At 74.7% G+C, this 57319-nt stretch carries 52 protein-coding genes, 1 rRNA gene and 1 pseudogene (1 of these 54 cut by a window edge); 20 read left to right on the forward strand and 34 right to left on the reverse strand.

The window, feature by feature from the left end; all coding sequences use genetic code 11:
• Positions 1 to 180: 180 nt before the first annotated feature.
• Both rrf and G339_RS0100010 read left to right on the forward strand, forming a co-directional pair.
• Positions 181 to 297, forward strand: a 5S ribosomal RNA gene (rrf, locus tag G339_RS0100005).
• A 268-nt stretch (positions 298 to 565) separates the two neighbouring features.
• Complete coding sequence (locus tag G339_RS0100010; protein WP_240489715.1) at positions 566 to 799, forward strand: hypothetical protein; 234 nt, start codon at positions 566 to 568, stop codon at positions 797 to 799.
• A 197-nt stretch (positions 800 to 996) separates the two neighbouring features.
• On the opposite strand, the gene G339_RS0100015 is transcribed toward G339_RS0100010, so the two are convergent.
• Positions 997 to 1767 carry a putative protein N(5)-glutamine methyltransferase gene (locus G339_RS0100015; RefSeq protein WP_019629022.1) on the reverse strand — a complete coding sequence of 257 codons (771 nt, stop codon included), beginning with the start codon at positions 1765 to 1767 and terminating at the stop codon, positions 997 to 999.
• 277 nt (positions 1768 to 2044) lie between these two features.
• Between G339_RS0100015 and G339_RS37300 the strand changes: the two genes are divergently transcribed.
• Positions 2045 to 2895 (forward strand): IS5 family transposase gene (locus tag G339_RS37300; RefSeq protein WP_420804482.1). Its coding sequence is split into 2 segments (ribosomal slippage): positions 2045 to 2384 and positions 2384 to 2895, totalling 852 coding nucleotides; the frame shifts between segments, so codons are not numbered across the junction.
• Positions 2896 to 3371: 476 nt separating this feature from the next.
• Here the strand turns inward: G339_RS37300 and G339_RS0100025 are convergent.
• The 6 genes from G339_RS0100025 to G339_RS36255 are packed head-to-tail and all read right to left on the reverse strand — an operon-like array spanning position 3372 to position 9213.
• On the reverse strand, positions 3372 to 4622 hold the full coding sequence (locus tag G339_RS0100025; protein WP_026340989.1) for a cytochrome P450 family protein: 1251 nt from the start codon (positions 4620 to 4622) through the stop codon (positions 3372 to 3374).
• A 46-nt stretch (positions 4623 to 4668) separates the two neighbouring features.
• Entirely contained in the window at positions 4669 to 5898 is a 1230-nt protein-coding gene (locus G339_RS0100030) for a cytochrome P450 family protein (protein ID WP_019629025.1), read from the reverse strand.
• Entirely contained in the window at positions 5895 to 6515 is a 621-nt protein-coding gene (locus G339_RS0100035) for a GTP-binding protein (RefSeq protein ID WP_026340991.1), read from the reverse strand. The genes G339_RS0100030 and G339_RS0100035 overlap by 4 nt, the downstream gene beginning before the upstream one ends.
• Complete coding sequence (locus tag G339_RS0100040) at positions 6496 to 6873, reverse strand: DUF742 domain-containing protein (RefSeq protein WP_051107746.1); 378 nt, start codon at positions 6871 to 6873, stop codon at positions 6496 to 6498. The genes G339_RS0100035 and G339_RS0100040 overlap by 20 nt, the downstream gene beginning before the upstream one ends.
• Positions 6874 to 6875: 2 nt before the next feature.
• Positions 6876 to 7265 (reverse strand): roadblock/LC7 domain-containing protein, encoded by a 390-nt coding sequence (locus G339_RS0100045; protein ID WP_205625459.1) that lies wholly within the window; start codon positions 7263 to 7265, stop codon positions 6876 to 6878.
• The gene (locus G339_RS36255; RefSeq protein WP_019629029.1) at positions 7258 to 9213 is read right to left on the reverse strand and encodes an ATP-binding protein; all 1956 of its coding nucleotides are present in this window, start codon (positions 9211 to 9213) and stop codon (positions 7258 to 7260) included. Before G339_RS36255 ends, G339_RS0100045 begins: the two co-directional genes overlap by 8 nt.
• Before the next feature lie 591 nt (positions 9214 to 9804).
• Here G339_RS36255 and deoC point away from each other — a divergent pair.
• From deoC to G339_RS0100065, 3 genes are read left to right on the forward strand one after another with little or no spacing between them, the layout of a single operon-like run.
• On the forward strand, positions 9805 to 10731 hold the full coding sequence (gene deoC / locus G339_RS0100055) for a deoxyribose-phosphate aldolase (RefSeq protein WP_026340994.1): 927 nt from the start codon (positions 9805 to 9807) through the stop codon (positions 10729 to 10731).
• Positions 10732 to 10745: 14 nt separating this feature from the next.
• Complete coding sequence (locus G339_RS0100060; RefSeq protein WP_019629031.1) at positions 10746 to 12179, forward strand: aldehyde dehydrogenase family protein; 1434 nt, start codon at positions 10746 to 10748, stop codon at positions 12177 to 12179.
• A gap of 11 nt (positions 12180 to 12190) precedes the next feature.
• Entirely contained in the window at positions 12191 to 13057 is an 867-nt protein-coding gene (locus tag G339_RS0100065) for an aldehyde dehydrogenase family protein (RefSeq protein ID WP_019629032.1), read from the forward strand.
• Here G339_RS0100065 and G339_RS0100070 read toward each other — a convergent pair.
• On the reverse strand, positions 13026 to 13940 hold the full coding sequence (locus G339_RS0100070) for a hypothetical protein (RefSeq protein ID WP_157407214.1): 915 nt from the start codon (positions 13938 to 13940) through the stop codon (positions 13026 to 13028). The two genes, G339_RS0100065 and G339_RS0100070, sit on opposite strands and share 32 nt — an antisense overlap.
• Before the next feature lie 137 nt (positions 13941 to 14077).
• On the opposite strand from G339_RS0100070, the gene G339_RS0100075 reads away from it, so the two are divergent.
• Entirely contained in the window at positions 14078 to 14323 is a 246-nt protein-coding gene (locus tag G339_RS0100075) for a DUF2630 family protein (protein WP_019629034.1), read from the forward strand.
• Between the two features lie 52 nt (positions 14324 to 14375).
• On the opposite strand, the gene argS is transcribed toward G339_RS0100075, so the two are convergent.
• The 7 genes and pseudogenes from argS to G339_RS0100110 all read right to left on the reverse strand — a co-directional run bounded on the left by argS (position 14376) and on the right by G339_RS0100110 (position 22364).
• On the reverse strand, positions 14376 to 16139 hold the full coding sequence (gene argS / locus G339_RS0100080; protein ID WP_019629035.1) for an arginine--tRNA ligase: 1764 nt from the start codon (positions 16137 to 16139) through the stop codon (positions 14376 to 14378).
• Positions 16140 to 16148: 9 nt separating this feature from the next.
• On the reverse strand, positions 16149 to 18521 hold the full coding sequence (locus G339_RS0100085; RefSeq protein WP_019629036.1) for an HAD-IC family P-type ATPase: 2373 nt from the start codon (positions 18519 to 18521) through the stop codon (positions 16149 to 16151).
• Positions 18522 to 18832: 311 nt separating this feature from the next.
• Positions 18833 to 19873 (reverse strand): annotated as a pseudogene (plsX, locus tag G339_RS32020) (phosphate acyltransferase PlsX); the annotation flags it as partial.
• A 94-nt stretch (positions 19874 to 19967) separates the two neighbouring features.
• On the reverse strand, positions 19968 to 20363 hold the full coding sequence (locus G339_RS0100095; RefSeq protein WP_026340996.1) for a hypothetical protein: 396 nt from the start codon (positions 20361 to 20363) through the stop codon (positions 19968 to 19970).
• Between the two features lie 71 nt (positions 20364 to 20434).
• Positions 20435 to 20806: a hypothetical protein gene (locus G339_RS0100100; RefSeq protein ID WP_019629039.1), complete on the reverse strand. Its 372-nt coding sequence runs from the start codon at positions 20804 to 20806 to the stop codon at positions 20435 to 20437.
• Entirely contained in the window at positions 20803 to 21654 is an 852-nt protein-coding gene (locus G339_RS0100105) for an alpha/beta fold hydrolase (protein WP_019629040.1), read from the reverse strand. The genes G339_RS0100100 and G339_RS0100105 overlap by 4 nt, the downstream gene beginning before the upstream one ends.
• Complete coding sequence (locus G339_RS0100110) at positions 21651 to 22364, reverse strand: DUF998 domain-containing protein (protein ID WP_157407215.1); 714 nt, start codon at positions 22362 to 22364, stop codon at positions 21651 to 21653. The genes G339_RS0100105 and G339_RS0100110 overlap by 4 nt, the downstream gene beginning before the upstream one ends.
• A 304-nt stretch (positions 22365 to 22668) precedes the next feature.
• Here G339_RS0100110 and G339_RS0100115 point away from each other — a divergent pair, with 304 nt between their 5' ends.
• Positions 22669 to 23985: a KamA family radical SAM protein gene (locus G339_RS0100115; RefSeq protein WP_019629042.1), complete on the forward strand. Its 1317-nt coding sequence runs from the start codon at positions 22669 to 22671 to the stop codon at positions 23983 to 23985.
• Between the two features lie 486 nt (positions 23986 to 24471).
• Here G339_RS0100115 and G339_RS0100125 read toward each other — a convergent pair whose 3' ends face one another.
• From G339_RS0100125 to G339_RS0100135, 3 genes are all read right to left on the reverse strand, one after another.
• Complete coding sequence (locus G339_RS0100125) at positions 24472 to 24993, reverse strand: YbhB/YbcL family Raf kinase inhibitor-like protein (protein WP_019629043.1); 522 nt, start codon at positions 24991 to 24993, stop codon at positions 24472 to 24474.
• Positions 24994 to 25061: 68 nt separating this feature from the next.
• Entirely contained in the window at positions 25062 to 25850 is a 789-nt protein-coding gene (locus tag G339_RS0100130) for an ABC transporter ATP-binding protein (RefSeq protein WP_019629044.1), read from the reverse strand.
• 22 nt (positions 25851 to 25872) lie between these two features.
• Entirely contained in the window at positions 25873 to 26847 is a 975-nt protein-coding gene (locus G339_RS0100135) for an ABC transporter permease (protein ID WP_019629045.1), read from the reverse strand.
• A 121-nt stretch (positions 26848 to 26968) separates the two neighbouring features.
• Between G339_RS0100135 and G339_RS0100140 the strand changes: the two genes are divergently transcribed.
• Genes G339_RS0100140 through G339_RS0100150 form a run of 3 tightly spaced genes read left to right on the forward strand, consistent with a single transcriptional unit; the run spans position 26969 to position 29804 of the window.
• A complete protein-coding gene (locus G339_RS0100140) occupies positions 26969 to 28522 on the forward strand; it encodes a bifunctional phosphatase PAP2/diacylglycerol kinase family protein (RefSeq protein WP_033322094.1) in 1554 nt (517 codons plus the stop codon).
• A gap of 48 nt (positions 28523 to 28570) precedes the next feature.
• Positions 28571 to 28792: a DUF6158 family protein gene (locus tag G339_RS0100145; RefSeq protein ID WP_019629047.1), complete on the forward strand. Its 222-nt coding sequence runs from the start codon at positions 28571 to 28573 to the stop codon at positions 28790 to 28792.
• 55 nt (positions 28793 to 28847) lie between these two features.
• The gene (locus G339_RS0100150; protein ID WP_019629048.1) at positions 28848 to 29804 is read left to right on the forward strand and encodes a TIGR03557 family F420-dependent LLM class oxidoreductase; all 957 of its coding nucleotides are present in this window, start codon (positions 28848 to 28850) and stop codon (positions 29802 to 29804) included.
• Here G339_RS0100150 and G339_RS0100155 read toward each other — a convergent pair.
• The 7 genes from G339_RS0100155 to G339_RS0100185 form a co-directional block, all read right to left on the reverse strand.
• Positions 29768 to 30571, reverse strand: a complete 804-nt coding sequence (locus tag G339_RS0100155; RefSeq protein WP_019629049.1) for a hypothetical protein — start codon at positions 30569 to 30571, stop codon at positions 29768 to 29770. The genes G339_RS0100150 and G339_RS0100155 overlap by 37 nt on opposite strands.
• Positions 30568 to 31674 carry a glycosyltransferase family 4 protein gene (locus G339_RS0100160; RefSeq protein ID WP_019629050.1) on the reverse strand — a complete coding sequence of 369 codons (1107 nt, stop codon included), beginning with the start codon at positions 31672 to 31674 and terminating at the stop codon, positions 30568 to 30570. Before G339_RS0100160 ends, G339_RS0100155 begins: the two co-directional genes overlap by 4 nt.
• Positions 31671 to 32018, reverse strand: a complete 348-nt coding sequence (locus tag G339_RS0100165; RefSeq protein ID WP_157407216.1) for a hypothetical protein — start codon at positions 32016 to 32018, stop codon at positions 31671 to 31673. Before G339_RS0100165 ends, G339_RS0100160 begins: the two co-directional genes overlap by 4 nt.
• Positions 32015 to 32749 carry a hypothetical protein gene (locus G339_RS0100170; protein WP_240489716.1) on the reverse strand — a complete coding sequence of 245 codons (735 nt, stop codon included), beginning with the start codon at positions 32747 to 32749 and terminating at the stop codon, positions 32015 to 32017. Before G339_RS0100170 ends, G339_RS0100165 begins: the two co-directional genes overlap by 4 nt.
• Complete coding sequence (locus G339_RS0100175; RefSeq protein ID WP_019629053.1) at positions 32746 to 33849, reverse strand: glycosyltransferase; 1104 nt, start codon at positions 33847 to 33849, stop codon at positions 32746 to 32748. The genes G339_RS0100170 and G339_RS0100175 overlap by 4 nt, the downstream gene beginning before the upstream one ends.
• A 656-nt stretch (positions 33850 to 34505) precedes the next feature.
• Positions 34506 to 35438: an NAD-dependent epimerase/dehydratase family protein gene (locus tag G339_RS0100180; protein WP_026340998.1), complete on the reverse strand. Its 933-nt coding sequence runs from the start codon at positions 35436 to 35438 to the stop codon at positions 34506 to 34508.
• 442 nt (positions 35439 to 35880) lie between these two features.
• Complete coding sequence (locus G339_RS0100185) at positions 35881 to 36519, reverse strand: NAD(P)-dependent oxidoreductase (RefSeq protein ID WP_019629055.1); 639 nt, start codon at positions 36517 to 36519, stop codon at positions 35881 to 35883.
• 104 nt (positions 36520 to 36623) lie between these two features.
• Here G339_RS0100185 and G339_RS0100190 point away from each other — a divergent pair, with 104 nt between their 5' ends.
• Together G339_RS0100190 and G339_RS0100195 are read left to right on the forward strand one after the other, a co-directional pair.
• The gene (locus tag G339_RS0100190) at positions 36624 to 37058 is read left to right on the forward strand and encodes a winged helix-turn-helix transcriptional regulator (RefSeq protein ID WP_026340999.1); all 435 of its coding nucleotides are present in this window, start codon (positions 36624 to 36626) and stop codon (positions 37056 to 37058) included.
• 3 nt (positions 37059 to 37061) lie between these two features.
• On the forward strand, positions 37062 to 37799 hold the full coding sequence (locus tag G339_RS0100195; RefSeq protein ID WP_026341000.1) for a Clp protease N-terminal domain-containing protein: 738 nt from the start codon (positions 37062 to 37064) through the stop codon (positions 37797 to 37799).
• 169 nt (positions 37800 to 37968) lie between these two features.
• Here G339_RS0100195 and G339_RS0100200 read toward each other — a convergent pair whose 3' ends face one another.
• The 5 genes from G339_RS0100200 to G339_RS0100220 form a co-directional block, all read right to left on the reverse strand.
• Positions 37969 to 38571: a YceI family protein gene (locus G339_RS0100200; RefSeq protein WP_205625460.1), complete on the reverse strand. Its 603-nt coding sequence runs from the start codon at positions 38569 to 38571 to the stop codon at positions 37969 to 37971.
• Positions 38568 to 39320, reverse strand: coding sequence for a 23S ribosomal RNA methyltransferase Erm (gene erm, locus G339_RS0100205; RefSeq protein ID WP_019629059.1), 753 nt, complete (start codon positions 39318 to 39320; stop codon positions 38568 to 38570). The genes G339_RS0100200 and erm overlap by 4 nt, the downstream gene beginning before the upstream one ends.
• A gap of 163 nt (positions 39321 to 39483) precedes the next feature.
• Positions 39484 to 41139, reverse strand: coding sequence for a DNA repair helicase XPB (locus tag G339_RS0100210; protein ID WP_019629060.1), 1656 nt, complete (start codon positions 41137 to 41139; stop codon positions 39484 to 39486).
• 108 nt (positions 41140 to 41247) lie between these two features.
• Positions 41248 to 43578, reverse strand: coding sequence for a helicase-associated domain-containing protein (locus G339_RS0100215; protein WP_019629061.1), 2331 nt, complete (start codon positions 43576 to 43578; stop codon positions 41248 to 41250).
• Between the two features lie 71 nt (positions 43579 to 43649).
• On the reverse strand, positions 43650 to 44267 hold the full coding sequence (locus tag G339_RS0100220; protein WP_033321998.1) for a TetR/AcrR family transcriptional regulator: 618 nt from the start codon (positions 44265 to 44267) through the stop codon (positions 43650 to 43652).
• A 462-nt stretch (positions 44268 to 44729) separates the two neighbouring features.
• Here G339_RS0100220 and G339_RS0100225 point away from each other — a divergent pair, with 462 nt between their 5' ends.
• From G339_RS0100225 to G339_RS0100240, 4 genes are all read left to right on the forward strand, one after another.
• The gene (locus G339_RS0100225; RefSeq protein WP_019629063.1) at positions 44730 to 45371 is read left to right on the forward strand and encodes an HAD family hydrolase; all 642 of its coding nucleotides are present in this window, start codon (positions 44730 to 44732) and stop codon (positions 45369 to 45371) included.
• A 146-nt stretch (positions 45372 to 45517) separates the two neighbouring features.
• Positions 45518 to 45913, forward strand: a complete 396-nt coding sequence (locus tag G339_RS0100230; protein ID WP_026341002.1) for a cold-shock protein — start codon at positions 45518 to 45520, stop codon at positions 45911 to 45913.
• 59 nt (positions 45914 to 45972) lie between these two features.
• Positions 45973 to 46761 carry a DUF3027 domain-containing protein gene (locus G339_RS0100235; protein WP_026341003.1) on the forward strand — a complete coding sequence of 263 codons (789 nt, stop codon included), beginning with the start codon at positions 45973 to 45975 and terminating at the stop codon, positions 46759 to 46761.
• 8 nt (positions 46762 to 46769) lie between these two features.
• Entirely contained in the window at positions 46770 to 49682 is a 2913-nt protein-coding gene (locus G339_RS0100240) for a sacsin N-terminal ATP-binding-like domain-containing protein (protein WP_019629066.1), read from the forward strand.
• 5 nt (positions 49683 to 49687) lie between these two features.
• Here the strand turns inward: G339_RS0100240 and G339_RS0100245 are convergent, their stop codons facing one another.
• Complete coding sequence (locus tag G339_RS0100245; protein WP_019629067.1) at positions 49688 to 49951, reverse strand: DUF2530 domain-containing protein; 264 nt, start codon at positions 49949 to 49951, stop codon at positions 49688 to 49690.
• Between the two features lie 256 nt (positions 49952 to 50207).
• On the opposite strand from G339_RS0100245, the gene G339_RS0100250 reads away from it, so the two are divergent.
• The 3 genes from G339_RS0100250 to thpR all read left to right on the forward strand — a co-directional run bounded on the left by G339_RS0100250 (position 50208) and on the right by thpR (position 52677).
• Positions 50208 to 50669 (forward strand): MarR family winged helix-turn-helix transcriptional regulator, encoded by a 462-nt coding sequence (locus G339_RS0100250; protein WP_019629068.1) that lies wholly within the window; start codon positions 50208 to 50210, stop codon positions 50667 to 50669.
• Positions 50670 to 50779: 110 nt separating this feature from the next.
• Positions 50780 to 52024, forward strand: coding sequence for an MFS transporter (locus G339_RS32025; protein ID WP_019629070.1), 1245 nt, complete (start codon positions 50780 to 50782; stop codon positions 52022 to 52024).
• 77 nt (positions 52025 to 52101) lie between these two features.
• The gene (thpR, locus tag G339_RS0100265) at positions 52102 to 52677 is read left to right on the forward strand and encodes an RNA 2',3'-cyclic phosphodiesterase (protein ID WP_019629071.1); all 576 of its coding nucleotides are present in this window, start codon (positions 52102 to 52104) and stop codon (positions 52675 to 52677) included.
• A gap of 191 nt (positions 52678 to 52868) precedes the next feature.
• Here thpR and G339_RS0100270 read toward each other — a convergent pair whose 3' ends face one another.
• From G339_RS0100270 to serC, 3 genes are all read right to left on the reverse strand, one after another.
• A complete protein-coding gene (locus tag G339_RS0100270; RefSeq protein WP_019629072.1) occupies positions 52869 to 54956 on the reverse strand; it encodes a hypothetical protein in 2088 nt (695 codons plus the stop codon).
• A gap of 32 nt (positions 54957 to 54988) precedes the next feature.
• Positions 54989 to 56029 (reverse strand): hypothetical protein, encoded by a 1041-nt coding sequence (locus G339_RS0100275; RefSeq protein WP_019629073.1) that lies wholly within the window; start codon positions 56027 to 56029, stop codon positions 54989 to 54991.
• Positions 56030 to 56218: 189 nt separating this feature from the next.
• Positions 56219 to 57319, reverse strand: the 3' portion of a protein-coding gene (serC, locus tag G339_RS0100285) for a phosphoserine transaminase (RefSeq protein WP_019629074.1). 36 nt of this gene lie beyond the right edge of the window; only the last 1101 of its 1137 coding nucleotides appear in the window; its start codon lies beyond the right edge, outside the window; its stop codon occupies positions 56219 to 56221.

Genomic DNA, 57319 nt, shown 5'->3' on the forward strand with positions numbered 1-57319 from the left:
TCAAACCCATCGCCACAGAAACACCCCTGCTGGTGTGAGAGTAGTGTTCGCGTCCCTGTGCGGTTCCCAGACAACAACTGGGTTCCGCGAGTTTCAAGTGAATAATGTTCGCTTAAACGACATGAGTTTCCCGCCCGTCCGTGGAGCGCTTCGGTGCTTCGGAGGGGTTGGGGTTGGTCGTTCGGTGGTTTTGGCGAGAGGGAAACACCCGGTCCCATTCCGAACCCGGAAGTTAAGCCTTTCAGCGCCGATGGTACTGCATGGGGGACTGTGTGGGAGAGTAGGACACCGCCGGACTCATATTACGAACAGGCCCCGCCATTCATGGCGGGGCCTGTCCTGCTTTCCGGGCCTCTTTCTGTGGGGGCTGTTCGTGTTTTGCGGGCCTCGCCTTCGGCGGGGCCTTTTTGTGTTGTGGGGGCGACCGAGTGTGAGGCGGTGGGGCGTCGCCGTCGAGCGGGTCCGCGGTTGGGCGGTGGTCGGCTGGGTCGATGCAGGTGGGGTGTTACGGGCGGCGGGTGTCGGGTAGGCGGCCGGGCAGCCCTCGACGACAGGAGAGCCGATCGTGATCACTGTGGAGCATGTCGAACGTCTGCTGCGGGCCGAGGACCCCGAGGCCGCGCTTATCGTCGTGAACGGACGTCCGGAGGTCGTCTCGTCGGCGCACGCGACCGACGGGCTGCTGGTCACGGACCGGCGGGACGTCGTGACGCAGATCGGTGAGGGCGAGACGACGCCCGAGACGCTGGAGCGGCTGGCCGACGCACTCGATACGGCCGTCACCGAGCTGGGCGGCTGACGCGGCGGCGCCCCGAACGCGGGCCGGGCGGGTCAACGCGTGCGAATTGACCTGAACGCGTGCGAATTGACTTGGGCGAACCCGGCCGCGAATGCGGCCGGGCGGATCAAACCGCGTGGATTGGGCCGGGGACGGACCACACAGGTCAGGTCGGGCGGGGCGGGCCGCGCAGGCCGGGCGGGCCGGGCAGTAGCAGGTCAGGTCGGGCGGCTTGCGATGAGGACGGTCGCGGCGAGGTCGTCGCACTCGGCTGTGCGCGCGGTCAGGCCGTGGGCGGTGACGGCCGCGACGGCGGCCTGGGCCTGGCGCTCGCTGGTCTCGAAGAACAGGTGCCCGGCGGGCGCGAGCCAGGCGGCGGCTTCGGCGGCGACGCGGCGGAGGACGGCGAGGCCGTCCGTGCCGCCGTCCAGGGCGACGCGGGCTTCGTGGTCGCGCGCCTCGGCGGGGAGCAGCGCGATGTCGCTGGTCGGGACGTAGGGGACGTTGGAGAGGAGCACGTCCACGTGTCCGCGCAGGGCGGCGGGCAGCGGCGCGAAGAGGTCGCCGGTGTGGACGCGGTCGGGTGGGAGGTTGCGGCGGGCGCACGCGGTGGCGGCCGGGTCGAGGTCGGCCGCGTGGACGTCGGCGTCCGCGCGGGCGGCGGCGAAGGCCGCGCCGAGCGCGCCGGAGCCGCAGCACAGGTCCACGACGACCGGGGCCTCGCCGTCCGTCAGCTCTAGGGCCTGCTCGAGCAGGAACTCGGTGCGGCGGCGGGGCACGAAGACGCCGGGTTCCACGATGACGCGGACGCCGCCGAACTCCGCCCAGCCGAGGACGTGCTCCAGCGGCAGGCCCGCGGCCCGGCGCTCGACCATCGCGGCGCGCTCGTCCGGCCCGGTGGCGGTCTCAACGATCAGCCGCGCCTCGTCCTCGGCGAAGACGCACCCGGCGGCGCGCAGGCGGTCGGTGATTTCGGTGAACTCCGGCATCGGTTCCCTTCGGCGGTGTGCGGGCGGCGCGAGTCTAGACGTGTTTCAAAGTCCCGGCCCACGGCCCTCGCCTGGCGGCTCGGACCCCACCGGCCCTGTGCGAGCGCAACATCGCTTCGCGACCTGGCCGGTAAAGCTCGCCTCCAGCTCGCTCTACCGGCAGGTAACGCACTCGCGCTGTGGCTGAGGCACTTTGAGACAGGCCCTAGGTCGTGTCCGGTGGATCTCGGTGTTTGGTTGAGGTCGATCAGTGGGTTGGGGTGTGATGGCGGGCGTGGTGCGTCGTCATGAGCTCACGGATGCGGCGTGGGTGCGGATCGAGCCGTTTCTGCCCGGTCAGGTGCGCCGGGGCGGCCGGTGGCTGGATCACCGGACCGTTCTGAACGGGATCTTGTGGAAGCTCGCCACCGGTGCTCCATGGCGGGATCTGCCCGAGCGGTATGGCAACTGGAAGACCGTCTACGAGCGTTACCGCAGGTGGGCGGCCGACGGGACGTTCGACCAGGTCCTCACCTGCGTCCAAGTCCATGACGACGCCATCGGCCGCATCGACTGGACCGTCAGCATCGATTCCACGATCGTGCGTGCCCACCAGCACGCGGCCGGCGCCCGCAAAAAAGGGAACCCGCAGGGACAAACCGGCAAGCGCTCGGCCGGTCCCGAGGCGGACTGACCAGCAAACTCCATCTGGCGGTCGACGGCCGCGGCCTGCCTTTGGCGCTGGCCGTCACCGCTGGGAACGTCAACGACTGCACCGTCTTCGATCAGATCATGATCGACATCCGCGTGCCGCGGCCGGGGCGAGGGCGTCCCCGCACCCGCCCCGACCGCGTCATCGCCGACAAGGCCTACAGCTCCCGCGCCGTCCGCGCTCATCTGCGCACGCGCGGCATCGGCTGCACCATCCCAGAAAGAAGCGATCAGCGAGCCGGACGCAGCCGTCGCGCAAGCCGGGGCGGACGGCCACCAGCGTTCGATCCCGCCGCCTACCGGCAGCGCAACGTCGTGGAACGCTGCATCAACCGGCTGAAGCAATGGCGCGGCATCGCCACCCGCTACGACAAACTCGCCCGCCACTACCGGGCAGCAGTCACCCTGGTCAGCGCACTGCTCTGGATCACCACATGATCCACCGGACACGGCCTAGGCGTCCGCACGGCAGCCGGCCAGCCGTTCGCGCCTCGGCCGGGCTGAGGAGGACGTTCGGATGTCGGCTGCTTGCGTTCCGTCCGCGCTGAGCGGGCGCGGAGGCGTTTGAGGACGCCGCGAGGACGTCCGGACGAGCGTACGCGAGAAGGCGCGCTCTGGCTTACGGCGCTGGGGTTGAGGTTCGCCGTGGTTGAGGCGCTGGGGGTTGAGTCTGGGTACTGCCCGCAGGGCCAGACGGCGACCGCAGGGTCGGGCGGTGCCGAAGGGCGGCGCGGAGGCGGTCGGGGCCATCCGGAGAATGCCCGGCCGTGCGTGGGTGGGATGGTCGGGCGGCGGCGCATAAGGCCGGGCGGTCCGCGCGTGGGGACGTTCGCGCCGAGCGAGTGTGGGACAGCGGGGCGGTGCCTGGGGATTCGGCCGCGCCCCGGTGGGGGGTTGGGGCGCGGCCGGGTGGGTCAGAGGTGGATGGGGATTTCCGCGAGGGCGTTGGTGAAAAGGCTCGGGACGGGCTTCGGGCCGTCCGGGCCCAAGGCGAGTTCGGCGTCCGGGTAGTGGGTGAAGAACGCCCGGACCGCGAGGACCGCCTGGCGCTGCGCCAGGTGGGAGCCGGGGCAGACGTGGCGGCCCGCGCCGAACGCCAGGTTCGGGCGCTGGTCGCGCGTCAGGTCGTACTCGTGCGCGGTCGGGCCGTGCTGGGCGGCGTCGCGGCCGACCGCCGTGTACGGGGCCATGATCGCGTCCCCGGCCGGGATCGTGACGCCCGCGATCTCCACGTCCCGGACCGGGTAGCGGGCGAGGAAGTTGCCGATGGACGAGTCCCAGCGCAGCGTCTCGGCGACCGCGTCGGCGTAGCGGTCCTCGGCACGGGCGAGCGCGAGCTGGTCCGCGTGGGCGAGCAGCGCGCGGATCGTGTTGCCGATGAGCCCGATCGTCGTCTCGTGACCCGCGGTGAGCAGGACCCACAGGGTGTCGGCGAGTTCGCGGTCGCTCATGTCGACGGAGCCGTCGCGGCGCGCGGCGATGAGCGCGCTCGTCAGGTCGTCGCCGGGGTCGGCGGCGCGGGTCTCGATGAGCGCGCCGAGGAAGCGGGGGATGTCCGCCATGACCTCGGCGACCTGTTCGGGCGTGGTGTCGGTGCGGAAGATGGAGTCGACGAGGTGCCGCAACCGCGCCCACTCGTCGTCGGGGACGCCGAGCAGGTCGCAGATCACGCGCAGTGGCAGCGGCGCGCAGAGGTGGGCGCGGACGTCCACGACGCCGGACGCGTCGGCGTGCGCGGGGAGTTCCGCGACGAGTTCGTCCACGGTCGCGGCGATGCGGGGCGTCATCTCCTCGACGCGGCGCTGGGTGAACGTCGCGGTGATGGGGCGGCGCAGGCGGCGGTGGTTCTCGCCGTCCGCGGTGACGAGGTTGTCGACGGCGATCATCCCGATGATCGGGTTCTCCGGGGTCAGCTCGCCGGTCCGGTAGGCGGTCCAGGTCTTGTAGTCCTTGCTCATGTCCGGGCTGCGGACGATCTGCTCGACCAGTTCGTGCGTCGTGACGGCCCAGACGACGAGGCCGCCGGGCAGGCCGACGCGGACGAGGCCGCCGGTGGCCTCGCCGGCGGCGCGGAGGCGGGCCGCCTCGCCGTGGTGGTCGGACCCCGCCGGGTCCAACGGGATGACTGGTATATGGGCATATTTCGGACTGGTTGGGGTGCTCATGGGCGACTCCGGTGCGCGGGTGGCGAAGCGGGTGATCGAGCGGGGGTCAGGGGACGGCGATCGGCGCGGGCGTGAACGCGACGGGCAGGCCCCGCGGGATGCGCGTCCACGGGCTCGGCTCGCTGCCGATCGCGTCGGGGTCGACGGTGATGCGGGCGTCGCGCAGCAGGTGCCCGGCGGCGGCGACGGCCGTCCGGGCGATCGTGCGGGCGGGGTCGCGGGCCGGGCAGGCGTGCGGGCCCGCGGACCACGCCATCGACGCGTGGTTGCCGTGCGTCCACCAGCCGGGCGTGTGCGCGCGGGTGTCGCGGGACGCGGCGGCCAGGCCGAGGATCAGCGCGTCCCCGCGCGCGACGCGGCGGCCGCCCAGCTCGACGTCCGCCAGCGCGTACCGGGCCGGCATGTTGATCATCGGGGGCTGGCGGGCCAGGACCTCGTCCAGCGCGTCGTCCACCGACAGCCGCCCGCCGCGCATCCGGCTCGCGAACCGGGGGTCGGTCAGGACGATCCGCAGGGACTGGGAGATCCAACTGATCAGCGTGTGGTTGCCGGCCGAGACCAGGACGACGAGCGTCTGCAGGACCTCGGCGTCGCTGCGCAGGTCCGGGTGCCGCAGCAGGACGCTCGTCATGTCGTCGCCCGGCGCGGCCGTCTTCGCGGCCAGCAGCCCGAACAGCAGCGCCTCGAAGCGGGCGTTGCCCTCCTGCGCGCGCTCCCCGGACGAGAACAGCAGGTGGGTGGCCTCCAGCAGCTCCGCGGACTGCGCCGCGTCCAGGCCGATGAGGTCGCCGATCGTCAGCAGCGGGACGGCCGCCGCGTAGTCGCGGACCAGGTCGGCCTCGCCGCGCGGCGCGATCTCCGCGATCAGGCCGGTGCAGAGCCGCTCGACGGTGCGCCGCAGGCGGCGGTGGTCGATGCCGCCGATCGCGTCCTGCAGCGGGCGGCGCAGTCGGCGGTGCTCCTCGCCGTCGTGGCCGATGACGTTGTCCCGGAAGAACATCATCGGGCCGAGCGGGGAGTCGGGCGGGACCGTTCCGTCCTGGAACGATCGCCACTGCCGGGCGTCGCGGCTGAACAGGTGCTCCTCGCGGGTGATCGTGCGCAGCTCGTCGTAGCCCATGACGAGCCAGGCGTGGACGCCGGGCTGCAGCTCGACCGGCGCGACCGGCCCGTAGCCGCGCCACAGCCGCTCGAACGCGCCGTCGGGGTCGGCGGTGGTGGCGTCCAGCGGCAGGACGCCGGACGCGGCGAGCCGCTCCAGTTCGGTGCCGGTCACGCGGACGGCCCCGCTCCCACGGCGAGCGCGTGCCGCGTCAGGGCGGTCAGCGCGCGGATCGAGGACGCGCGGTCGCGCGCGTCGCAGGTCACCAGCGGCGTCTCGGGCAGCAGGTCCATCGCCCGCCGCAGGTCCGGCACCGGGTGCCGGACGGTGTCGGGGAACTCGTTCACCGCGACGGCGACCGGCCCCAGCCCGTGCTCCTCCAACTCGCCCAGCACCTCGAAACTGCCCTCCAGCCGTCGCGTGTCCACGAGCACCAGCACCCCGACCGCGCCGCGCGCCAGGCCCGCCCACATGTCCCAGTAGCGGCGCTGCCCCGGCGTCCCGAAGACGTACAGGACCAGGTCGCCGCCGAGCGTGAGGCGGCCGAAGTCCAGCGCGACGGTCGTGGTGGTCTTGCGGTCGAGGCCCGCCAGGTCGTCGACGCCGACGCTGGCCTCGGTCATCTGCTCCTCGGTGCGCAGCGGTTCGATCTCGCTGACCGCGCCGACGAACGTGGTCTTGCCGACGCCGAAGTCCCCGACGACGAGGATCTTGGCGGTCTCGGTCACCGTGTCGGCGACGTAGTCGACCCGGTGCCGTCCGGGCGGGCGTTCAGAGGCTGTTGAGTCCATCGAGGACCTTCTGGAGGAGGGCGTGGCCGGGCGTGGGTTCGGGGCGGTCGCCGTGCGGGCGCAGATGGTGCGAGGCGACCAGGTCGGCGGCGAGGACGAGCACGACGCTGACGGGCAGGGCGAGGTGGGCGGCGGCCTCCGCGACCGACAGCGTCCCGCCCCGGCACAGCCGCAGCAGCGCCCGGGACTGCGGCGCGGCGTCCACCGCGAGCGGCGCGCCGGTCGGGTCGGCGCGCAGCAGCGTGTCGAGGGCGAGCGCCGCGTCGCCGGGCGCGACGCGGCCGGACGTCAGGACGAACGGGCGCAGCGCGGCGTCGTCGGCGGCGGCGGGTTCGGCGGCGTCGTCGGGGAGCCGCACGGTCACCCCGTCCCGCCCGCGCCGCGCCGGGGCGTGCTCAGCGCGGCCTCACCGAGCTTGAGGACCATGTGCTGCATCTCCTGCGCGATCAGGCCCGGGTTGATGTCCTCCCCGGTGACGACCGCGAGGGCGGTGCCCGCCGCCGCGCCGCGCACGAACAGGCAGCCGCCGTCGTGCTGGACCATCACCTGCCGGACGACCGGGTCGCCGCCGTGCGCGGCCGCCTGGTCGCGGCCGAGGGACAGCAGCGCGGTGCAGCGCGCGGCGAGGCGCTCGGCGTCGTCGCGGGCGAGGTCGCCGGAGCGGGCCTTCAGCAAACCGTCGGTGGTACAGAGCACGACGTGCCGGACGCCCGGCACGCGCGCCATCTGCTCAACGGTCCAGTCACTCACGGGGGTCTCCAGGGTCGTCGGCGGGGGTGGCGGGCGGCTCGGCGGACGGCGCCGCGGGTGCGTCGTCGGCGTCGGCGGCATCGTCGGGGCGGACGGCGAAGACGCCCGCCATGAACGACGCGGCGTCCTCGGGCGTCTGGTCGGGGGCCGCGACGGCGGGTCCGGCGGCGGGCGGCGGGACGTGGGCGGGGCGACGGCGGTTGCGGCGCTGCGGCAGAACGCTTCCCCCGGACGGCGTCGCGTCGCCGCGCGTCGCGTCGGTGGGCGTCGCGTCGGTGAGCGGCGATTCGGCGCGCGGCGCGCGGGCGGCCAGTAGGTCGGCGCGCGGCGGGCCGGCGTGTGATGGGCCGGCGTGGGACGACGGGCCGGTACGCGGCGTGTCGATGGGTGGCGGGTCGGCCTGCGGCGGGCCGGTGAGCGGCAGTTCGGCGCGCGGCGTTCCGGTGTCCGGTGATTCGGCGCGCGACGGGCCGGCGTGCTGCGGACCGGTGCGCGGCGTTTCGATGGGCGGCAGCTCCGCGTGCGGCAGCTTCGCGTGCGGTAGTCCGGCGTCCGGCTTCCCGGCGTAGGGCGTCCCGGCGGGCGGCGTGCTCGCGGTCGGCAGTCCGGCGGGCGGTGCGGGCGGGGGTTCGGGGGTCGGGTGGGCGAAGGCCGCCGAGCCGCGCGGGGCGACGCGGATCGTCCGGCCCGCCGGGACCAGCACGACCGCCTGGAGGCCGCCGTACGGCGACTCGTCCAGCGTGATCTTCAGCCCGTGCTCGACGGCGTACCGGCCGACGACGGCCAGGCCCGTCCGCGGCACCTCGCCCAGGTCGGCCAGGCTCGGCGTGACGCGGCCCGCCGCGACGTCGCGGGCGTGCGACAGCCGGGGCTCCTCCAGCCCGGTGCCGTGGTCGTCGATCCGGAACACCGCGCCGGACGCCGCCGCCGACACCTTGACGATCACGTCGGTCGCGGTCGGGGACGCCTCGGTCGCGTTGGCGAGCAGTTCCGCGATGACGTGGACGACCGGCTCCAGCGCGACGGGATCGACGCCGACGTCCGGGTCGCCCTCGATCCGGACGCGCCCGAAGTCCTCGATGCGCGCCGACGCGGCCTGCACGATCTCCGCGAGCCGCAGCCCGCGCGTCCACTGCTGCCCCTCCCACGACCCGGCGAGGATCGCGACGCTCTGCGCGACGCGCGCGGCCTGCGACGCGGCGTGGTCCATCGCCTGCCCGGCGCGGTACACCTCGGGCAGCATCCGGTTTTCCTCGGCGATGCGCTCGGCGGCGAGCTGCATGCGGTGGCTCGCGGACTGGACGCGCCGCGCGAGCGCGACCATCACCTGCTGGTAGGAGTCCTCGCGGTCGGCGAGGTCGCGGCGCAGCTCGACGATCGACTCCAGCGCCGCCGTCATCGTCGCGGCGAGTTCGGGGCCGAGCAGTTCGGCGGGTTCGGGGCCGAGCCGGGGCGGCCGGTCGCCCTGGACGGCGGCGGGGAGGTAGGCGAGCAGGAGGCGGCGGGTCAGCTCCTCCAGCGCGTCGGCGCGGCCGCGCAGCGCGGTGGCGTACGCCTCCCACTCGCCGAGCCGGAGCGAGGCGACGCGGGCGCGGTCGGCGGCGTCCGCGAGTTCGGCGGCCCGCCGCGCGGCGAGGGCGCGGTCGGCGGCGCGGTCGAGCCGGTCGCGGTGCTCGCGGAGCGCGAGCGCGGTGAGCAGCAGGGCGGCGACGGCCGCGCCCGCGAGCGGGACGGGCCAGCCGAGCCGCGCGCCCGTCGCCAGCAGGACGACGGCGGCGAGCAGGAACAGCGCGAGCACGGCGGCGGCGGTGAGCGCGACGGCCCCCCAGACGGCGGGGCGGGGGGCGTGCGCCGGGGACGGCGGCGCGCCCCACGGGATGCGGGCCGGCTCGGCGGGCCGCTCCGGCGCGGCGGCGGGCCGGGCCCGCTGGTCCGTCGCGCCGGTCACGGCGCGTTCCCGGGGCCGCGGGGGATGGCTGATGAGGGCATGGGACTCCGTCTGGCGTGCGGGGAGGCGTCGGACGTGTCACGGTGGCGGAGGGGTGTCTCACCGCGGGGCCGTGACGCCGCGGTGATCCTTTTCGGCCGGCGGGAATGGAACGGGCCATTCTCGCGCCGGACGTGTGCAGTTGTCCTCGGAATTGGCGCGACGGCGTCGGGGGTCAGACGCTGCTCACCTTTCCGATAGGGCGCGGAAATCATCGGGTGCTGCGTTTCCCGCGGACCGCCCGGGGTTCCGGGAGGCCCGCCGTGCGGGGGCGGGCGGCGTCCTGGCGGGGCGCGGGGGCGCCCGCGGCGGGTGCCGCTCGATGATCAGCAGTGTAGCCACCGGGGTCGGTTCCTTCCGGGCAACGGCCGATATGACGACGGCGGATCGCGCGGACGTGCATCAAATGACAAAAACGGTGGTTCGGTGCCGGATCGTGGTCGCGGATGCGACGCGGAACCGTTATTCGTCTTTCCGGTGGCGCGCGGCCCGTCCGCCGCCGCGCCCGGGACGGACGTTGTCGCGCCGACGTCGCTGGGCGATGCTGGAACGGTGTCAACGGAGACCCGCGGCCAAGCGGAACTGCGCGCGCTGCTGCGCGGCCTGCCCGGCGTCGACCGCGTCGGCGCGGAAGCGCGGGCCGCGCGGCTCGCCGCCCGCTCGGTGAAGGCGGCCGCCAAGGCGCGCGCCGTCGATCTGGCGATCTCGATGGTCGACCTCACGACGCTGGAGGGCGCGGACACGCCCGGCCGGGTGCGGGCGCTGTGCGCGAAGGCGCTGCGGCCGGACCCGGGCCAGCCGGACGTCCCGAGCGTCGCGGCCGTCTGCGTCTACCCGGACCTGGTGGGCGCCGCGGCGGACGCGCTCGCGGGCGGCGGCGTCGGCGTGGCGAGCGTCGCGACGGCGTTCCCGGCGGGCCGCGCGCCGCTGGCGGCGAAACTGGCGGACGTCGGCGCGGCGCTGGCGGCCGGGGCGACGGAGATCGACATGGTGATCGACCGGGGCGCGTTCCTCGCGGGCGACTACCTGAAGGTCCACGAGGAGATCCGCGCGGTCCGGGCGGCGTGCGGGGCGGCGCACCTGAAGGTGATCCTGGAGACCGGCGAGCTGGGGACCTACGACGACGTCCGGCGCGCGGCGTGGCTGGCGATGGACGCGGGCGCGGACTTCGTCAAGACGTCCACGGGCAAGGTCGCCCCGGCCGCGACGCCGCCGGTGGTGCTGGTGCTGCTGGAGGCCGTCCGCGACTACCGGGCCGCGACGGGCCGCGCGGTGGGCGTGAAGGCGGCGGGCGGCATCCGGACGACGAAGGACGCGCTGCGCTACCTCGTCCTGGCCGCCGAGACGGCCGGGCGCGACTGGCTGACCCCGGACCGGTTCAGGTTCGGCGCGTCCGCACTACTCAACGACCTGCTGATGCAGCGGCGCACGCTGGCGACGGGCGTGTACTCCGGTCCCGACCGCGTCGCGCAGGACTGAGCGGGGGCTCGCGCATGGACGTCTTCGAGTACGCGCCCGCGCCCGAGTCGCGGGACGCCGTGCGGCTCCGCGCGTCGTACGGGCTGTTCGTCGGCGGGGAGTTCACCGGTGGCGGCGGCGCGCCGTTCACCACGGTGGAGCCCGCGACGGGCGAGCCGCTGGCGGAGGTCGCGACCGCCGACGCCGCCGACGTCGACCGCGCCGTCGCGGCCGCGCGCGCCGCGCAGACGGCGGTCTGGGGGCCGATGCCGGGCCGCGAGCGGGCCAAGTACCTGTTCCGGATCGCCCGGATTCTTCAGGAACGCTCCCGCGAGCTGGCGGTGCTGGAGACGATCGACAACGGCAAGCCGATCCGCGAGTCCCGCGACGTGGACGTCCCGCTGGCCGCCGCGCACTTCTTCTACCACGCGGGTTGGGCCGACAAGCTCGGCCACGCGGGGTTCGGGCCGGACCCGCGCCCGCTCGGCGTCGCCGCGCAGGTGATCCCGTGGAACTTCCCGCTGCTGATGCTGGCGTGGAAGGTCGCCCCGGCGCTGGCCTGCGGCAACACGGTCGTGCTGAAGCCCGCCGAGACGACGCCGCTCACCGCGCTGCTCTTCGCGGACGTCTGCCGGCAGGCCGACCTCCCGCCCGGCGTCGTCAACATCGTCACGGGCGGTCCCGGGACGGGCCGGGCGCTGGTCGCCCACGACGGCGTCGACAAGGTGGCGTTCACCGGCTCCACCGAGGTCGGACGCGAGATCGCGCGGACGGTCGCGGGCACCCGCAAACGCCTCACCCTCGAACTCGGCGGCAAGGGCGCGAACCTGGTGTTCGCCGACGCGGCGCTGGACGAGGCCGTCGAGGGCGTCGTGGACGGCGCGTTCTTCAACCAGGGCCACGTGTGCTGCGCCGGGTCGCGGCTGCTCGTGCAGGAGTCGATCGCGGACGAGTTCGTCGAGCGGGTGAAGGCGCGCATGGCGACGCTGCGCGTGGGCGACCCGCTCGACAAGAACACCGACGTCGGCGCGGTCAACTCGGCCGCGCAGCTCGCCCGCGTCACCGATCTCGCCGCCGCGGGCGAGCGCGAGGGCGCGGAGCGCTGGTCGCCGCCGTGCGCGCTCCCCGAGCACGGGTTCTGGTTCGCGCCGACGCTGTTCACCGGCGTCGCGGGCGCGCACCGGATCGCGCGGGAGGAGGTCTTCGGCCCGGTGCTGTCGGTGCTGACGTTCCGCACGCCCGCCGAGGCCGTCGCGAAGGCCAACGACACGTCCTACGGCCTGTCGGCGGGGATCTGGTCGGAGAAGGGGTCGCGGACGCTGTGGGTCGCCGAACGGCTCCGCGCGGGCGTGGTCTGGGCCAACACGTTCAACCGGTTCGACCCGGCTGCGCCGTTCGGCGGCTACAAGGAGTCCGGCCACGGCCGGGAGGGCGGCCGCCACGGCTTGGCGGCCTACCTCGACGTGTGAGCGGAGGCGGCATGGCGGACGAGATGACCGAACGGATTCCGGTGCGCAAGACCTACAAGCTGTTCATCGGGGGCGCGTTCCCCCGGTCGGAGTCCGGCCGGTCCTACCCGGTGGCGGACGCGGACGGCGCGTTCCTCGCGAACGCCGCGCGCGCGTCGCGCAAGGACGTCCGGGACGCGGTCGTCGCCGCGCGGAAGGCGTTCCCCGGCTGGTCGGGCCGCACCGCGTACAACCGGGGCCAGATCCTCTACCGGATCGCGGAGATGCTGGAGGGCCGCCGCGAGCAGTTCGCCGCCGAACTCCGCGCGACGGGCCTGGACGGCGCGGCGGCGCGCGCGGAGGTGGACGCGGCCGTCGACCGCTGGGTCTGGTACGCAGGCTGGGCGGACAAGCTCGCCGCCGTCTTCGGCGACCCGGCCCCGGTCGCCGGACCGTTCCACACCGTCTCGGTGCCGGAGCCGACGGGCGTCGTCGGGATCGTCGCGCCGGACGGGCCGCTGCTCGGCCTGGTGTCGATGCTCGCGCCCGTCGTCGTGTCGGGGAACACGGCCGTCGTGGTCGCGTCCGAGCCCGCGCCGCTGCCCGCCGCCGCGTTCGCCGAGGTGCTGGCGACGTCCGACCTGCCGGGCGGCGTCGTCAACCTGCTGACCGGGTACCGCGCCGAACTCGCGCCCCGGCTCGCGTCGCACGAGGACGTGAACGCGCTGGACCTCACCGGAGTCCCCGACGCGGACGCGAAACCGCTCGCGGAGGCCGCCGCGGGCAACCTCAAACGACTTTTCTCGCGCCCGGCGGACGACTGGTCGCGAGAGCCGGGAACGGCGAGAATCAGGGCGTTTCTGGAGATCAAGACGGTGTGGCATACCGTGGGAGCCTGATCCCGTTCTGGCGAAATCGTGTGTAAATCGGCACGTGGCGTGGAATCAACCCTCCGTAACTGATCAACACGGGGGGTAGATCAGTGGCTACCAGGACCACGCGCGCGACGTCCGGCCGAAGCGCCGGCCGCGCGACCAGCAGCCGGGCCCAGAGCACGGCGAAGCGCAAGCCCGCGACCAAGCGGACGAGCGCGGCGGGAAGCACGTCGCGGTCCACCGTGACGGCCTCGCGCCCGGCGGCGAAGAAGTCCACGACCGCCAAGAAGTCCACCGCCAAGCGCTCGACGTCCGGCAAGTCCGGCAGCGCGGCCGCGACCAAGGTCACCGCCGCCGCGACGCAGGCGAAGGCCGCCGCGACGCAGATGAAGTCGGTCGCGACCAAGACCAACGGCTCGGTCAAGGCGATGACCGCCATGACCAAGGCGATGACCAGCGCCACCAAGGCGATGGCGGACGCCGCCAAGGCGATGAACACCGCCGCCAAGGCCATCTCGACGGGGGCGTCCACGTCCTCGCGGTCGGTCGCCAAGCCGAAGAGCGGCACGGCGAAGAAGACGGCCTCGAAGTCGTCGTCGGCCAAGTCGTCCGGGACGAAGGCGTCCACGGCGAAAACCGCGTCGAAATCGGCGTCGAAGTCGTCCACGGCCAAGTCCGGCTCGTCGAGCGGGACGAAGCGCGGCACGTCGGCGGCGTCCAGCCGCTCGCCGTCCCGGAGCACGACCGCGCGCGCGTCGTCGGGCACCGCGAAGCGCAGCCCGTCCTCGCGCAGCACCACGTCGAGAAGCACGGCGAGCCGCAGCACGGCGTCCCGAAGCACGCCGGCCAAGCCGAAGGCGAGCACCACCCGCCCGCGCGCGGCCCGCACCGCCACCCGCTCGACCACGCCGACGCCGGAGCCGAAGACCGACGTAGGCTCGGCGCAGCGGCCGGGCGTCGGCGGTCTGCTGTCCGGTCTCAGCGGCCGCGGCGGCTGACCCGCCCGACGACGCGCCCGGCGGCGGAACCGACCGTGGAGGGGACATGGACGACAAGGACATCCTCGCCCGCATCGGCGGCTACGTCGCCGAGGAGCGCGAGCTGCGCGCCCGCCACCAGCGGGGCGAGCTGACCGACGCGCAGGAGCAGGCGCGGATGGCGGAGCTGGAGGGCGCGCTCGACCAGGCGTGGGACCTGCTGCGGCAGCGCCGGGCGCGGCTGGACGCCGGGGAGAACCCCGGCGAGGCGCACTCCCGCCCCGTCGGCGAGGTCGAGGGCTACTGGCAGTGACCGCCGCGCCGTCCCGCCCGCCGACCGGCGGACGGGACGGGCGGACGGACCGCTACATCCGCTCCGGAGTCGGCACGCCGAGCAGGTTCAGCCCGGTGACCAGCGTCCGCAGCGTCGCCGCGCACAGTGCGAGCCGCGACCGCCGCGTGGCGTCGTCGGGGGCCTTGAGCACCGGGCAGCTCTCGAAGAACGCCGTGTAGTCCTGCGCGAGGTCGAACACGTAGTTCGCCAGCCGGTGCGGCTCGGCCTTCTCGCCCGCCTGCTCCAGCGCCGCGCCGAAGCCGAGGAGCCGCAGCGCGAGCGCCCGCTCCGCCGGGTGGCCGACGGCGATCGGGCCGGTGGCCGAGTCGGGGTCCACGCCGCCGCGCCGGAAGATCGAGCGGATCCGCACGGCGGCGTACTGCAGGTAGGGGCCGGTGTTCCCCTTGAAGGAGATCATCCGGTCGAAGTCGAAGGTGTACTCGCTGTCGCGGGCCACCGACAGGTCGGCGTACTTCACGGCGCCGATCCCGACCTTCTCCACGATGTCCGCGCGGGTGGCGGCGTCGAACGAGGGGTCGTGCTCGGTCTCGTCGTAGGCGGCCCCGGCCCGCTGGACGGCCTCGTCCAGCAGCTCCGCGAGCTTGACGGTGCCGCCCGCGCGCGTCCGCAGGATCTTGCCGTCCGTGCCGAGGACGTTGCCGATCTGCGCGTGCTCGGCGCGGATGTCGTCGCCCAGCCAGCCCGCCATCCGCGCCACGGCGAACACCATCTGGAAGTGCAGGGCCTGCGCGGAGCCGACCACGTAGACCATCCGGTCGACGCGCTCGGTGTCGACGCGGTACCGGATGGTCGCGAGGTCGGTGGTGGAGTAGTTGTAGCCGCCGTCGCTCTTGCGGATGATCACCGGGAGCGGGTCGCCCTCGCGGCCGGTGAAGCCGGGCGGGAACGCGCACAGCGCGCCGTCGCTGACGACGGCGATGCCCTTGTCCTCCAGCTCGCGGACGGTCGGGGCCAGGGCGTCGTTGTAGAAGCTCTCGCCCTTGATGTCGTCGTCGGTCAGGGTGACGCCGAGCCGCCGGTAGACGGTGTTGAAGTACCGCTTGGACACGTCCACGAGGATCTGCCAGTACCGCAGCGTCTCCGCGTCGCCCGCCTGCAGCGACACCACGCGGGCGCGGGCCCGGTCGGCGAACGCCGGGTCGCCGTCGAACTTGGCGCGGGCGGCCTGGTAGAAGGCGGTCAGGTCGCTGACGGACGAGTCGTCGCGCGCGGCGGCCTCCACACCGACGTCGAGCAGGTGCTCGATGAGCATCCCGAACGGGGTGCCCCAGTCGCCGAGGTGGTTGTCGCGGATCACGTCGTGGCCGAGGAACGCCAGGATGCGCGCGATGGCGTCCCCGACGATCGTGGTCCGCAGGTGGCCGACGTGCATCTCCTTCGCCACGTTCGGCGAGGAGTACTCGACCACGACCCGCTGCGGGTGCTCGGCGGCGGGCACGCCGAGCCGGTCGTCGGCCAGGGCGCGCTGCGCCTCGGCGGCGATCCAGGCGTCGTCGAGCGTCAGGTTGATGAAGCCCGGCCCGCTGATCTCCACGTTCGCGACGAGGTCGGCGACGTCGAGGTGGTCCACGATCTCCTGGGCGACCGCTCGCGGGTTCTGCTTCTCGCCGCGCTCGGCCTGCAGTCGCTTGGCGAGCGGCAGGGCGGCGTTGGACTGCAGGTCGGCGAACTGCGACGGCCGGATGACCGGGTCGGCGCCGGCGTACTCCGGCCCGAAGGCGGCGGCGAGCGCGGCCTGGACGCGGGCGGCGAGGAGAAGTTGCGGATCGGACATGCCCCAAGGTTATCGGCGCGGCGGGTGCTCTCCGCGCATGGTTTTCCCGCGTCGCGGCGGGCGCAGCCACGCGTCCCAGCGCAGCGCGAGCGTCAGCAGCGCCGCCGCGCCGACCGCGATGCCGAGGGACGTCCCGCCGCCCGCGAGGTCGTGCGGCCACAGCGCGAAGAACCGGCGCAGCCACGGAACGGCGAGGACGACCGCGAACGCCGTCCCCATCGCCGCGACGAGGCCGAGCCGCCACCAGTTCCACGGCCGCGCGATCAGCACGAGCACCCACAGCGCCAGGACGAACAGCGCGATCGTCGCGGTCGTGCTGTCGTCGGCGTAGCGGGAGTCGCGGCGCGAGACGTTGATGCAGTAGCCCGCGAACGTCGCCAGGCCGCAGGTGAGCCCGGCGGGGATCGCGAACCGCAGCACGCGCGGGACGAACCCGGCGCGCGCCCGCTCGGTGTTCGGCGCGAGCGCGAGGAAGAACGCCGGGACGCCGATCGTCAGCGCGCTGATCAGCGTGATGTGCCGGGGCAGGAACGGGAACCGGACGTGGACCAGCCCGACGAGCACCGCCAGGATGATCGAGTACACGGTCTTGGTCAGGAACAGGTTCGCGACGCGCTCGATGTTGCCGAGCACCCGGCGGCCCTCGCCGACCACGTGGGGGAGTGTCGCGAAACTGTCGTCCAGCAGCACCACTTGCGCGACGGCCCGCGTCGCGCCGCTGCCCGAGCCCATCGCAACGCCGAGGTCGGCGTCCTTGAGCGCCAGGACGTCGTTGACGCCGTCGCCCGTCATCGCCACGACGTGGCCGCGCGCCCGCAGCGCCCCGACCATCGCGCGCTTGCGCTGCGGCGTGACGCGGCCGAACACCGAGTGCCGCTCCAGCTCCCGGCCCATCTCCACCGGGTCGTCGGGCAGCTCGCGCGCGTCCAGCGGCGCGTCGGCGCCCGGCAGGTCCAGCGAGCGGGCGATGGCGCCGACCGAGCGCGGGTTGTCGCCGGAGATGACCTTGACGGTGACGCCCTGCTCGGCGAAGTACCGCAGCGTCGCCGGGGCCTCCGCGCGGAGCCGCTGCCGCAGGACGACGAGCGCGGCGGGCCGCGCGGACGCGGTGACGTCGAGCGCGTCGGGGTCGGCGAACGCGCCGTCCGGGACGCCCGCGAGCGCGAGGACCCGCAGGCCCTCCGCGCCGAGCCGCTCGGCGCGCTCCCGGGCCGGGTCGCCCGCGGCCAGCAGCACGTCGGCCGCGCCGATCACCCAGCTCCCGCGGCCGTCGAACGCCGCGCCGCTCCACTTGCGAGCGGACGAGAACGGGACGTGGCGGGTCGTCTCCCACTTGGGTGCGGCGGCGTCGAGGCCGTCGCGGATCGCCGCCATCGTCGGGTTCGGGTCGGGGTCGGCCGCGACGAGCGCCGCCAGGACGGGCTCGGGATCGCCGTCGAGCGGGAGCACGCGGTCCAGGTCCATGCCCGGCTCGGTGAGCGTGCCGGTCTTGTCGACGCACAGGACGTCCACCCGCGCCAGGCCCTCGATCGCGGGCAGCTCCTGCACCAGGCAGCGGCGGCGGCCGAGCCGCACGACGCCGACCGCGAACGCGATGCTCGTCATCAGCACCAGGCCCTCGGGGACCATCGTGACGACTCCGGCGACCGCGCCGACCACCGCGTCCGAGGCGTTGCCCGCCGCCGCGAACTGGCTGACGAACAGCAGCACCGCCGTGGGGACGATCAGCCAGGTGACCCACTTCAGGAACCGGTTGATCCCGTTCATCAGCTCCGAGCGGGCCAGCGTGAACTTCGACGCCTCCGCCACCAGCCGCGCCGCGTACGCGTCCCGGCCGACGCGTTCGGCGGTGAACGCCCCGCTCCCGGCGACGACGAAACTGCCCGAGCGGACCGGGTCGCCGGGCCGTTTGAGCACCGGGTCGGCCTCGCCCGTCAGCAGGGACTCGTCGACCTCGAGCCCGGCGGCCTCCGCGACGGACCCGTCCACCGGGACGCGGTCGCCGCTGCCGAGCGCGATGAGGTCCCCGAGGACGACGTCCTGCTGCGGGACCGCGACGACCTCGCCGTCCCGCACCACCCGGACCGGCGTCTCGCCGACGACCGCGAGCCGGTCGAGGGTCCGCTTCGCGCGCAGCTCCTGGACGATGCCGATCGCGGAGTTGGCGAGGATGATCCCGCCGAACAGCGCGTCCTGCCACGCGCCGAAGATCAGGATGAGGATGAACAGCGACCCGATCAGGGCGTTGAACCGGGTGAGAACGTTCGCGCGGACGATCTCGCCCACCGACCGGCTCGACCGGCGCGGCACGTCGTTGGTCCGGCCGGCGGCCCGCAGCTCCGCGACCCGCGCGGCCGTCAGGCCCCGTCCCGCCTCCGGCACCGGCGTCAGCCCGGGTTCTCGCCCCGGCTGAGCGCGGGCTCGTCGGAGTCGGCGGCGGGCTGGGCCGCGTCCGCGCCGGGTCTGTCTTTCGGGCCGGGCTTGTCCTTCGCTCGGCCGCGCTCGCCCGCGTCCGCGCCGGGCTTGTCCTTCGGCGCTCGGCCGCGCTCGGCCGCGTCCGCGCCGTCCTTGGACGACCGTCCGCGCTCGGCGGCGCCGTCCCTGGACGACCGTCCGCGCTCGCCCGCGTCGGCCCTCTCGGGCTCCGCGCCGCCCGGCTCGGCGTCCCGCTCCGGCTCGCGGTCGCGGTCGCCGTGCGTCCAGCGCCCGAACCGCGACGTCCGCGTCGCCGCGACCTGCTCGCGGATCTGCTCCACGATCTGCCCCGCCGCCAGCCCGTGCGCCAGCGAGCACGCCGACGTGATCGCCCGCGCGTGCGCCGCGCCGTGCGCGATCACCACGGTGCCGTTCAGGCCGAGCAGCACCCCGCCGCCGTAGCTGTCGGAGTCGAGCCGGTCGCGCAGCTCGTGCAGCCGCCGCCGCTGCAGCAGCGCGCCCATCCGCGCGGTCCGGGACGCGGTCATGGCCGAGCGCAGCTCCGCGAACGCCATCCGGACCGTGCCCTCCATCGTCTTCAGCGCCACGTTCCCGGTGAACCCGTCGGTGACGATGACGTCGACCGCGCCGGTCAGCAGGTCGTGGCCCTCGACGTTCCCCGCGAACTCCACGTCGTGGTGCCCGGACGCCAGCAGCTCATGCGCCCGCCGCGTCACCTTGTTCCCCTTGCCCGGCTCCGCGCCGATGGTGAGCAGGCCCACGCGCGGCCGCGCCAGGCCGAGCCGGATGCGCGCGTACGCGGTGCCGAGCGCCGCGAACTGCAGCAGCGTCTCGGGCTTGACGTCGGCGGTCGCGCCGGAGTCGAGCAGGACGGTCGGCCGCGGCAGCGTCGGCAGCTCGACGGCGATGGCCGGGCGCAGCACCCCCTGCTGCCCCTTCAACCGCAGCCGCGACGTCGCGACGATCCCCGCCGTGCTGCCCGCCGACACCAGCGCCGACGCCTGCCCCTGTTTGATCAGGTGGCAGGCGATGGCGATCGACGAGCGCGGCTTACGCCAGCTCGCCAGCGCGCCCTCGCCCATGTCCAGCGCCTCGTCGGCGTGGACGATCGGGATCTCGCCCATCACGCCGTGCCGGTCCAGCTCCCGCCGGATGCGCGGCGCCTGCCCCACCAGCACGAGCCGCACGCCGTGCTCGCGGACCGCCGCCACCGCCCCCGCGATGATCTCGCCCGGGGCGTGGTCGCCGCCCATCGTGTCCACCGCGATCGGTGCCGGACGTGCCGCGTCGCGGATCATGGCGGCTCCAGGGTGGGCGGGGCGGGACGGACGCGCCGCGGGTCACCGCAGCTCATCGCATGGTAGGACGTCCGTCCGCGTGCCCCGGCCCCGGTCAGCCGCCCTTCCGGCAGCCCTTCCCGAGGCACGGCGCGTTCTGCACGACCGGCGAGCCCGCCACCAGGATCGTGAAGTAGTGCTTGGCGGACGCCTCGTCGCCGGTGCCGATGACGTCCACGGCCTGCTTGTTCGCCGTCGTGCCGGAGCACGTTGCGCGCAGCCGCTTCTTCGTCCAGCCCGGCAGGTCCGCGCAGCTCAGCGGACCGCCGAGCGCGACGCCGCGGGACTTCAGCTCGGCGGTCGCGGCGGCGGGCAGCGCGGAGCGCAGCTTGGTCTGGGTCGGGTAGCGCAGTTCCTTGGCGGTGGCCAGCAGGACGCCCGTGACGGCGCCGCCGACGACGGCGAGGGACACGACGCCCAGGATCAGGGCCTTCACACGGGTGATCTTCACAGTGGAGTTCGTCACCCCGGGACACGCCGTGCAAGCCTCGCTTTCCGTATCCGGGACGAGCCGTTAGATGATCAGGGATTTCGGTGGACGCAACCCAACCCGAGGCAATCCTGGCGGAGCACGACGCGGTCCCCGACCGTCACGACGTAGTCCTCCAGGGGGTCGGTCTGGCTGACCCGCGCGGCGCGGCCGGTCACGGTGACCGGGTCGCCGCCCGCGGTGCGGCCGGTGCAGCGGATCGTCAGCATGTCGTCGCCCGCCCGCTTGGGGAACTCGCAGGACGGCTTGCCGCGCAGCGCGATGCCGCGCGCGCCGAGGTCGTCGACGGTCCCGTCGCGGACGGCGTTGCGGTACGCGCCCTCGGAGATGTGCTGCATCACCCGGCAGCCGCCCGCCGACAGCGCGAGGACGGCCGAGCACAGCAGCGCGAAGACCCGCGTCACCGCGCGACCTCCCGCACCGCCGCCGCGACGGCCTCGGGCCGGTCGTACATCACCATGTGCCTGCTCCCGGGGAGTTCCCGCCGCGCGCCGCGCGGGCTCATCGCGGCGAGCCGTTCGTGGCGGCGCGCCCACGTCCGCCGCGTCCCGGAGTCCTCGCCGTCCGACGCGGTCAGCACGACCAGCGGGACGGGCGGGAACGGCCGCCGTTCGCGCAGCTCGATCAGGTCGGCGGCCATCGGCGCGTACGCCAGCCACTCGGCGGCGAGCGCGCCGAGCACGGCCGGCCGCGCGTACACCGCCCGGACGAGCGCCGCGCGCACGCGCGGGATCGTCCGCGACACCAGCCGCAGCACCGCGCGCCGGACCGCCGGGCCGACGAGCAGCGGCAGGCCCGTCGCGGCGACCGCGTAGCCGAGCGGGCGCGTCAGCGGGACCGCCCGCGCCGCCAGCCGCCAGAACGGGCCGGGCCGCTCGTCCTCGAAGCTCGGGTCGACCAGCACGACGCCGGACACCAGGTCGGGCCGCAGCCGCGCGGCCGCCTCGGCGGAGAACGCGCCCATCGAGTGCGCGACGAGCGTCACCGGGCGGCCCGCGCGCTCGGCCAGGGCGATGAGGACGTCCGCGTCGCGGCGCAGCGTCGGCGCGGCGCGCGCGGGCCGGCTGAGGCCGAGCGACGGCCGGTCGAGCACGGTCACCCGGAACTCGCCGCCGAGCAGCGCGGTGACGGTGCGCCAGTCGAACCACGCCCCGCCGAGCCCCGACGTGACGAGCACCGGCGGCGCGTCCGGCGCGCCGTGCTCGGCGACGTGGACGCGTTCGCCCGCGGCGGCGACGAGCAGCGTGGTCACCGGGCGGCCTCCGCGCTCTCGGGGACGCGGCGGCGCGCGACCCGCCCGGCCCGCCAGTCCAGGAACAGCGCCCACGCGATCACCAGCAGCATCAGGCACAGGATCACGATCTGCACGCGCTGGATGATGCCCAGCCACCGGCCGAAGATCATCGCGACCAGGGTCGTCGCGCTGGTGACCGCCTCCGCCGCCGCCAGCGGCCACGCCCACCGGGCCAGCACCGGCCACCAGCCGTACCGCCGCGCGGCCAGCCCGAACAGGAACATCGCGATCAGCGCCATCGTGATCACGCCGGTGCTGGTGACCTCGTGGAAGTTGTGCGAGAACGACAGCGTGTCCGCCCGTTCCCGCAGCGCGCACCACGTCTCCAGGCTGGGCGCGCAGTCCAGCGGGAACGACGCGTCGCCGATCGCGGAGATCCCGAACAGGCCGAGGAACGCCCACGCGGCCGTCGCCAGCGGACGCCTGCGCAGCGTGAGCAGCGCCGTCGCGGACGAGACGATCACCATCGCGCCGGTGATCATGTCTCCCGCGTTGTAGAGCACGTGGTACGGCTGGTCGACCGCCGACAGCTCGCTCGCGTAACCGTTGATCGAGTCCAGTTTCGGGCTGAGCCAACTCTCCAGCGCGAAACTCGCGTACGTGAAACAGGACGCGGCCAGCAGCAGGACGGCGAACAACGGCACCCGGCCAGGTCCGTCCTCGCGCACAGTGGCCCCCTCGCCCTGCGGTCGGTCTTCCTGATCAGTATGACCCCCTCGGCGCGGAATGCCGCGAGGGCCCGCCCCTTTCACGGACCGTGACCGGCGCGCGGGCGTCGATTCGGTCGCGCGCCGCCGGGGCGTCCCGTACGTGCGGGGTCGCTGACCTGGGGGCACGTCAATCGGCCGTTCCGGGTCTTGCGTCGCCCGGCGGGGCGGGCGTTTCAATGGGTGTGTCCCATGCCCCGCCCGTCACGCTCCGCGACGGGCGGGGCGGGGCACCGACCCCGCCGAAACAGAGGAGACCCGACACGTGACACTGGTGAACGACGCGGCTCCCGCAGCGCGATCCACCGGTCGCAAGTTCCGCGCCTTCACGGCCAAGCACCTGGAGGAACTGACCGCCCGGGCAGGGCTGAACGCCGACGAGCGCCTGGCGACCCGCGCGGTCGCGACCGTCCTGCCGTTCCGGACGAACGCCTACGTCCTGGACGAGCTGATCGACTGGTCCAGCGCCCCCGACGACCCCATCTACCGGCTGGTCTTCCCGCAGCCGGACATGCTCCCCGAGGCGGACGTCGCGCACCTGTCCGGCCTGCTGCGCCGGGACGCGTCGAAGGAGGAGGTCGAGGCCGCCGCGCACGCCGTCCGGATGCGCCTGAACCCGCATCCCGCCGGGCAGCTCGAACTGAACGTGCCGAGCTTCGGGGACGGTCGGGTCCCCGGCATGCAGCACAAGTACGACGAGACGGTGCTGTACTTCCCCAAGCAGGGCCAGACCTGCCACGCCTACTGCACGTACTGCTTCCGCTGGGCGCAGTTCGTCGGCGAGGCCGACCTGAAGATGGCCGGGGACGACGTCACACAGCTCCGCGACTACCTTGTCGCGCACCCGAGCGTCACCAGCGTCCTGTTCACCGGCGGCGACGCGATGATCATGGGCGAGCCGGTCCTGCGGCGCTACGTCGAGCCGCTGCTCGCCCTCGACCAGATCGAGTCGATCCGCATCGGCACCAAGTCGCTCGCGTACTGGCCGCAGAAGTTCGTCACCGACCCCGACGCCGACGCGATGCTGCGGCTGTTCGAGGAGGTCGTCGCCGCGGGCAAGACCCTGGCGTTCATGGCGCACTTCTCCCACCCGCGCGAGCTGGAGCCGCTGATGGTGGCCGAGGCGTGCCGCCGCATCCGCGACACCGGGGCCGTCGTCCGCACCCAGGCCCCGCTGATCCGGACGATCAACGACGACGCCGGGACATGGGAGACCATGTGGCGCGTCCAGACCCGGATGGGCCTCGTCCCGTACTACATGTTCGTCGAGCGCGACACCGGGCCGCAGGACTACTTCGCGGTACCGCTCGCCCGCGCGTACGAGATCTTCCGCGACGCCTACGCGAACGTCTCGGGGCTGTGCCGCACGGTGCGCGGCCCGTCGATGTCGGCGACGCCCGGCAAGGTCTGCGTGGACGGCGTCGTGGACCTCATGGGCGAGAAGGCCTTCGCGCTCCACCTCATCCAGGCGCGGGACTCGTCCCTCGTCGGGCGCCCCTTCTACGCTAAGTACGACGCGGACGCCGTGTGGCTCGACGATCTGCGTCCCGCGTTCGCGGACCGCTTCCCCTTCCAGGACTGATCCGGTCGGCGGCGCCGTCTCCGCGGCGCCGCCGACCCGGAAGACGCCGTGCGGCGGCCTTTCCGGCCCGCGTGTTCCCCTTCCCGGTGGATGCGCCGTGGCGCGCCTCGTCCTGGCTCTGTCCCTGCGCCTCGTCGTCGCCGTGCCGGTGCTCGATGACGGCGAGGACGCGTGCTGACGGGAACCGCAGGACATGTACCTCACGGCCCGTCCGCGTCACCTCGCTGACGCGCAGCGTTCCGTCGCGTTCGGTGATCTCGATCCGGCGTCCCGCCCGGGCGGCGGTAAGCTCGAAGGTCTGCGTCGTGCCGCAGCCGGCGTCCATGACGATCTCGGCCCTGTCACCCTGCATGGTCGCTCCTTTCGTTGGAAGCGATCCCATGAGATCCCGGTCGGCGGACGGCTCGCACACCGAACTCCGGCCTGTGGATAACTCGGGAGGCGGGCGCGTCCGGGCCGCCCCGCGCCGGGGCGGCCCGGACGCCGTCAGGACGCGTACGTCGGTACGAGCTTCGCCCGCGCCAGCGTGTGCGCCGTGATGTTGAACCCGACGACCGCGGGCATCGTGTCGGAGTCGACGCCCAGCGACTCGACGTCCAGCGCGTGGACCGTGAAGACGTACCGGTGCGGCGCGCCGGGCGGCGGGGCCGCCCCGCCGAACGCCTTCACCCCGTAGTCGTTGCGGGCCTGCACGCCGACTGCGGCGTCCGGGACGCCCGCCCCGGCGGCCAGCTCGGTGACCGACGCCGGGACGTCGAACAGCACCCAGTGCCAGAACCCGCTGCCGGTCGGGGCGTCCGGGTCGTAGCACGTCACCGCGAAGCTCTTCGTCTCCGCCGGGAACCCCGACCACGCCAGGTGCGGCGAGCGGTTCCCGCCGCTGAAGCCCCAGTCGTCGAAGACCTGGGCCTCGGCGAGCGGCTCTCCGTCGGCGATGTCGGAGCTGGTGAGCGAGAACGACGGGACCTGCGGGAGATACTCGTCGGGAAGCGGGGCCTGCGCGCTCATGGGCGGTCTCCTCGTCCGTTGATCCATTGGCCTCCCATACCTATCAGGGAGGCGATCACACGGCCGGGCTACTTGCCGGTGGCCTCGGTGTAGGCGCCCAGAACCTCTTCCGGGTCGCCGTCCATCTTCACGCGGCCGTCGTCGAGCCAGATCACGCGGTTGCAGGTCTCCTCGATGACGTCGAGGTTGTGCGCGACCAGGAACACCGCGCCCGCGTCCTCGCGCAGCTCGTCGATCTTGGCCTTGCTGCGCCGCTTGAACTTGGCGTCGCCGGTGGCCAGGGCCTCGTCGATCAGCAGGACGTCGTGCGTGCGGGCCGCCGCGATGGCGAACCGCAGCCGCGCGCCCATGCCGGACGAGTACGTGCTCATCGGGTAGTCGATGAACCCGGCCTTGAGGTCGGCGAACTTGACGATCGAGTCGTAGCTGGCCTTGGTCTCCTCGGGCGTCATGCCCATCGCCAGGCAGCCGAGCGTGATGTTGCGCGAGCCCGACAGGTCCTTCATCAGGGCCGCGTTCACGCCGAGCAGCGACGGCTGGCCGTCGGTGTAGACGGCCCCGCGCGCTGGCGGCAGCAGCCCGGCGACGGCCTTGAGTAGCGTCGACTTGCCGGAGCCGTTGGTGCCGACGATGCCGATCGCGTCGCCCCGGTAGGCGATGAAGGACACGCCCTTGACGGCGTGGACCTCCTTCATCTGCGGCCGGTTCTCGCGCTTGATGATGCGCATGAGGGCGGTCGCCGCGGAACCCTTGTTCCCGCCGCCGCTGTAGACCCGGTAGATGATGTGCAGGCCGTCGACCACGACGATCGGCTCACGGGTCGGGTCGGGGCGTACCTCGGGCTGCGCTTCCGCCACCGAGCTTCTTTCTTTCAGGGCCTTAACCACGGCCGTACCTCTCCTCCGCCCGGTAGAAGTACCAGAACCCGCCGACGAATGCGACGACCGCCCAGATGAGCGCGTACAGCCACAAAAGGCCGTGGTTCAGATGATACTGGGCCGCGTCCTTGTGGTAGGTGTCGAGCAGCGCGAAACGCACCAGCTCGATGTAGACGGCGGCGGGGTTGGCCTCCATGATCCGGCCGAGCCAGTGGTGGCCGTGCCCGGAGATCTTGTCGACCCGCTCGGCGATCATGAAGAAGACGCCGGAGAAGTACAGCCACGTCCGTGTGATGAACGGCAGGAGCTGCTGGATGTCGCGGATGAAGGCCCCCATCCGCGCGATCATCATGCTGATCCCGATATTGAAGATCAGTTGGAGCACGAGGACCGGGATGATGAACAGCCAGGAAATTTCCGGTGTCTCGCCGGTGAGCAGGACGATGACGATCAGAACCGCCATCGAAATCAGGAGCTGCTGCAACTCCATGATCACGTAGGCGAGCGGCAGTGTCGCGCGCGGGAAATGCAGCGCGCGGATCAGCGAGAGGTTGTTGCCGATCGACTTGGCGCCCGCGCTCAGCGACCGCTGGGTGAACGTGAACACGAACACGCCGGTGATCAGGAACGCCGGATAGTTCGTGATGTGCTTGTTCTGCCCGAGCAGCAACCCGAAGATCAGGTAGTAGACGCCGGCGTTCAGCAGCGGCGTCAGCACCTGCCACACCTGGCCGAGGTGCGAACCGCTGTAGGTCGCCGCGGTCTTGGCGCTGGCCAGGTTCCAGACGAACGTCCGGCGCTGCCAGAGCGCCTTGACGTACGCGGGAAGCGACGGCCGCGCCGCGCTCTGCCGCAGCCCGTGCTGGGCCGCGAACTCGGCGAGCGACGCGCCGCCCGTGCCGTTCCAGCGGGCGGGATCGTTGATCGTGGCGACCGGCTCACCCTCGGAGGCGGTGAGCCGTTCCCGGTGACTCATGCCGGGAAGCCTATTGCAGTCGGCTTCCCGCGCGGGACGTTCGCCGGCAGGTGACCCCCGGATTGAGATCATCGCGAATCATGTCGCCCGCCGAGGGGATACCCCGGGCATGTTGCAGAAGATGGGACGGGTACACGCGCCGGCCGGGCTTCGCGCCCTGGCCGACCTCGACCGGCGGGCGTTCGACCGGGTGGCGTCCGCGCGGCTGACGGGACTGGAGCCCGTCCTGCCCGTGCTGTCGCGGACCGCCGACCACGGGGTGCTGTGGTTCGCGGCGGCGGCGGGGCTGGCGGCGACGCGGCGGGTGGCGCTGCGGCGCGCGGCGCTGCGCGGCGTGATCGGGATCGGCGTGGCGAGCCCGCTGGTGAACCTGCTGGGCAAGCGGGCCTTCCGGCGGCACCGGCCGGTGCTGGACCTGGTGCCGCCGCGGCGGGTGCGGTGGCGGCCGCCCGCGTCGCACGCGTTCCCGTCCGGGCACTCGGCGTCGGCGGCGGCGTTCGCGACCGGCGTCGCGCTGGAGGCCCCGCCCGCGGTCGCGCTGCCCGTCGCGGCGGTCGCGGGGGCGGTGGCGTTCTCGCGCGTCTACACGGGCGCGCATTTTCCGGGTGACGTCCTCGTGGGGGTCTTCCTCGGCGCGGCGGTCGGCGTGGGGACGCGGTTCGTGTGGCCCGCCCGCCCGCAGGTAGCGAAGGTCACACGGACCGGCGGGGAGCGCGTGCAGATCGCGCAGGACGGCCAGGGCATGGTCGTCGTCGTGAACGCGGACTCGGGCGACAACGCGGCCGACGGCGGACGGCGGCTGCTGCGCCCGCCCGCCGAACTGGCCCTGGAACTCGTGCGGCGGGAGCTGCCCGCTGCGCGGATCGTGCGGCCCGACCCGGACGACGACCTGGCGAAGGTGCTGGACGAGGCCGCCGCGGACGCCGAGGTCCTGGCCGTCATCGGCGGCGACGGCACGGTGAACGCCGCCGCCGTCGCGGCGCTGCGCCACCGGGTGCCGCTGCTCCCGATCCCCGGCGGCACGTTCGACCACTTCGCCCGCGCGCTCGGCATCGAGCTGCCCGCCGACGCCGTCGCCGCCTACCGGGGCGGCTGCCTCGGCCGCGCCGACGTCGGCTTCGTGACGCAGGTCAGCGGCGAGGGCGACGGGACGGACGACGACCTGCTCTTCCTGAACACCGCGAGCTTCGGCGCGTACCCCGAGCTGGTGGACCGCCGCGAGCGGCTGGAGGGGCGGCTCGGCAAGTGGCCCGCGCTGGCGGTGGCGGCCGCGCGCACGCTGCGGCACGCGCAGCCGGTGGAGATGGTCGTCGGCGGCCGGACGGTCCGGGTGTGGCTCGGCTTCGTCGGGAACTGCGCGTTCGGCTCGCAGGGCCCGGCGCCGACCTGGCGGGACCGGCTCGACGACGGGCGGCTGGACGTCCGCGTGGTCGTCGCCGCGGACCGCGCGCCCCGGCTGCGCGCGCTGGCGGCCGTCCTGCTCGGGCACCTGCACCTGACGCGCGGCTACCGGCACTGGCGGGCGGACGCGCTCGACCTCGTCGCCCCGGCGGGCGGCCTGCGGCTGGCCCGCGACGGCGAGGTGACGACGGTGTCGTCGGCGCTCGGCTTCGGGAAGTACGCGCGGGAGCTGCGGGTCTTCTGCCGTCCGAGGCGCGGGTTGGTGCCCGCGTGACGGGGTAGTCGCGGGGTAGTCGCCAGGTATCCACGACTAAGGAGTGACATGAGCACCGGAATCGACGCGTCCCGACTGCACGACGACGACCTCTTCCGCGAGCTGGGCCACCTCTACGAGACTCGGATGGAGGCGCTGCGCCACGCGAGCGACGACGCGCTGGCCGAGCACACCGCGCGGACCGAGGAGCTGGAGACCGAGTACCTGCGGCGCTACCCGGCGCGGGAGATCGACCCGGACCGGCTCCGCGCGGGCGCCCGCGCCCGCTGACCGGCCTTTGCCGCGCGTAGACGTTCGTCCTCCGGCACGCGGGTAGGGCCGCGCCATGACGGTTTTCGGCTATTTCCTGTCCTGCGAGGAACACCGCCCGGACGAGCTGATCCACCAGGCGCGGCTCGCCGAGGACGCCGGGTTCGAGGCCCTGTGGATCTCCGACCACTTCCACCCGTGGCTGGACGCGCAGGGTGAGAGCCCGTTCGTCTGGTCGGTGATCGGCGCGCTGTCGCAGGCGGTGTCGATCCCGGTGACGACGGCCGTGACGTGCCCGACCACGCGCATCCACCCGGCGATCGTCGCGCAGGCGGCGGCGACGAGCCAGGTGCTGCTCAAGGGCCGCTTCCGGCTGGGCGTCGGGTCCGGCGAGGCGCTGAACGAGCACATCACCGGCGAGCGCTGGCCGTCGGCCGCGCAGCGGCTGGAACGGCTCGAAGAGGCCATCGAGATCATCCACGCGCTGTTCGGGGGGCGGCAGATCTCGCACCGGGGCCGCCACTTCACGGTGGACACGGCGCGGCTCTACACGGTCCCGGACACGCCGCCGCCGATCCTGATGTCCGGCTACGGGCCGAAGGCGATCTCGATCGCGGGCCGCGTCGCGGACGGCCTGATGACGACGTTCCCCGATCCGGAGTCGGTCCGGCTGTTCCGCGACGAGGGCGGCGAGGGCAAGCTCGTCGCGGGCGGGTTCAAGGCGTGCTACGGCCCCGACGAGGACGAGTGCGCGGAGCTGGCGCACAGCCTGTGGCGCAACGAGCAGGTCCCCGGCGAGGCGGGCCAGCTCCTGCCGCTGCCTCGGCACTTCCAGCAGATCAGCGAGCTGGTGCCGGTGGAGACCGTCCGCGAGAAGGTCCCGTGCGGGCCGGACGTCGAGCGGCATCTGCAGGCCGTCCAGCCGTTCCTGGACGCCGGGTTCGACGAGGTCTACATCAACCAGATCGGCCCACACCAGGACGCGTTCTTCAAGTTCTACTCGACCGAGGTGCTGCCCCGGCTGCGCGGCTGACGGGCGCGGGCGGCGCGGGCGAACTGGTCGTCGAGCGCGCGCGGGAACGGCAGCATCCGGTGCCGTTCCCGCAGCGGCGCGAACTGGCGGACGGCGTTGAACCCGGCCGCCGTGACGACGCGGTCCGCACTCGCGGCGAGCGGCGCGGCCGGGTAGTCGTCGCGGTAGGCGATTCCGGCGGGGAGCCCGTCCGGGCGGCGCGGCGCGACGAGGGTCATGGGCGGTCGGACGCCTTCCATCGCGGCCGTCTCGCGCGCGTAGTCCACGAGGTGGAGGAGTTCGGAGTCCGGGCCGGAGTGGACGATCAGCCAGCCGGTGACCGGCTCGGCGGGGGGCGCTGCGGGCGGATCGACGAGCGTGAGCGGGCGCAGCTCCGCCGACACCGAGCGCAGGTACGCGAGGTGGTCGGGGTGCAGGTCCTCCAGGACGTACGTCCGGTCGAAGCGGGGCGGGTCGGCGGGCAGCCGCTCCCGGTAGACGTCCCAGCGCAGCAGGCGGGCCAGGTGGACGGTCCGCGCGGCGGGCGGCGCGTCGGCGGCGGTCAGCTCGCCGTGGCGGCCCGCGGGGAAGGCGTCCACGACGAACTCGTCCACGGAACCGGCTGGGAAGTCCCGTTCGACGCGGGCCGGGCCGACCACGCGGCGGTCCGCCGCGAACGGGGAACTCGTCCGGTAGATCACCGGCCCGGCCGGGCGCAGCGTGTGGAGGTAGGCGCGGACGCGGGTGAGGTGCCCCAGCCCGTCGCCCTCGACGTGGCAGACGATCACCGGGCGGTCGCGGCCAGGACGGCGCGGTACCCGGCGGTCTCGGCGGCGGGCGTGAAGTCCTTCGCGACGCGGGCGGCCGCCGCCGCGCCGAGCGCCGCCAGCTCGCCGTCCGTCGCGCGGGCCGCGCGGTCCAGCGCCGCGCGGCAGCCGTGGGCGTCCCCGGCGCGGAAGGTGAACCCGATGCGGTCGTCGGCGACGTCGCCGAGACCCCCGGCGTCGGAGGCGAGCAGCGGCACGCCGAGCGCGGCGGCCTCCAGCGCGACGTTCGGCATCCCGTCGTAGAAGGACGGCAGCGCGACGAGGTCGCACGCGGCGTACACCGGTGGCAGGTCGTAGCGCTCCCGGAACGGCAGCGCGGTGTACGGCGAGTCGAGGGCGGCCAGCACGCCGTCCTCCAGCTCCCCGACGAGCACGAGGTGGAAGCGGTCCGCGCGGCCGGTCGCGCGCAGCGCGTCCAGCAGGAACCCGACGCCCTTCTTGCTCTTGAGCTGCCCGATCAGCCCGAGCGTGCGGCGGCCAGGCTCGACGTGCGCGGCCCGCCACGCCGCCGCGCGCTCCCGCTCCGACGGCAGCACCTGCCACTGCGCGGTGTCGACGCTGTTGGCGACGAACTCGACCGTCGCGTCCGGCGCGAGCGCCCGGACAAGCGGAATGTGCGAGCGCGCCACGACGCAGATCCGCGCGGAGGCGCGCAGGGCATCGGCGAGGACCGCGCGCCGCCGCACCGAGAAGACGCCGGTGTCGATGTCGTTGCCGCGCAGCAGCGTGATCAGCGGCGCGTCCAGCAGCGAGGCCAGGACCGGACCGGCGAGCAACGCGTAGATCCCGCCGAACGCGACGATGTGCGTGTACGCGCGGTCCTGGACGGTCGGCGCGGTCAGCAGCCGCCGCAGCGCGTGCTCCGGGTCCTCGCCGAGCGGCGCGGTCAGCAGCAGGCCGCCGTGCTCGTGCTCGGTCCGCCACGGCCGGTTCCGCCGGGTCAGGTGGGCGACGTCGACCTCCGCGCCCGAGCCGCGCAGGCCCCGCACGATCCGGTCGCAGGACTCGGCCATGCCGCCCTTGCTCGGAGGGTAGTGCTCGGTGAGCCAGAGGACGCGCGTCACGAGTCGACGAACCCCGAGTCGCCGAAGTCGTCCCCGTCGAAGTCGCCGCCGCCCGACGCCCAGTCACCGCCCTGGTCGAACGCGCCCCGGTCGTAGGAGTCGAACGTCGAGTACCAGTTCGGGTCGTTGTAGGTGGTCGAGCTGTCGCTGTAGTAGGTGCGCCGGTAGCCGGACGCCCATCCCGAGTCGTACGGGTCGGCGGGCGCGGCGCACTCCGGGCACAGCCCGGAAGCGTCCGCGTGGTGCTGGCACAGCGCGCGTCCGCAGCGGGCGCACGCGGTGACGGACGGCCGCCCGCACGGGTTGAGCAGGAAGAACCCGGTGATCACGCCGCAGGGGTTCACCGCGACCTCCTCGGCTGCGGGGCGGTCCACCGGAACGTTTCGGTCGTCATGAGCAGCGTCCGCCGGACGAGCTCCGGGCCCTCGACGGACTCGGGCAGCCGCGCCCGGACCCGGACCACCGGCCGCGAGCCCTCCTTGACCCGCACCGCGATCCACCCGGGCGGCGGCGTCGCGGGCCGGGTCAGGACCGCGCCCTTGGGCAGCCGCCGACTGACCGTGACGAGCCGCACGGTCTTGCTCTTCGTCTTGATCTTGATCTTGCCGCGGGAGCTGTTCTTCTTGATCCGCCGGAACCGGACCCGGTCGACGACCGCCAGCTCGAGGGCCCCGCCGTCGCGCAGCTCCGCGCGCATCCGCAGCCACGGGTCGAACGCGAACCACTGCCGGACCGACAGGTACGGCAGCCGGACCGGCAACGCGATCGCCGGGCCCTCCTTGCCGGGGGCCTTCGGTCCGCGGAAGTCCACGGCGACGCCGAGCGGGGCGTCCGCGCGCATGTCGGCCGCGAGGACGCGCATCAGCGGGACCAGCACGCCCGGGACGCGCTCGGGCAGCCGCCACCTGCGGCGGCGGATCGCGGCGGCGTGCGCGGCGAAGCTGCGGATGAGGCCGTCCGTGTCGGCGGGCCGGAGCGTGACGGCCGTCGCCCGCTCCTCGACCAGCGTGCGGTGGACGGGATGGAACCCGTTCAGCGCGGCCCGTTGCTTGCGGTAGAACACGCCCCGGATCACCACCCGTCGTCAGAGCTGGCCATGCCGTTCGCGAGGCTACGGTAAACCGCCGCGAGTTTTCCGCGCGAATGCGTCCAGGTCAGGTCAGAACGGATACGCTCCCGGCCGCGCAGGCCCATCGCGCGCGCCCGGTCGGGGTACTCCAGCAGGATTCGGACGGCGCGGGCCAGCTCGGCGGGCCGGTCGGCGGGGACCAGCCGCCCGTGCTCGCCGTCCGCCATCAGCTCCCGGACCACGGGCAGATCCGACGCGACGACGGGCACCCCGGCGGCCATCGACTCCAGCACCTTCAGCGGCGCGCAGCCCTGCTCGACGTTGCGCGCGCAGCCCGTCAGCGGGGCCAGCGACACTTCGGCGTGCGCGAGCCACGCCGCGACCTCGGGGTGCGGCAGCGTGAACCGCCAGTCCAGCCGGTCGGCGACACCGAGCCGCTCCGCCAGCCGCCGGACGGCCTTCGCGCGCCGCGCGGGCACCGACGCGCAGACGACCAGCCGCAGGTCGGGCAGGTCCGCGAGCCGCGCGAACGCGCGCAGCAGCACGTCGAGGCCCTGCCACGGCTGGAGCGCGCCGACGTAGACGAGGTAGCGGTCCGGCGCGTCGGGCGGGCGCGGCGGCGCGGGCACGACGTCCGCGCCGTTCGGCACCAGGTGGACGCGGTCGGCGGGCACGCCGAGGCGGTCGAGCGCGCCCGCGATGACGCGCGACGGCACCACGACCGCGTCGCTGTGCTCCAGGCAGAACAGCTCCAGCTCGCGGATCTTCGCCAGCGCCGCCGGGGACGCCCACGGCCACGTGTGCGCCAGCTCGATCGACGGCAGCCCGTTCACCTCGTACACGACCCGGTGGCGGCGGCCGGGCGCGCTGACGGCGGGCAGCGCGCTCCACGGGTCGCGGACGTGGCACAGCTCCAGCGTCGCGGCGTGCTCCGCGATCCGGTCCGCGACCCAGGCCGAGTACGCCTCGGCGCGGTCGATGAGGTTGGGGATCTTTGCGTCGAAGCGGACGGTCTCGCGCGGCCCGTCCACCTGCCGGCGCGGCAGCCCGCCGCCGAGCACCCCGAGCAGGCCGCCCCCGAAGAAGCCCAGCATCTCGTCCGCCATCTGCGCGATATGGACGGCCGATCCCTTGCTCGACGGAAACCGATCGAACGCGAAGTAAGCGGCCCGATGCCGAACCCCCGCGCCCCGCTCCTGACCCGCCCCACCGGGAACGGCGGACCCGCCGACGCCGCGCGGCGCGGTCTCGGGCCGTGCCGCACCGCGCCGCCCCGTGCCACGTCGTGCCCCGCCGCGCTGCGCGGTGTCAGGTCGTGCCGCGCCGCGCTGCGCGGTGTCAGGTCGTGCCGCGCCGCGCTGCGCGGTGTCAGGTCGTGCCGCGCCGCGCGGCGCGGTGTTGGGCGGCGCGGCGTCGGCCTGTGCCGTGTCAGGTCGCGCGGCGTCCGTGTCGGGCGGCGCGGGAACGGGCTGTGCCGTGTCGGGTCGCGCAGCGGCGGATGGCGCGGTGCCAGGGCGCGCGGCGCCAGGCGGCGTGGTACTGGGGCGCGCGGCGCCAGGTCGTGCCGTGCCGGGCGGTGCGGGAACGGCCTGCGCCGTGTTGGGGCGCGCAGCGGCGGACGGCGCGGTGTCGAGTCGCGCGGTGGCAGGCGGCGCGGTGTCGGGTCGCGCGGTGGCAGGCCGTGCCATGTTGGGCGGCGCGGTGGCGGGCTGTGCTGTGTCGGGTCGCGTGGTTGCGGGCGGCGTGGTGTCGGGGGCGTCGGTCATCGTTCGCTCCGGTGCCAGGCGATCTGCTCGGCGAGCCCGGCGCCGAGCGGGACGGTCGGCCGCCAGCCGAGCAGGTCCGCCGCCCGCCCGGTGTCGGCCCAGGTGCGCGGGACGTCGCCTGCGACGGGCGGCTGCTCGCGGACGGTCGCGGGCACGCCCGCGAGGTCCGCGATCAGCGCGATGGCGTCGCGGACGGCGACGGGCTCGCCGCCGCCGACGTTGACGGTCGCGCCGACCGGCAGGTCCCGTTCTACGGCGGCGACCGTCGCGGCGACGACGTCCCGGACGTGCGTGAACGACCGCAGTTGGCGGCCGTCGCCGAACAGCGGCAGCGGCCTGCCGTCGAGCGCGGCCTCGATGAAGCGGTGGAACGCCATGTCGGGCCGCTGCCGGGGCCCGTACACCGAGAAGTAGCGCAGGACCGCGACGCCGACGCCGTCCGCCGCCGCCTTCGCCGCGAGCCGTTCGACCTCGACCTTGCTCTCGGCGTACGGGCTCGCGGGCGCGAGCGCGTCGGTCTCCCGGCTCGGCTTGCGGCGCGCGGCCCCGTACACCGACGAGCTCGACGCGACGATGACCTTCGGCCGGTTCTCTCGGCAAGCCTCCAGCAGCCGCCGGGTCGCCTCCACATTGTCGCGGAAGACGAGCGCGCGTCCGGCGCCCCACGACGTCCGCACGCCCGGCCGGCCCGCGAGGTGGACGACCGCGTCGGCGTCCGCGAGCGGTTCGAGGGTGTCCTCGGCGAGGTCGAGCCGCCGGAGCACCACGCCCGGGACGCCGCCGAGCGCGGCGAACGCGGCCTCGGCGCGCGGCGGCGTCAGCGACCGCGCGGGCGCGTCGACGGCGAGCACGGCGTGCCCGGCGCGCGCCAGCGCCTCCGCGACGTGCCCGCCGACGAACCCGGCCGCGCCGGTGACCACCACTTTCATCCCCGGAACCCTACCGACCCACCCCGAACGGCCATATCACCGTCAAGCGGGCTCAAGCCGAACCGGCGAGCGACGGCCGCGACCGGATCCTCCAGCCCGGCGCGCCGATCCCGTACGCGAGCGCGGATCGCCGCCGGGCTCGGTGCGGATCGGCGGGCGTCCGCCGGTGTCGGAATTGCTTCCGACTGGGCTTGCGCCGGGTCCGTACGCGAGCGCGCGGATCGCCGCCGACCGGGCTCGGCTCGGATCGGCAGACGGCCACCAGTGTTGGGGTTGTTTCCGATCGGGTTTGCGTCGAGTCCGTACGCGAGCGCGCGGGCCGTCGCGACCGGGCTTGGTGTGGATCGGCGGGCGTCCGCCGGTGTCGGAATTGCTTCCGACTGGGCTTGCGCCGGGTCCGTACGCGAGCGCGCGGATCGCCGCCGACCGGGCTCGGCTCGGATCAGTACGCCACGGCCGCCAGCGTCCGGTGGTGTTTCGGTTGTGCGGCCTCGTCCACGAGGGCGGCCGCGAGGTCGGCGTAGGAGAACGCGTCCGCCGGGATCAGCGCCGTGCCGCCGATGCGGTGGCGGCCGGTTCGCTCGCCGTCGTTCAGCACGACGGGCGGGGGAGCGAGGACGAGCCAGTCCACGGACGTGTCCGCCGCGCGCAGGACGTCCAGTTCGGCGGAGTGGCCGAGGGAGAACGCGCGGGCGTCCTCGGGAAAGCCCGGCGTGTCGTGGAGGGGCACGCCGGGGGACGTCTCCAGCGTCGTCCCGATCCCGGTGAGGACGAGCCGGGCCGTCCCGGCGCGCGCGAGGCCGTCCAGCAGCGCGCGGGCGGCCGCCGGGAAGAATTCGACGGCCGGAACGTCCAGCCGCGCGGCCGTGGTGATCGCCGCGTCATGCCCGGCGGCGGCCGCGGCGACGTCGGCGGCGGATGTCACGTCCCCGGCGACCACGGCGACGTCCGCGCCGGCCAGGTCCCGGTGGGCGTCCGGGTTCCGCACGACGGCGGTGACGCGGTGGCCGCGCGCGGCGGCCTCCAAGACGGCGCGCCGCCCGGCGCGCCCGCCCGCTCCGAAGATCGCGATCCGGCTCATGGGGGTTCCCTTCGCACGGGCCGGTCACGCCGACCGGCCGGTGCGCGGGACGCTAACCGCCGCGTCCGTGGTTCCCGCAACGATAGTTCCGTAGGCTCGCCGGGGTGAGAAAGCCCCTCGAAGCCGACATGTTCCCCGAGTGCGCTCCCGGGCGGCCGCCGTTCCGCATCGGCGGGAAATGGGTTCCGAAGATCATCCGGTGCCTGGAGTCGGGGCCGCGCCGGTTCTCCGAGCTGCAGGTCCCGCTGCGCGGCATCACGCCGAAGGTCCTCACCGAGTCGCTGCGCTCGATGGAGCGCGACGGGCTGCTCGCCCGGACCGTCCTGGCCGAGGGCGGGGACGGGCGGCCGGAGCCGTTCGGCGGGACGCGGGCCGTCGAGTACGAGCTGACGGCGCTGGGCCGGTCGCTGATCGGGCCGATGGACGCGTGCTGCTCCTGGTCCGCGGAGCACCTGCCCGAGGTGATCGGCGCGCGGGAGTCCTACGACGAAGATCGTCAACTCGTGGTTGACGATGCCCGGTCGTCAACTTATGGTTGACGCATGTCTGAAACCGAACCCGTGAAGGCGTCCATCCGCCTCGACGAGCTGATCGACACGATCAAGAAAGTCCACGACGACGCCCTGGACCAGCTCACCAGCGCGGTCGTCGCCGCCGAGCACCTGGGCGAGGTGGCCGATCACCTGATCGGGCACTTCGTCGACCAGGCGCGGCGCTCCGGCGCGTCCTGGACCGACATCGGCAAGAGCATGGGCGTGACCAAGCAGGCCGCGCAGAAGCGGTTCGTCCAGAAGGCGGCCGCCGACCTCGACCCGTCGCAGGGCTTCTCCCGTTTCACGCAGCGGGCGCGCAACACCGTCATGGCGGCGCTCAACGAGGCCAGGGCGGCGGGCAACGCCGAGATCCGGCCCGAGCACCTGCTGCTCGGCCTGCTGCACGAGCCGGACGCGCTCGCGGCGAAGGCTATCGTCGCGCAGGGCGTCCTGCTGGACGCCGTCCGCCAAGCCGCGACCGCGCGCCTCCCCGAGGCCGTCGAGGACGTGCCCGAACTCGTCCCCTACGACGCGCAGGCCCGCAAGGTCCTCGAACTCACCTTCCGCGAGGCCCTGCGGCTGGGCCACAACTACATCGGCACCGAGCACCTGCTGCTGGCGCTCCTGGAGTGGGAGAACGGCGGCGGCGTGCTCGCCGAGCTCGGCATCGACAAGGAGAAGGCGGAGCGGGACGTCCTGGCGGGCGTCGCCGCTGTCCTCGCCGCGATGGAGAAGACGGCCGAATAGTCCGATCCGCCGGCTGCCTGCGGCCTCCGCTCCGGGAGGACGACGACGAGTTCCCCGCGTCGCGCGGAACTCGTCGCGTCCCTCGGAATCACGCCGCCGACTCCTGCGGGCGGACCGCCCCCGACCACGTGCCGGTGTCCGGTGACAATCCCCCGAACGCCCTCCTGTTCTAGTCGTCGCCCGGCTCCACGAACTGGATGTCGAGCTGGAGCTTGATGCGGTCGCTCAGGATCGCGTCGGCCGCGCCGAACGAGAGGCCGAAGTCCGAGCGGCGCAGCTCGCCGGTCGCGTCGAAGCCGCCGTGCCGCCCCGGCAGGCCCGGGAACTCGACCAAGCCGCCGAACTCGACGTCCAGCGTCACGGGCCGGGTCACGTCGCCGATCGTCAGGTCGCCGGTGAGCGTCCCGGTTTCGCCGTCCCGCTCGACGCGCGTCGAGCGGAACTCCAGCCTCGGGCGCTTCACGGCGTCGAGCAGGTCGGCGCTGAGCACGTGCGCGTCGCGGTCGCGGTTGCCGGTGTCGATCGACGCCGTCTCGATCGAGGCGGTAACGGCGATCTCGTCCCCGTCCACCGTCAGCGAGGCGTCGAAGCTCCGGAACGCGCCGCGCACCTTGGAGATCCCGAGGTGCCGCACGGTGAAGCCGACCGACGAGTGCGCGGGGTCGAGGGTCCAGGCCCCGTTCTTCAGCGGCGATGCCGTCTTGGTGTTCATGGCGTTCAATCTGCCGAGATCCGCGCGCGGCAGGGAGCCCGTGTCAAGGGTGGTGTTCACGGGGCCACCCTGAACAGCGCCGCCCACTGCCGGGCGCCGAGGTCCTTGGGCAGCGCCGCCGCCGGGACGCGGTACTCGCGCCGCCATGCCGCGACCGCGCGGCGCGGCACCCCGGCGCGGACGGCGATCTCCGCGACGCCGCGCCCCCGCCCGGTGAACACCGCCCTGGCGAATGCCTGGTAGGCGGCGCGGTCCGCGACGAGCGGCCGCGCGCGGCGCGTCATCGTCAGCAGCCCGCCGTCCACCGACGGCGCGGGCCGGAACGCGCGCGCCGGGACGCGTCGCAGCAGCGCGAAGTCGTACCAGGGCCACCACTGGGCCGTCATCAGCGAGGCGCCGCCGACGCCCGCGCGCCGCCGCGCGACCTCCCACTGGACGAGCAGCACCGCCGACGTCCACCCGGACGCCCGCAGGACGCGCCGCAGCAGCGGCGTCGTCAGATGGAACGGCAGGTTCCCGACCAGGACGTGCGGCGCGTCCGGCAGCCGGTGCCGCAGGAAGTCGCCGGTCACGACGTCGGCGGCCGGGACGCGCCGCCGCAGCCGGTCGGCCAGCCGCGGGTCGACCTCGACGGCGGTCAGCGGCCGGCCGAGCCGCGCGAGCGGCACGGTCAGCGCGCCGCCGCCGGGCCCGATCTCCACGATCGGGCCGGTGGTCGCGGCGACGGCCGCGTCGCAGGAGTCGATGATCTCGGGGGAGACGAGGAAGTTCTGGCCCAGCTCGTGCCGGCCGCCAGGATGCGTGCGCATGCGAAAGCTCCGCGAAGCGAGGAAGGAGCCGGGCAGCGCGGGACGGCCGCACCGGCGTGGACGCTCGGAGCGGCGGAGCTTTCGGTCAGATCAGAAGGGAAGGCCCCGCACGGCGGACCAGGGCCTCGTGACCATCATGAACGCACACATGTCGCGGACCACGTTACAGCTCTCCGCCACCGGACAGGACGGCGTCGGCGTCCACGATCCGGTACGCGTACCCCTGCTCGGCGAGGAACCGCTGCCGGTGCGCGGCGTAGTCCTGGTCGAGGGTGTCGCGGGCGACGACCGCGTAGAACCGCGCGCCCTTCCCCGACGCCTTCGGCCGCAGCAGCCGCCCGAGCCGCTGCGCTTCCTCCTGCCGCGACCCGTACGAGCCCGACACCTGCACGGCGACGGTCGCCTCCGGCAGGTCGATCGAGAAGTTCGCCACCTTCGACACCACGAGCACGTTCAGCTCGCCGGACCGGAACGCGTCGAACAGCCGCTCGCGCTCCTTCACCCGCGTCTCGCCCTTGATGACCGGCGCGCCGAGCAGCGCCCCGAGGTCGTCGAGCTGGTCGATGTACTGGCCGATCACCAGGATCTGCTCGCCCGCGTGCCGCTTCACCAGGGCCTCCACCAGGCGCGTCTTGGTGTCGGTCGTCGCGCAGAACCGGTAGCGCTCCTCCGGCTCGGCCGTCGCGTACGCCAGCCGCTCGGAGTCGGTCAGCGTCACGCGGACCTCGACGCAGTCGGCGGGCGCGATCCAGCCCTGCGCCTCCATGTCCTTCCACGGCGCGTCGTAGCGCTTCGGGCCGATCAGCGAGAACACGTCGCCCTCGCGGTCGTCCTCGCGGACGAGCGTCGCGGTCAGGCCGAGCCGGCGGCGCGCCTGGAGGTCCGCCGTCATCCGGAAGATCGGCGCGGGCAGCAGGTGGACCTCGTCGTACACCACCAGGCCCCAGTCGCGGGCGTCGAACAGCTCCAGGTGCGCGTACACGCCCTTCCGGCGCGTCGTCATGATCTGGTACGTCGCGATCGTGACGGGCCGGATCTCCTTCTTCGCGCCCGTGTACTCGCCGATCTCGTCCTCGGTGAGCGACGTGCGCTTGATCAGCTCCTGCTTCCACTGGTGCGCGGAGACGGTGTTCGTCACCAGGATCAGCGTCGTCGCGCGGGCGCGCGCCATCGCGGCGGCACCGACGACGGTCTTGCCCGACCCGCACGGCAGCACCACGACGCCCGAGCCGCCGTGCCAGAACGCGTCCGCCGCCTCCCGCTGGTACGAGCGCAGCTCCCAGCCGTCCTCGGCCAGGTCGATCGGGTGCGCCTCGCCGTCCACGTACCCGGCGCGGTCGTCGGCGGGCCAGCCGAGCTTGAGCAGCGCCTGCTTCAGCGCGCCCCGCTCGCTCGGGTGGACGGCCACCGCGTCGTCCCCGACCCGGTCCCCGATCATCCCCTTGACCTTCTTGGCGCGCAGCACCTCCTCCAGCACCGCGCGCTCCGACGACCGCAGGACCAGGCCGTGCTCGGCGTCCTTCTCCAGCCGCAGCCGCCCGTACCGCGCCATCGTGTCCGCGACGTCCACCAGCAGCGCGTGCGGGACGGGGTAGCGCGAGTACTTCAGCAGCGTGTCGACGACCTGCTCGGCGTCGTGCCCGGCGGCGCGCGCGTTCCACAGCGCGAGCGGCGTCACCCGGTAGGTGTGGACGTGCTCGGGCGCCCGTTCCAGCTCGGCGAACGGCGCGATGTCCTTGCGGCACGCGCCCGCCGCCGGATGCCCCACTTCGAGCAGCAGCGTCTTGTCGGACTGGACGATGAGCGGACCGTCGGTCACGTGAGCAGCCTTCGTCAGGGAATCGGTGCGGTGGAGGGCGAACGCACGTTACCCGGCGCGCGGCCCTTCCATGTCCAACGGCGCGCGCCGGGCCGGTTCTTCCCCGCCCTACGACTCGTCCAGCTCCGCGACGCCCGTGATGCGGTGCAGCGCGAACCGGTGGACGGCCGCGCGGGTCGCGTCGTAGCCGGTGAGGAACCCGCCGTCCACCCGGACCGGCTCCACGATCCGGCTCGACGACTGGCCCTGCTGGTCGAGGTAGCCGATCCACACCCGGCCGCCGCGCTCGACGGCCGCGCGCAGCCGCTCCACCGTCGCCATCGCGGGGGAGCGCGGCGGCTCGCCCGCCGGGGCGTGCTCCGCGCCGTGCCGCGCGGCCTCGTCGCCCGCGCGCAGCGCCCGCACCGCCGCGTCGATCATCGCGGAGTCCGCGACGGACGGCCGCAGCCGGACGATCTCGGCGGTCGGCGGCGGCTCCGCGCGGTGCGCGTCCGGCCGCGTCACGATCACGTCGCCGCCGGGCGTCTCCGCGACCGGCGCGAGGCCCAGCGACCGCAGCCCGTCCAGCAGCTCGGTGCGGCCGAGCGCGGACGCCAGGACGGTCGGGGCGAGCCGGAACAGCCGCAGCGCCGCCGACCGGCGGTCCGCCAGGATCTCGTCCAGCGTCGCGGCGGCGTCCGTGCGGACGTACGACGTCAGCGAGCCCACCCGGAGCTGCCCGTGCCGCCGCGCCACGTCCTCGATGAGGTACACCAGCGGCTGCGGCAGCGGCGTCGCGGAATGCCGTCCGAGCAGTTCGGCCAGCTCGGCGGCGGTGCGGCCCGCGTCCAGCGCCCGCCGGACCGACGCGGGCGTGAACCGGTACACGGTCGCGCCGCCCGTGGACTCGACGTCCGCCGCCAGCGCCAGCTCGCGCGCCAGCTCCGCGACGAGCGGGCCGGGCGCGACGGCCGTGAGGTCCGCCTGGATGAGCACGCGGTCGACGGGCTCGGGCAGGTGCCGCTCCAGCAGCGGCTCGGGATCGCCCCCGTCCAGCAGCGCGCGGCCGAACGGCGACAGCTCGCCGAAGCCCGTCACGCCGAGCGCGGCGGCCTCCCGTAGCGTCCAGTCGGCCATCCGGTCCCGGAACACCCCGCCCCGGCGCGGCCGCAGCCAGGCCAGGCGCGCGCGGACCGCGTCGGCGTCGGGCGCCGAACCCGGCTCCGCCGCCGCCAGCACCGCCAGCACCGACCGCCGCACGTCGGCGGTCCCGCCGCGCACCACCGCCTCGCTCAGCGCGTTGATCACCCGGTCCCGGTCGTCGCGGCCGCCCGCCAGGCCCGGCGCGCGCTCGGTGCGCAGCCAGCCGCGCGCCAGCTCGATCCAGCGGCCCGCGACGTCGCGCAGCAGCCACAGGTCGTAGGCGGGCGTCGGCACCCACTCGCCGTCGAGGTCGCCGCTGCGGGTCAGCAGCCCCGCCGCGTAGGCGATCTCCGCGAGCAGCGCGGCCCGCCACTCCGGGACGTCCAGGAACGCGGCGGCGGCGCGCAGGTCGCGGACGGCGAGCCCGCCGCTGCGCAGCACCGGCACCGGCTCCAGTCCCCACCGCTCCAGCAGCTTCTCCACCAGCCGCACCGCGCCGAACGCCTCGCCCGCCGCCGCGCCGACGACCCGGTCCGGGCGCGGCTCCTTCGGCGCGGGCAGCGGCGGCGGCTCGTCGCACCGCTCGGGGAACAGGCGGCCGCCGCGCAGCCGCAGCGCGACCTCGCGGGGCAGCGTGACCGTGCGGTCGTCCTCGGCGGCGAGCAGGCCGCGCGCCAGCAGGCGCTCGATCGGGGTCGCGGCCGTCTCGACGCGCACCGGCCGCCGCGCGTCCGACACGCGGCCCGTCGGCGGGCCCCACAGCAGCCGCTCCAGCGCGTCCCGCGCCTCCGGTCCGGCGTCGGCCAGCAGCGGGCCGGGCTCGGCGAGCAGTTCGGCGAGCCGCGCGGTCAGCCGCGCGGCGTCGGGGAAGCCGCGCGGCTCCGCGCCTTCGAGGTCCGCGACGAGATCGGCCAGCCGCGCCGCCGAGTACCCGGCGAAGACCTCCGCGACGGGCGGGCCGAGCCCGGCCGGGTGCGGGAGGGCCTGCCGGACGCCCGGCGCGGCGCGCGGCCCGGGATCGCCCCACACCAGCGCCTGCGCGCGCAGCTCGGCGAGGGCGGCGTCCACCCGCTCCGGCGGGGCCGCCAGCGCCGTCGCCAGCTCGGTCCCGGGCAGGACGAGCACGGCTTCGAGCGTCGCGAGGGCGAAGCGGTCGAGCCGGTCCAGCGCGCGGGACACCGCCGCGGGCGTCGCGGCGCGGGCGGCGAGCGCCGCGAGGTCCGCCGGGACGGGTGTGATCAGCTCGGGCCGCGCGGACAGCAGCGCACGCAGGGCGTCATCGTCGCGTGCGCGCAGCCAGTCCGCGAAGCTCTCCATCCGGCTCCAATGTAACGGCGTCGGCGAACGAACCGGTCGCCGGTGCCCGCCGCGGCGTCCGGAACGCCGCTCTAGGACGCCGTCTCGCGCCCCGACGCCGTCAGGCCCATGCCGAGCCGCGCCCAGCTCTCCACGAACCGCTTCTCGTCGATGCGGGTCGGCGGCTCGTACATCGACTCGTTCGCCAGCCAGTAGTTGACGACGGCCCCGCCGAGGATCGAGGCGATGGCGGGCCAGTCCTCGTCGGCGCCCTCGAACTCCGGCTGCGCGGCCAGCCACGACGCGATGCCGTCGTACAGCGGGTTCACGATGCCCTCGCGCATCTCCGCGACGAGGTTCGGGAACTGGTCGAGGTCGCGGAACAGCACCCGGATGAGGTCCTGCTCCTCGCGCATCTTCGCCAGGCCCGCGTGGCACGTCATCTTCAGGCGGACGTGCAGCGGGCGGTCCTCGTAGACCGTCGCCTGCGACAGCACGTCGGTGACCTGCTTGCGGGTGCGCTCGATGTGCTCGCGGATGGCGGAGGCCAGCACCTCCTCCTTGGACCGGAAGTGCCGGTAGAGCCCGCCGGCGCCCGGTGACAGGCCCGCGGCGGCCTCGATCTCGGCGACCGACGTCGCCGCGTAGCCGCGCTCGGCGAACAGGCGGAGCGATTCGGCCACGATCCGCTCGCGCGTAGAAGTCGTCATGGTTGTGTGTTCCCTCCGCAAGAACACTAAGGCATGCGTGCGGGCCGCCGTCGTCGTGCCGCGCGTTAGGTGCCGCCCGAATCGGCGCGCGGCGCGCGTCCGCGCAGCGTCCGGGCGGTGGCGCGGCCGTGTTCGTGGCGTAGCCCACGCCGTGCCCGCACGCCAGGGGTATTCGGCCGGACTTTGCCGCGCCGCGCCCTTTTGGTGACGCTGTTTTTCCAGCTCATACGGTTTTCGGGTGGGAGGCCGGGTATGGGACTTGTCGCGAGCGCAGTTTCCGCGGTCCCGGCCCGCCGGCCGTGACCGAAACGACGGTCGCGAATCGAAATCCCGCGTCCTTCCACTCGGATCCCGTCGCATCGCCACTACCGGGGGGACGCGGGATTTTGTGCGCCGCGCCGCGTCGAGGCCCGGCGGCTCGTGGGGGTTCCGTCCCCTGGATGGGGCTTTACCCTGGGTCGCGTGTTCGATCTCGATCTGCCCCGTCGCGTCGGGGACGACCTCTGTGTCGGCTTCGACCTGGACCTGACGCTCGCGGACACGCGCCGCGCCATCGCCGCCGTGTACGCCGCGCTGGCGCGCGAGACCGGCACCCCCATCGACACCGAGGCCGTCGTCGGGCGGATCGGCCCGCCGCTGGAGGAGGAGCTGGCGTACTGGTTCCCCGCCGCGAAGATCGCGGCGATGGCCGCGCGGTACCGCGCGCTGTACGCCGACGTCGCGGTCCCGGTCACCGCGCTGATGCCCGGCGCGGGCGAGGCCGTCGCGCGGGTCCGCGCCGCCGGGGGCCGCGTGGTGGTCGTCTCGGGGAAGAACCAGGCCGACACCGAGCGGACCGTGCGGTTCCTCGGGCTGGAGGTGGACGTCGTCGTCGGCGGCCTGTTCGGCTCGGAGAAGGGCGTCGCGCTGCGCGAGCACCGCGCGCACGCCTACGTCGGGGACCACACCGGCGACGTGGACGCGGCCCGCGCCGCGTCGGTCACCGCCGTCGCCGTCGCGACCGGCGCGTTCCGCGCCGAGGAGCTGACCGCGTACGGCGCGGACGTCGTGCTGCCGGACCTGCTGGCGTTCCCGCGCTGGCTCGGCGCGTTCCGCCCCCGCTGACCTGGAAGATCATCGCAACCCGATATCCGGGTGCTTTCCCTGCGTCCTCCAGGTACGTTCTGTCCCACCCCGGCGGCATTATGCCGAGCCGTGGCGTGGCGCTAATCTTTAGGGCCGATCCAGGACGAGAGCTAACGAGGTCTCCCGTGCCCACTGGCAAGGTGAAGTGGTACGACGCCGACAAGGGTTTCGGCTTCCTCACCCGCGACGACGGCGGTGAGGTGTTCGTGCATTCCTCCGCGCTGCCCGGGGGAGTCCAGACGCTCAAGCCCGGACAGCGCGTCGAGTTCGGCGTCGTGGAGGGCCGCCGCGGGCAGCAGGCGCTGTCGCTGCAGGTCCTCGACACGCTGCCGTCGGTGGAGAAGACCATCGCCAAGCAGCGGCGCAAGAAGCCGGACGAGATGGTCGTCATCACCGAGGACCTCATCAAGCTCCTCGACGGCATCTCCGAGACGTACCGGCGCGGCAAGCACCCGGCCCCCGCGGAGGCGAAGAAGATCGCCACGGTGCTGCGCGCGGTGGCCGACGACCTCGCCCCCTGAGACCCGCGAGCCGGGGGCGGTGTGTCCGGCCACGTCCTTCCATGGGTGAGAATTGGAGAGTGAGCCCACAACCTCGGTCCAGTTCCACCCGCCGCACCCGAACCCCCGCGGTCGACCCGGCCTGCGCCGCCGCCGTCGACCTCGCCCGCGCCGCCGCCGAGGAGACGGCGCGTCCCGCGAAGGTGGGGGAGCATCTCGGGCTGCGCGCCGAGGCCGACCGCGTCGTCACGCACGCGTTCGCGTGCCTCGACCCGGCCTACCGGGGCTGGCACTGGGCGGTGACGGTCGCGCGCGCCGCCCGCGCCAAGGCCGTCACCGTGGACGAGTGCGTGCTGCTCCCCGGCGACGAGGCGCTGCTCGCGCCCGCCTGGGTGCCGTGGCTGGAGCGGCTGCGCCCCGGCGACCTCGGCCCCGGCGACCTGCTGCCGACCGCCCCCGACGACGTCCGCCTCGCGCCCGGGTTCGCCGAGGTCGACGACCGCCTCGACCGCCAGGAGCAGTACGAGCTGGGCCTCGGCCGGGTCCGCGTGCTGTCGCTGGAGGGCCGCGACGAGGCCGCCGCCCGCTGGTACGACGGTCCGGCGGGCCCGCACGCGTCGATCGCGGCGTCCGCGCCCGCGCAGTGCTCGACCTGCGGTTTCTACGTTCCGATCGCGGGCGCGCTGCGCCAGGTGTTCGGCGTGTGCGCCAACGAGTACGCCCCCGACGACGGCCGCGTCGTCTCCGCCGACCACGGCTGCGGTGCGCACTCGGAGGCCGTGTCGATCCCGGCGGCGTCCGAGCACGGCCCCCCGGTCATCGACGAGCTCGGCTACGAGATCGTCGCGCCCGGCGACGCCTCCGCCTGACGCGCCCCGTGACCGCCGACGACCCGTTCGGCACGGCCGCGCTGCGCGCCCGCGTGCTGCGGGCCTGGACCGAGTCCCCCGCCCGGTTCCGCGAGGACGCCAACACCGAGGAAGACCACGCCCTCGGCGGCTACCGCGACCGCGTCGTGGTGGAGCTGGCGCAGAACGCCGCCGACGCGGCGGCCCGCGCGGGCGTGCCCGGGCGGCTCCAGCTCGCGCTGCGCGGCGCGGAGCTGACCGCCGCGAACACCGGCGCGCCGCTGGACGCGGCGGGCGCGGAGGCGCTGTCCACGCTGCGGGCGTCGGCCAAGCGCGACGACGCGGCGTCGGTCGGCCGGTTCGGCGTGGGCTTCGCGGCGGTCGCCGCCGTGAGCGACGCGCCGTCGATCGTGTCGGGCGGGGCGGGCGTGCGCTGGTCGGCCGCCGAATCGCGGGAGCTCGTCGCGGGAGTCCCCGAGCTGGCCGGTGAGCTGGACCGGCGCGGCGGGCACGTCCCGCTGCTGCGGCTGCCGTTCCCGGCCGAGCCGGGCGGCGTCCCGGACGGTTTCGCGACGCTGGTCCGGCTGCCGCTGCGCGACGACGCGGCCGTGGCGGCGGTCGCGCGCCAGCTCGCCGCGGTCGGCCCCGCGCTGCTTCTCGCGCTGCCCGCCTTGGAATCGGTGGAGGTCGAGGTGGACGGGGCGGCGCGGACCGTCGTCCTGGACCCCGCCGCGTGGACCGTGGTCGAGGCGCACGGCACGATCCCGCCGGAACTGCTCGCGGACCGGCCCGTCGAGGAGCGCGGGCGGCCCGGCTGGTCGGTGCGCTGGGCGCTCCCGGCCGGCGGCCTCCCGGACGGGACGTCGCCCGTCCTGCACGCGCCGACGCCGAGCGACGAACCGCTCGACCTGCCCGCCCTGCTCATCGCCACGTTCCCGCTCGGCCCCGACCGCCGCCGCGTCGCGCCCGGCGCGCTGACCCGGTTCCTCGCCGAACGCGCCGCCGACGCCTACGTCGAGCTGCTGCGGACGGTCCCGCCGGAGCCCGCGCTGCTCGACCTGGTGCCCGGCCCGATCGGCGCGGGCGAGCTGGACGCGGCGGTCCGCCGCGCCGTCCGCGACCGGCTGCCCGACGTCCCGCTGCTGCCGGGCGGGCTGCGCGGTCGCGACACCGTCGTGGTGGACGCGCCCGCCCCGGCCGTCGACCTGCTCGCCGCCGACGTGATCCCGAACCTGCTGCCGCCGGGCTGGCCCGCGCGGCACCGCGCGCTCGACGCGCTCGGCGTCCGCCGGACCGACCTCGCGGACGTCGTGGACGCCCTCGCCGCCGTCGAACGCGAACCGGAATGGTGGCACGGGCTGTACGAGGCGCTGTCCGGCGCGCCCGCCGACGCGCTCGGCGCGCTGCCGGTGCCGCTCGCGTCCGGCCGCCTCGTGCGCGGGCCGCGCGGTCTGCTCGTCGCGGACGGGCCCGCGCCGCCGCCCGGCGCGGACGTGCTCGACCTGCGGTTCGTCCACCCCGCCGCCGCGCATCCGCTGCTGCTGCGGCTCGGCGCGGTCGAGGCCGGACCGCGCGAGGTGCTGACGGGCGCCGCGGTGCGGCGGGCCGTCGCGGGCTCGTTCGACGCCGACGACCCCCGCGCGGTCGCGGACGCCGTGCTCGCGCTCGTCGCCGCCGCCCGGCTCGACCCGGGCGAGGAGGAATGGCTCGCGGACCTCGCGCTCGACGGCGCGGACGGCGAGCCGTACCCGGCCGGGGAGCTGCTGCTGCCCGACAGCCCGCTGCGCGGGATCATGGCCGACGACGCGCCGTTCGGGATCGTCGCGGACGACCTGCTGGACCGGTTCGGCGCGGACGCGCTGGCCGCGTGCGGCGTGCTTTCGGGCTTCGCCGTCGTCCGCGCCGAGGACGTCGACCTCGTGGGCGTCGCGGACGGCGACGCCGGGTTCGACCTGGACGACGAGGACCGCTGGGCGGGCGCCGTGCTCGACCTGCTCGGCGACGACGCGCTGCCGCCGCTCGTGCCGGAGTTCGCGGCGGTCCGCGACCTGGAGCTGGTGGCCGACTGGCCCGCCGCGCTGCGGCTGCTGGCGGCGCCGCCGTGGCGCGCGGTCGTCGTCGAGCCGGTGCGGGCCGTCCGGGCGGGCCGCCGGGTGGACGTCCCGTCGTACACCGCGTGGTGGCTGCGGGGCGCGCCCGTGCTGGACGGCCGCCGCCCCGGCGGGTTCCGCGCGCCCGGCGCGGACCCGCTGCTCGCCGGGCTGTACGACGAGGCGCCGGGCGGGCTGGACGAGGAGTTCCTGCTGGCGCTCGGCGTCCGCACGTCGCTGGCGGCGCTGCTGGCCGAGCCGGGCGGCGCGGACGAGCTGCTGGACCGCCTCGCGGACCCGTCCCGCGTCGTGGACCGCGCCGCGCTCGGCGCGCTGTGGACCGAGCTGGCGCGCGTCCCCGGCCTGGACGTCGAGCCGCCCGACCGGGTCCGCGCGCTGGTGGACGGCGCGGTCGAGGTCGTGGACGCCGCCGACGCGCTCGTCCTGGACCGGCCCGACCTGCTGCCGCTGCTGACCGGTCAGCCGCTCGTCGTCCCGGTCCCGGCGGACGCCCCGGCGCTCGCCGCCGCGCTCGACCTGCCGCTGGCGAGCGACGAGGTGGACGGCGCGGTCGAGTCGGCGGGGGAGCGCCGCCCGGTGCCGGACGCGGCGCGCGCCGTGCTGCCGGACGCGCCCGCCGAGTACGTCGCGCACGACCCGCTGGTCGTGGACGGCCGTGAACTCGCGTGGTGGGCGGACGGCGACGTCCCGCACGCGGCGACGCCCGAAGGCTTGGCCCGCGCGCTCGCGTGGATCACCGGCCGCTGGCACGACCGTCTGCTCGCGGCGGCGGTGCTGCGCGACCCGGCCGCGCTGCCGCAGCTGCTCACCGAGGCCGACCTGGAGGACTGACCGGGCTACGGCTCGCGCGATCCGCGCTCGACCTGGCGCACGCGTCCCCGGTGCAGGCGCGGGATGTAGAACATCGCGAAGACGCCGCTGGCCATGCCGGCGACGCACGTCCACAGCCACCAGCGCTCGCCGTCCGGCAGGCCGACGACCAGCAGCACGACCAGCGCGACCGCCCACGCGGCGGTCCCGGCCGCCGCGACCGCGACGTCGTTGGTGCGCAGCGGCGGCGGGTCCGGCAGCCGCGCCTTGTCCGTCCGCGGCTCGACCATCCGCTGCCCCCGACTCGCTCGTCCCGTCGCCCGGCGCTCCCGCGGGCGGCTCCACGCTACCCGGCGCGGACGCCCGGTCCGCCGCCGGGCCGCGCGCCGTTCGCGGCGCACCGAAAAGCCATGTCAGGACGGGTGCGTGGCACGATGGAAGCCGTCGAGCGAAGAGAGGGAGGGAGTTCAGCGCCGTGCCGGCGATCTGGCGGAATATCCATCCGCCGGATATCGTTAGCAAAGGCAATGACTTCTGCGAACGACCATGACCCCACCGACCAGAGGCCGCCCGGCGGCCCCGGCTCTGGCCGAGGAGCTGCGCATCTCGATCGCGCGGCTGTCCCGACGACTGCGGCACCTGCGCCTGTCCAGCCCCGGCGAGGAGGACGGCCGCCTCTCGGTCACCCAGTTCGCCGCGCTCGCGGCCATCGAGCGGCACGGCTCGATGACGCCGGGGGAGCTGGCCCAGCACGAGAAGGTGCAGCCCCCCTCGATGACCCGGGTCATCGCCCACCTGGAGGACCGGGGGCTGGTGCGGCGCGCCCCGCACCCGACCGACGGCCGCCAGGTGGTGATCAGCCCGACCGAGGCGGGCCGGGACCATCTCGCGGCGGAGCGCCGCCGCAAGGAGGCGTGGCTCGGCCAGCGCATCGCGGAGCTGCCTCCGGCGGAGCAGGAGGTGCTGCGCCGGGCCGCCCCGATCCTGGACAAGATCAGCCGGGCCTGACCGACGTCCTCGACGCCGGCATCGCGGCGGAGGTCGAGGCCGAGAGCAACGACGGCGCCGAGGCACCGTCGCCGCCCTCGGCCGCGGCCCCCGGCGCGCGCCGGGGCGGCATGTTCCGTTCGCTGCGCGTCCCGAACTACCGGCGGTACGCCGCCGGGCAGGTCGTGTCGAACACCGGCACGTGGATGCAGCGCGTCGCGCAGGACTGGCTCGTCCTCGAACTCGCCGGCGCGTCCGGCGGCACGGCGCTCGGCATCACCACCGCGCTCCAGTTCCTCCCGCTGCTGCTGTTCGGCCTGTGGGGCGGCGTCATCGCCGACCGCTACCCCAAGCGGCGGCTGCTGATGATCACGCAGGTGTCGATGGGCGTCCTCGCGCTCACCCTCGGGCTGCTCAGCGTCACGGGGACCGCGCAGGTGTGGCACGTCTACGTGCTCGCGTTCGGGCTGGGGCTCGCGACCGTCATCGACAACCCCGTCCGGCAGGCGTTCGTCGTCGAGATGGTCGGCCGCGACGACCTCCAGAACGCCGTCGCGCTCAACAGCGCCACGTTCAACGGCGCGCGGCTGCTCGGGCCCGCCGTCGCGGGCGTGCTCATCGCGTGGATCGGCACCGGGCCGGTCTTCCTGGTGAACGCCGCCTCGTTCGCGGCCGTGCTGGTCGGGCTCGCGCGGATGCGGACGGGCGAGCTGAACGTCTCCGAGCCCGTCCCGCGCGCCAAGGGGCAGCTCCGGGAGGGCCTGCGGTACGTCCGGGGCCGCCGGGACCTGCTGATGGTGCTCGTGCTCGTCGGGTTCGTCGCCACGTTCGGCATGAACTTCCAGATCACCATCGCGCTCGTCGCCCGCGACGTGTTCCACACCGGGGCGTCGTCGTTCGGCCTCGCGTCGAGCATGCTCGCGGTCGGCGCGCTCACCGGCGCGCTGCTGTCCGCCCGCCGCACCACGCGGCCCCGGCTGCGGCTGCTGCTCGGCGCGGCGCTGCTGTTCGGCGCGCTGGAGACGGTCACCGGCGTCATGCCCGCGTACTGGGCGTTCCTGGTACTGCTCGTCCCGACCGGCATCGCGCTGATGACGTTCACGACCTCGGCGAACGCCAGCATGCAGCTCGGCGTCGCGCCGGAGATGCGCGGCCGCGTCATGGGCCTCTACATGTTCGTGTTCATGGGGACGAACCCGCTCGGCGCGCCCACGGTCGGGTGGATGGCCGAGCACTTCGGGGCGCGGCTGAGCATCGTGCTCGGCGGCGCGGTCACGCTCACCGCGACGGCCGTCGTCGCGCTCGTCATGTCGCCGAAGGGAACGCTCCTGCCCGCGCTGCGCCGCGCCGTCCGCCCGTCCGCCGCCGAAAGCTGACGCCGGACCGCGAATCCGTCCGTGGACAAGCGGCGCGGCGGCTGCCAGGCTTGCCCTGTGCCGGACCGGAGACGTGAATGAGGCTGTTCGCCGCGCTCGTCCCGCCGCCCGGCGTGCTCGACGCGGTCGAGCGGTTCACCGGGCCGCTGCGCGGCGCGTGGCCCGGACTGCGCTGGGTCCGCCGCGACATGCTCCACGTCACCGTCGCGTTCTTCGGGGAGCTCGACGCCGCCGGGCTCGACCTGCTGACGCCCCGCCTGGAACTCCTCGCCGCCCGCCACGCGCGGATGCGGCTGACCCTCGCGGGCGGCGGCGCGTTCCCCGCCGGGGGCCAGCACGCCCGCGTCCTGTGGACGGGCCTGTACGGCGACCGGCGCGCCCTGGCCGGGCTCGCCGCGGCCGCCGCGTCCGCGGGCGCGCACGCCGGGGCGGCCGCCGAGGGGCACCGGACCTTCCGCCCGCACCTGACGCTCGCGCGCACGCGCTGCCCGGCGGACGTCCGCCCGCTGCTGGAACCGCTCGCCACCTTCGCCGCCGGGCCGTGGACGGCCGCCGGACTGCAGCTCGTCCGCAGCCGCCCGCCCGACCGCGACCGCCCGCACCCCACCTACGAGACCCTGGCGACCTACCCCCTCGCCGACCCGACCCCCTGACCGGCCCACCGCCTCGACCGGCCGCCGCGCGGCGGCGCGCTCGCCGCGACCCGGCGGCCCGGTCGGCGCCCGAGTCCGGGACGGCGTGCGCGCTCTGACCCGGCAGGCCGCCCAGCGCGCGTCCGACGCGGTGTGCCTCGATCCGACAGCCCCGCGCGGCCGGCGCGATGCGCCTGCCCTGAGCCGGGACGTCAGAGTTCCGGGGGCGGGGGGACGGGGCGAGACTCGTCCGGCGGGCCCCAGGGGAGCCCGTACCGCTCGCACGCGCGCCGCAGTTCGCGCAGGTCCGGCGGGAACGTCACCTGCCGCAGCACCCGGCCGGACGGCCCCCACACCACGAGCCGGGGCATCCGGTCGCCGGACTCGTCGATCCCGACCCCGCCGACCCGGTCGCGCGCCAGGTCCCACTCGACGCGCCCGCGCCGGGTGACGACCGCGACGCCGTCCACCGACACCTTGAGCTGCGCCCGGTTGCGGTCGTACAGCCACGAGCCGCCCAGCGCCGCGACGAGCCCGGCGGGCACCGACCACCCGGCCGTCCGCGCGAACCCGCCGAACTCCGGGCCGAGCCACAGCGCGCCGATCACCGCGACGACCTCGCACAGCAGGACGCTCAGCGTCGCCGCGAGGACGCGGGACCGCCGGGTGGCGTCCAGCAGGACGCCCGGCGCGGGCTCGGGCTCCGGCGCGGGCTCCGGCTCGGGCACCGAGATCGCCGACACCGCCGAGTGGAACGCCGCGCTCAGATAGGCGTCGTACTCGGCGTCGGTGACGGGCAGCCCCGCGTCGCGCGCCTTCTCCCGCAGGTCCGTGCGGGAGATCCGCAGCGCGGACAGCGGCGCGGCGAAGAACTCGTCCCCGTCGGTGTCGTAGAGCCGGACCCACGCGTGGCCGCCGATGGTCAGCAGCTCGACGCCGCCGATGCGGTCCTCGGGCATCCGCAGCACGACGTCGCCCGCCGCGTCCGCCCAGCCGAGCCCGCCGTCCGCGACGACGAGCCGCCCGCCGGGGACGCGCGCGAAGATGTCGGGCAGCCCCTCGACGCCGTAGTGCGGGAGGCGCGGCGGCGGCGCGCCCGGCGTGATCACCCGGTAGCCGTGGTCGTCGAGGGCGTGCGCGAGCTGGAACGCGTCGAGCCCGTGCGCGGGCAGCCGGGCGATGAGGTCGAGCCGGTGGTCGAACACCAGCACCGACAGGTCGGCGGGGCGGGGCGCGCCGGTCAGCGGGTCGAGCCGCAGGCCGGGGCCGACGACCATCGCCGCGACGCGCCCGGCGGGCACCACGACGCGTCCGCCGCGCCGCGCGGGCCCGCGCCGTGCCGACCCGCGCCGCCGTCCCGGCGCCTCCCGCTCGCCCGGCCAGACGCCGTGCGCCTCGGGGCCCGCGGGCCGGGAGCGGACCGCGACGCCGTCCGCGGTGATCGTCCAGTCCGTCTGCGGGGACAGCAGGAGCCGTCGCCGCGCCAGCAGGCCGCCCGCGACCGCTGCCACCGCCCAGCAGCCCGCCGCGACCCGCTCGCCGACGCCGCTGGCGCCCTCCACGGCGATCCGCGCGACCATCGCGACGCCCAGCAGCGCGGTCAGCACGCCGAGAAACGCGATCCGGCGGCGGCTCGGCCGCGGCGACGGCGACGACAGCCGCACCGGCCGCGCGCCGCGCTCGGGGTCGGGCTCGGCGGCGGGCTCGTGCGCCGCCGCGAGCAGCCGCGCCTCCTGGTCGAGCAGCCGCTGCTCGGCGGCGTGGTCCTTGGGGAGCGGGCCGAGTCCGGTCAGGACGGTGTCGCCGCTCGCGACGCGCGCGCCCTCCTCCACGGCCGGGTCCAGCAGGTCGGCGGAGTCGCCGTCCAGGACGTGGACGGGGATGCCGAGCTGCCGTGCCGTCACGAACAGCGCGATCGGCTCCATGCCGAGCGTCGCCAGCGGCCCCGCCGCCGTCCGCCCGAACTTGTGGAAGACGGTCAGCACGTCGTCGCCCGTGGTGATCGCCAGTCCCTCGATCCGCGACCGCTCGTACCGGACGAGGCTCAGCCCGCCCGGCCCGACGCGCTCCAGCCCCTCGGTCGACAGCCGCCAGTACGGCCGGTGCCGGCGGACGCGCGCCTCCGGCGCCGCGCCGAGCAGCCACGGGAACGCGGCGACGGCGGCGATCAGCCCGGCCCACAGCCACACCGGGTGGATCGGCACCAGCGCCAGCGCCACCGCGAGCAGGGTGAACGGCCCCGCCGCGACGGGCCGCCACCGTCCGCCCGGTCCCCGAAGGCCCGCCAGCTCATGCTCCACAGTCCGCATCCTCACATGTGTCCCGCCGCGCGTCAGGATTTCCTGCGCACCACTCCATAGCCGACGAGAGCGGCGATCCCGAGCACGAGGAACAACCCGACCCGAGGCCCGGAGCTGGACTTGCGGCCCTCGTCGGCACGGCCGTCCTCCGCCGCCGGGCGCGGCGTCGCGGAAGCGGCCGGGGACGGCCGCAGGTCCGCGTCGAGCGGCACCTCGTAGACGGGCTGGTCCGCGCCCTCCGACCCGACGAGCAGCGCCGAGCCGTCCCGCGTGTAGGTGACCGACTCGCCCTGCTTCTGGGCCGGCAGCCCGACCGAGCCCAGCGACCTGCCGGGCTTGCCGTCCTTCCCCATCGCGTAGACGCGCGCCCCGAAGTACGTGCGGATGACGAAGCTCAGCCCGTTCGGCGCGAACGCCCCGTCCGTCGCGATGGCCGGGGCGTCGCCGACCTTGCGCATGATGTTGTAGCCGTGCGTGCTGAGCTTCGGCGGCGCCGCGTACAGGGACGCGTTGAACAGCTTGCTGGCGATGTAGAGCCGGTTCGTGCGCGGGTCGATCAGCATCGCCTCGGCGTTGCGCGGCCCGTCCTCGTACTTGATCTTGAACTTGGCGGCGCGGATCGTCTGCGTGCGCAGCGAGGCGGGCTCGGGGATGCGGTAGACCGTCACGTACGGCCACGCGCCGCCCAGGTTGTCGCCGATGTCGGCGACGAAGACGCAGGGCCGCCCGCGTTCGTCGCGGCCGACGGCCATCGCCTCCCAGTCGCGGGCCGTCGCGCCGCCGAGCGTCAGCGTGGCGCGCGTCCGGCCGTCCGGGCCGAGCGCGTACACGGCGGGCACGCCGCCGGAGTCGTTGTGGGTGTAGACCACGCCGGGATGCCGCAGGCTCGTCGCGAGGCCGCTGGACTCGGTGATCCGCGGATCGCTGATCCGGAACGCCACCCGGGAGCCGGTGTCGGCGGGGACCCGCGCCGCCGCGCCCGTCGCCGCGGCGGGCACCAGCAGCGCCGCCGCCGACGCCCCGGCCGCCGCGCGGCGCGCACGGCGCGGCGCGCCCCTCGTCGCGGGGATCACTTCAGCAGCGCACCGACGACCACGGCCAGGACGAGCGCGGTCAGGACGGTGGGGAGCAGCCATTGGGGCGCGCGGTTCACGCCATCGAGCTTATTCGGCCGCCCGCGCGCCTCGAACGGGACGCCCCCCGGACGGCGCGAGCCCGCCCGCGCCCGGAGGCGCGGACGGGCTCGCGGCCGTGCGGACGGCTCAGAGCCGCTCGACGACGTAGTCCACGCAGGCCGTCAGCGCCTCGACGTCCGCCGGGTCGATCGCCGGGAACATGCCGATGCGGAGCTGGTTGCGGCCGAGCTTGCGGTACGGCTCGGTGTCCACGATGCCGTTGGCGCGCAGCACCTTGGCGACGGCGGCGGCGTCCACGCCGTCCGCGAAGTCGATCGTCCCGACGACCTGGGAGCGCTTGGCCGGGTCGGCGACGAACGGCGTCGTGTAGGACGTCTTCTCCGCCCACGTGTAGAGCCGCTGGGACGAGTCGGCGGTGCGGGCCGTCGTCCAGGCCAGGCCGCCGTTCGCGTTCATCCACTCGATCTGCTCGGCGAACAGCAGCAGCGTCGCGACGGCCGGGGTGTTGTACGTCTGGTCCTTGGCCGAGTTGTCCACCACCGTGGTGAGGTTGAAGAACTCGGGGACGTACCGGTCGGACGCGGAGATCTCCGCGATGCGCGCGAGCGCGGCGGGGGACGCCAGCGCGACCCACAGGCCGCCGTCCGCCGCGAAGCACTTCTGCGGCGCGAAGTAGTAGACGTCGGTCTCGCTGACGTCCACCGGGAGGCCGCCCGCGCCGGAGGTCGCGTCGACCAGGACGAGCGCCTCGTCGGCGGACGTCCCGGCGGGCCGCCGGATCGGCATCGCGACGCCCGTCGAGGTCTCGTTGTGGGTGAGCGCGTACACGTCGATCCCGGCCTCGGCGACGGCCTCGGGGTGGTCGCCCGGGTCGGCGCTGATGACCGACGGGTCCGACAGCCACGGCGCGGTCTTGGTGACCTTGGCGAACTTGCTGGAGAACTCGCCGAAGGCGAGGTGCTGGGACCGGTCCCGGACGAGGCCGAACGCGGCCGTGTCCCAGAACGCGGTCGTCCCGCCGTTGCTCAGCAGGACCTCGTAGCCGTCGGGCAGGGAGAAGAGCTCCGCGAGGCCCTTGCGCACCCGGCCCACCAGGGACTTGACGGGCTTCTGCCGGTGCGACGTGCCCATGTAGGTGGACCCGCTGTCCGCGAGCGCGGCGAGCTGCTCGGGCCGGACCTTGGACGGCCCGCAGCCGAACCGGCCGTCGGCGGGCTTGATGTCGGC

Origin of the sequence: Actinomadura atramentaria DSM 43919, assembly GCF_000381885.1 — a bacterium.
Lineage (GTDB): Bacteria > Actinomycetota > Actinomycetes > Streptosporangiales > Streptosporangiaceae > Spirillospora > Spirillospora atramentaria.

Bases quoted from the DNA above. Each gene is read 5' to 3' on its own strand.
- G339_RS0100015 (WP_019629022.1), bottom strand. From the start codon at position 1,767: ATGCCGGAGTTCACCGAAATCACCGACCGCCTGCGCGCCGCCGGGTGC.
- G339_RS0100025 (WP_026340989.1), bottom strand. From the start codon at position 4,622: ATGAGCACCCCAACCAGTCCGAAATATGCCCATATACCAGTCATCCCG.
- G339_RS0100035 (WP_026340991.1), bottom strand. From the start codon at position 6,515: ATGGACTCAACAGCCTCTGAACGCCCGCCCGGACGGCACCGGGTCGAC.
- G339_RS0100060 (WP_019629031.1), top strand. From the start codon at position 10,746: ATGGACGTCTTCGAGTACGCGCCCGCGCCCGAGTCGCGGGACGCCGTG.
- G339_RS0100065 (WP_019629032.1), top strand. From the start codon at position 12,191: ATGGCGGACGAGATGACCGAACGGATTCCGGTGCGCAAGACCTACAAG.
- G339_RS0100075 (WP_019629034.1), top strand. From the start codon at position 14,078: ATGGACGACAAGGACATCCTCGCCCGCATCGGCGGCTACGTCGCCGAG.
- argS (WP_019629035.1), bottom strand. From the start codon at position 16,139: ATGTCCGATCCGCAACTTCTCCTCGCCGCCCGCGTCCAGGCCGCGCTC.
- G339_RS0100125 (WP_019629043.1), bottom strand. From the start codon at position 24,993: ATGAGCGCGCAGGCCCCGCTTCCCGACGAGTATCTCCCGCAGGTCCCG.
- G339_RS0100135 (WP_019629045.1), bottom strand. From the start codon at position 26,847: ATGAGTCACCGGGAACGGCTCACCGCCTCCGAGGGTGAGCCGGTCGCC.
- G339_RS0100140 (WP_033322094.1), top strand. From the start codon at position 26,969: ATGGGACGGGTACACGCGCCGGCCGGGCTTCGCGCCCTGGCCGACCTC.
- G339_RS0100145 (WP_019629047.1), top strand. From the start codon at position 28,571: ATGAGCACCGGAATCGACGCGTCCCGACTGCACGACGACGACCTCTTC.
- G339_RS0100150 (WP_019629048.1), top strand. From the start codon at position 28,848: ATGACGGTTTTCGGCTATTTCCTGTCCTGCGAGGAACACCGCCCGGAC.
- G339_RS0100175 (WP_019629053.1), bottom strand. From the start codon at position 33,849: ATGGCGGACGAGATGCTGGGCTTCTTCGGGGGCGGCCTGCTCGGGGTG.
- G339_RS0100180 (WP_026340998.1), bottom strand. From the start codon at position 35,438: ATGAAAGTGGTGGTCACCGGCGCGGCCGGGTTCGTCGGCGGGCACGTC.
- G339_RS0100185 (WP_019629055.1), bottom strand. From the start codon at position 36,519: ATGAGCCGGATCGCGATCTTCGGAGCGGGCGGGCGCGCCGGGCGGCGC.
- G339_RS0100195 (WP_026341000.1), top strand. From the start codon at position 37,062: ATGTCTGAAACCGAACCCGTGAAGGCGTCCATCCGCCTCGACGAGCTG.
- erm (WP_019629059.1), bottom strand. From the start codon at position 39,320: ATGCGCACGCATCCTGGCGGCCGGCACGAGCTGGGCCAGAACTTCCTC.
- G339_RS0100215 (WP_019629061.1), bottom strand. From the start codon at position 43,578: ATGGAGAGCTTCGCGGACTGGCTGCGCGCACGCGACGATGACGCCCTG.
- G339_RS0100220 (WP_033321998.1), bottom strand. From the start codon at position 44,267: ATGACGACTTCTACGCGCGAGCGGATCGTGGCCGAATCGCTCCGCCTG.
- G339_RS0100245 (WP_019629067.1), bottom strand. From the start codon at position 49,951: ATGGTCGAGCCGCGGACGGACAAGGCGCGGCTGCCGGACCCGCCGCCG.
- G339_RS0100250 (WP_019629068.1), top strand. From the start codon at position 50,208: ATGACCCCACCGACCAGAGGCCGCCCGGCGGCCCCGGCTCTGGCCGAG.
- G339_RS32025 (WP_019629070.1), top strand. From the start codon at position 50,780: ATGTTCCGTTCGCTGCGCGTCCCGAACTACCGGCGGTACGCCGCCGGG.
- thpR (WP_019629071.1), top strand. From the start codon at position 52,102: ATGAGGCTGTTCGCCGCGCTCGTCCCGCCGCCCGGCGTGCTCGACGCG.